Annotated in this window: 51 protein-coding genes and 1 pseudogene (1 of these 52 running past the window's edge); 31 read left to right on the top strand and 21 right to left on the bottom strand. The window is 38.6% G+C overall.

What is annotated here, in order from left to right; all coding sequences use genetic code 11:
• The 3 genes from ACT53H_RS04550 to ACT53H_RS04540 form a co-directional block, all read left to right on the top strand.
• Nucleotides 1-803: the 3' portion of an MFS transporter gene (locus tag ACT53H_RS04550; RefSeq protein ID WP_476008712.1), read on the top strand. The gene continues 544 nt to the left of window position 1, outside the view; only the last 803 of its 1,347 coding nucleotides appear in the window; its start codon lies beyond the left edge, outside the window; its stop codon occupies nucleotides 801-803.
• Nucleotides 804-834: 31 nt separating this feature from the next.
• On the top strand, nucleotides 835-2,115 hold the full coding sequence (locus ACT53H_RS04545) for an OprD family outer membrane porin (protein ID WP_476008711.1): 1,281 nt from the start codon (nucleotides 835-837) through the stop codon (nucleotides 2,113-2,115).
• 252 nt (nucleotides 2,116-2,367) lie between these two features.
• Nucleotides 2,368-4,566, top strand: coding sequence for an OsmC domain/YcaO domain-containing protein (locus ACT53H_RS04540; protein WP_476008710.1), 2,199 nt, complete (start codon nucleotides 2,368-2,370; stop codon nucleotides 4,564-4,566).
• 65 nt (nucleotides 4,567-4,631) lie between these two features.
• Here ACT53H_RS04540 and ACT53H_RS04535 read toward each other — a convergent pair whose 3' ends face one another.
• From ACT53H_RS04535 to ACT53H_RS04520, 4 genes are all read right to left on the bottom strand, one after another.
• A complete protein-coding gene (locus tag ACT53H_RS04535) occupies nucleotides 4,632-6,302 on the bottom strand; it encodes a GMC oxidoreductase (RefSeq protein ID WP_476008709.1) in 1,671 nt (556 codons plus the stop codon).
• 27 nt (nucleotides 6,303-6,329) lie between these two features.
• Complete coding sequence (locus ACT53H_RS04530) at nucleotides 6,330-7,223, bottom strand: alpha/beta hydrolase (RefSeq protein ID WP_476008708.1); 894 nt, start codon at nucleotides 7,221-7,223, stop codon at nucleotides 6,330-6,332.
• 70 nt (nucleotides 7,224-7,293) lie between these two features.
• Nucleotides 7,294-8,148 (bottom strand): SDR family NAD(P)-dependent oxidoreductase, encoded by an 855-nt coding sequence (locus ACT53H_RS04525; protein WP_476008707.1) that lies wholly within the window; start codon nucleotides 8,146-8,148, stop codon nucleotides 7,294-7,296.
• 44 nt (nucleotides 8,149-8,192) lie between these two features.
• Complete coding sequence (locus ACT53H_RS04520; protein ID WP_476008706.1) at nucleotides 8,193-9,680, bottom strand: flavin-containing monooxygenase; 1,488 nt, start codon at nucleotides 9,678-9,680, stop codon at nucleotides 8,193-8,195.
• A 136-nt stretch (nucleotides 9,681-9,816) separates the two neighbouring features.
• Between ACT53H_RS04520 and ACT53H_RS04515 the strand changes: the two genes are divergently transcribed.
• Nucleotides 9,817-10,830, top strand: coding sequence for an AraC family transcriptional regulator (locus ACT53H_RS04515; RefSeq protein ID WP_476008705.1), 1,014 nt, complete (start codon nucleotides 9,817-9,819; stop codon nucleotides 10,828-10,830).
• Between the two features lie 10 nt (nucleotides 10,831-10,840).
• Here the strand turns inward: ACT53H_RS04515 and ACT53H_RS04510 are convergent, their stop codons facing one another.
• The 4 genes from ACT53H_RS04510 to ACT53H_RS04495 form a co-directional block, all read right to left on the bottom strand.
• Nucleotides 10,841-11,716: a class I SAM-dependent methyltransferase gene (locus tag ACT53H_RS04510; RefSeq protein WP_443271793.1), complete on the bottom strand. Its 876-nt coding sequence runs from the start codon at nucleotides 11,714-11,716 to the stop codon at nucleotides 10,841-10,843.
• A 113-nt stretch (nucleotides 11,717-11,829) separates the two neighbouring features.
• Nucleotides 11,830-13,353 (bottom strand): flavin-containing monooxygenase, encoded by a 1,524-nt coding sequence (locus ACT53H_RS04505; protein ID WP_476008704.1) that lies wholly within the window; start codon nucleotides 13,351-13,353, stop codon nucleotides 11,830-11,832.
• Between the two features lie 22 nt (nucleotides 13,354-13,375).
• Nucleotides 13,376-14,209 carry an SDR family NAD(P)-dependent oxidoreductase gene (locus tag ACT53H_RS04500; RefSeq protein WP_151963551.1) on the bottom strand — a complete coding sequence of 278 codons (834 nt, stop codon included), beginning with the start codon at nucleotides 14,207-14,209 and terminating at the stop codon, nucleotides 13,376-13,378.
• A 65-nt stretch (nucleotides 14,210-14,274) separates the two neighbouring features.
• Entirely contained in the window at nucleotides 14,275-15,234 is a 960-nt protein-coding gene (locus ACT53H_RS04495) for a metal-dependent hydrolase (RefSeq protein WP_238612477.1), read from the bottom strand.
• A 521-nt stretch (nucleotides 15,235-15,755) separates the two neighbouring features.
• Between ACT53H_RS04495 and ACT53H_RS04490 the strand changes: the two genes are divergently transcribed.
• The gene (locus ACT53H_RS04490; protein WP_002163161.1) at nucleotides 15,756-16,376 is read left to right on the top strand and encodes a TetR/AcrR family transcriptional regulator; all 621 of its coding nucleotides are present in this window, start codon (nucleotides 15,756-15,758) and stop codon (nucleotides 16,374-16,376) included.
• A gap of 77 nt (nucleotides 16,377-16,453) precedes the next feature.
• On the opposite strand, the gene ACT53H_RS04485 is transcribed toward ACT53H_RS04490, so the two are convergent.
• Entirely contained in the window at nucleotides 16,454-17,176 is a 723-nt protein-coding gene (locus ACT53H_RS04485) for a pirin family protein (RefSeq protein ID WP_476008703.1), read from the bottom strand.
• A 571-nt stretch (nucleotides 17,177-17,747) separates the two neighbouring features.
• On the opposite strand from ACT53H_RS04485, the gene ACT53H_RS04480 reads away from it, so the two are divergent.
• The 3 genes from ACT53H_RS04480 (at nucleotide 17,748) to ACT53H_RS04470 (ending at nucleotide 20,730) form a co-directional block, all read left to right on the top strand.
• Nucleotides 17,748-17,990, top strand: a complete 243-nt coding sequence (locus tag ACT53H_RS04480) for a hypothetical protein (protein WP_004793783.1) — start codon at nucleotides 17,748-17,750, stop codon at nucleotides 17,988-17,990.
• A gap of 305 nt (nucleotides 17,991-18,295) precedes the next feature.
• Entirely contained in the window at nucleotides 18,296-19,615 is a 1,320-nt protein-coding gene (locus ACT53H_RS04475) for an NCS2 family permease (protein WP_004793782.1), read from the top strand.
• A 116-nt stretch (nucleotides 19,616-19,731) separates the two neighbouring features.
• Nucleotides 19,732-20,730: an adenosine deaminase gene (locus ACT53H_RS04470; protein WP_476008702.1), complete on the top strand. Its 999-nt coding sequence runs from the start codon at nucleotides 19,732-19,734 to the stop codon at nucleotides 20,728-20,730.
• A gap of 41 nt (nucleotides 20,731-20,771) precedes the next feature.
• On the opposite strand, the gene ACT53H_RS04465 is transcribed toward ACT53H_RS04470, so the two are convergent.
• Nucleotides 20,772-21,329: a cytochrome b gene (locus ACT53H_RS04465; RefSeq protein ID WP_312824032.1), complete on the bottom strand. Its 558-nt coding sequence runs from the start codon at nucleotides 21,327-21,329 to the stop codon at nucleotides 20,772-20,774.
• Nucleotides 21,330-21,565: 236 nt separating this feature from the next.
• Here ACT53H_RS04465 and ACT53H_RS04460 point away from each other — a divergent pair, with 236 nt between their 5' ends.
• Nucleotides 21,566-21,955, top strand: coding sequence for a hypothetical protein (locus ACT53H_RS04460; protein WP_004793775.1), 390 nt, complete (start codon nucleotides 21,566-21,568; stop codon nucleotides 21,953-21,955).
• 70 nt (nucleotides 21,956-22,025) lie between these two features.
• Complete coding sequence (gene rnhB / locus ACT53H_RS04455) at nucleotides 22,026-22,592, top strand: ribonuclease HII (RefSeq protein WP_004793774.1); 567 nt, start codon at nucleotides 22,026-22,028, stop codon at nucleotides 22,590-22,592.
• Between the two features lie 67 nt (nucleotides 22,593-22,659).
• On the opposite strand, the gene csrA is transcribed toward rnhB, so the two are convergent.
• The 3 genes from csrA to alaS form a co-directional block, all read right to left on the bottom strand.
• Nucleotides 22,660-22,914 carry a carbon storage regulator CsrA gene (gene csrA, locus ACT53H_RS04450; RefSeq protein ID WP_004793773.1) on the bottom strand — a complete coding sequence of 85 codons (255 nt, stop codon included), beginning with the start codon at nucleotides 22,912-22,914 and terminating at the stop codon, nucleotides 22,660-22,662.
• Nucleotides 22,915-23,159: 245 nt separating this feature from the next.
• Entirely contained in the window at nucleotides 23,160-24,440 is a 1,281-nt protein-coding gene (locus ACT53H_RS04445) for an aspartate kinase (protein ID WP_004793772.1), read from the bottom strand.
• 65 nt (nucleotides 24,441-24,505) lie between these two features.
• Complete coding sequence (alaS, locus tag ACT53H_RS04440; RefSeq protein WP_476008900.1) at nucleotides 24,506-27,142, bottom strand: alanine--tRNA ligase; 2,637 nt, start codon at nucleotides 27,140-27,142, stop codon at nucleotides 24,506-24,508.
• Nucleotides 27,143-27,412: 270 nt separating this feature from the next.
• Between alaS and gap the strand changes: the two genes are divergently transcribed.
• From gap to ACT53H_RS04410, 6 genes are all read left to right on the top strand, one after another.
• Nucleotides 27,413-28,432, top strand: a complete 1,020-nt coding sequence (gap, locus tag ACT53H_RS04435) for a type I glyceraldehyde-3-phosphate dehydrogenase (RefSeq protein WP_476008701.1) — start codon at nucleotides 27,413-27,415, stop codon at nucleotides 28,430-28,432.
• Between the two features lie 166 nt (nucleotides 28,433-28,598).
• Entirely contained in the window at nucleotides 28,599-29,696 is a 1,098-nt protein-coding gene (locus ACT53H_RS04430) for a hypothetical protein (protein WP_476008700.1), read from the top strand.
• A 183-nt stretch (nucleotides 29,697-29,879) separates the two neighbouring features.
• Nucleotides 29,880-31,046, top strand: coding sequence for an ATP phosphoribosyltransferase regulatory subunit (locus ACT53H_RS04425; protein ID WP_004793685.1), 1,167 nt, complete (start codon nucleotides 29,880-29,882; stop codon nucleotides 31,044-31,046).
• A gap of 63 nt (nucleotides 31,047-31,109) precedes the next feature.
• Nucleotides 31,110-32,429, top strand: a complete 1,320-nt coding sequence (locus tag ACT53H_RS04420) for an adenylosuccinate synthase (protein WP_004793683.1) — start codon at nucleotides 31,110-31,112, stop codon at nucleotides 32,427-32,429.
• Nucleotides 32,430-32,552: 123 nt separating this feature from the next.
• Nucleotides 32,553-32,870, top strand: coding sequence for a hypothetical protein (locus ACT53H_RS04415; RefSeq protein WP_174741319.1), 318 nt, complete (start codon nucleotides 32,553-32,555; stop codon nucleotides 32,868-32,870).
• A 117-nt stretch (nucleotides 32,871-32,987) separates the two neighbouring features.
• Complete coding sequence (locus ACT53H_RS04410) at nucleotides 32,988-33,770, top strand: M48 family metallopeptidase (protein ID WP_034596647.1); 783 nt, start codon at nucleotides 32,988-32,990, stop codon at nucleotides 33,768-33,770.
• Nucleotides 33,771-33,821: 51 nt separating this feature from the next.
• On the opposite strand, the gene ACT53H_RS04405 is transcribed toward ACT53H_RS04410, so the two are convergent.
• Nucleotides 33,822-34,871 carry an NADP(H)-dependent aldo-keto reductase gene (locus ACT53H_RS04405; protein WP_476008699.1) on the bottom strand — a complete coding sequence of 350 codons (1,050 nt, stop codon included), beginning with the start codon at nucleotides 34,869-34,871 and terminating at the stop codon, nucleotides 33,822-33,824.
• Between the two features lie 159 nt (nucleotides 34,872-35,030).
• Complete coding sequence (gene crp, locus ACT53H_RS04400; protein WP_009388407.1) at nucleotides 35,031-35,738, bottom strand: cAMP-activated global transcriptional regulator CRP; 708 nt, start codon at nucleotides 35,736-35,738, stop codon at nucleotides 35,031-35,033.
• A 241-nt stretch (nucleotides 35,739-35,979) separates the two neighbouring features.
• Here crp and ACT53H_RS04395 point away from each other — a divergent pair.
• The 3 genes and pseudogenes from ACT53H_RS04395 to ACT53H_RS04385 all read left to right on the top strand — a co-directional run.
• Nucleotides 35,980-36,042 (top strand): annotated as a pseudogene (locus tag ACT53H_RS04395) (hypothetical protein); the annotation flags it as partial.
• Nucleotides 36,043-36,177: 135 nt separating this feature from the next.
• Nucleotides 36,178-36,600 carry an OsmC family protein gene (locus tag ACT53H_RS04390; RefSeq protein ID WP_476008698.1) on the top strand — a complete coding sequence of 141 codons (423 nt, stop codon included), beginning with the start codon at nucleotides 36,178-36,180 and terminating at the stop codon, nucleotides 36,598-36,600.
• Nucleotides 36,601-36,694: 94 nt separating this feature from the next.
• Nucleotides 36,695-37,120, top strand: coding sequence for a GNAT family N-acetyltransferase (locus tag ACT53H_RS04385; RefSeq protein WP_004793670.1), 426 nt, complete (start codon nucleotides 36,695-36,697; stop codon nucleotides 37,118-37,120).
• Here the strand turns inward: ACT53H_RS04385 and ACT53H_RS04380 are convergent.
• Nucleotides 37,117-37,926, bottom strand: coding sequence for a M23 family metallopeptidase (locus ACT53H_RS04380; protein WP_151963556.1), 810 nt, complete (start codon nucleotides 37,924-37,926; stop codon nucleotides 37,117-37,119). The genes ACT53H_RS04385 and ACT53H_RS04380 overlap by 4 nt on opposite strands.
• A 300-nt stretch (nucleotides 37,927-38,226) precedes the next feature.
• On the opposite strand from ACT53H_RS04380, the gene clpB reads away from it, so the two are divergent.
• Nucleotides 38,227-40,806 carry an ATP-dependent chaperone ClpB gene (gene clpB / locus ACT53H_RS04375; RefSeq protein ID WP_151963557.1) on the top strand — a complete coding sequence of 860 codons (2,580 nt, stop codon included), beginning with the start codon at nucleotides 38,227-38,229 and terminating at the stop codon, nucleotides 40,804-40,806.
• A 51-nt stretch (nucleotides 40,807-40,857) separates the two neighbouring features.
• On the opposite strand, the gene ACT53H_RS04370 is transcribed toward clpB, so the two are convergent.
• Nucleotides 40,858-41,352, bottom strand: coding sequence for a CinA family protein (locus tag ACT53H_RS04370; RefSeq protein WP_476008697.1), 495 nt, complete (start codon nucleotides 41,350-41,352; stop codon nucleotides 40,858-40,860).
• A 269-nt stretch (nucleotides 41,353-41,621) separates the two neighbouring features.
• Between ACT53H_RS04370 and ACT53H_RS04365 the strand changes: the two genes are divergently transcribed.
• Nucleotides 41,622-42,038, top strand: a complete 417-nt coding sequence (locus tag ACT53H_RS04365; RefSeq protein ID WP_004793664.1) for a hypothetical protein — start codon at nucleotides 41,622-41,624, stop codon at nucleotides 42,036-42,038.
• Between the two features lie 18 nt (nucleotides 42,039-42,056).
• Here the strand turns inward: ACT53H_RS04365 and rlmKL are convergent, their stop codons facing one another.
• The gene (gene rlmKL, locus ACT53H_RS04360; RefSeq protein ID WP_034596304.1) at nucleotides 42,057-44,267 is read right to left on the bottom strand and encodes a bifunctional 23S rRNA (guanine(2069)-N(7))-methyltransferase RlmK/23S rRNA (guanine(2445)-N(2))-methyltransferase RlmL; all 2,211 of its coding nucleotides are present in this window, start codon (nucleotides 44,265-44,267) and stop codon (nucleotides 42,057-42,059) included.
• Nucleotides 44,268-44,506: 239 nt separating this feature from the next.
• Between rlmKL and ACT53H_RS04355 the strand changes: the two genes are divergently transcribed.
• From ACT53H_RS04355 to ACT53H_RS04335, 5 genes are all read left to right on the top strand, one after another.
• Complete coding sequence (locus ACT53H_RS04355; protein WP_004793661.1) at nucleotides 44,507-44,851, top strand: hypothetical protein; 345 nt, start codon at nucleotides 44,507-44,509, stop codon at nucleotides 44,849-44,851.
• 122 nt (nucleotides 44,852-44,973) lie between these two features.
• Nucleotides 44,974-45,990: an aspartate carbamoyltransferase catalytic subunit gene (locus tag ACT53H_RS04350; RefSeq protein WP_003652674.1), complete on the top strand. Its 1,017-nt coding sequence runs from the start codon at nucleotides 44,974-44,976 to the stop codon at nucleotides 45,988-45,990.
• Nucleotides 45,991-46,002: 12 nt separating this feature from the next.
• Nucleotides 46,003-47,238: a dihydroorotase gene (locus ACT53H_RS04345; RefSeq protein ID WP_353158148.1), complete on the top strand. Its 1,236-nt coding sequence runs from the start codon at nucleotides 46,003-46,005 to the stop codon at nucleotides 47,236-47,238.
• A gap of 213 nt (nucleotides 47,239-47,451) precedes the next feature.
• Nucleotides 47,452-48,873: an OmpA family protein gene (locus tag ACT53H_RS04340; RefSeq protein ID WP_476008696.1), complete on the top strand. Its 1,422-nt coding sequence runs from the start codon at nucleotides 47,452-47,454 to the stop codon at nucleotides 48,871-48,873.
• Nucleotides 48,874-48,966: 93 nt separating this feature from the next.
• Nucleotides 48,967-49,746: a Rossmann-like and DUF2520 domain-containing protein gene (locus ACT53H_RS04335; RefSeq protein ID WP_476008695.1), complete on the top strand. Its 780-nt coding sequence runs from the start codon at nucleotides 48,967-48,969 to the stop codon at nucleotides 49,744-49,746.
• Nucleotides 49,747-49,760: 14 nt separating this feature from the next.
• Here the strand turns inward: ACT53H_RS04335 and ACT53H_RS04330 are convergent, their stop codons facing one another.
• Nucleotides 49,761-50,387: a glutathione S-transferase family protein gene (locus ACT53H_RS04330; RefSeq protein ID WP_476008694.1), complete on the bottom strand. Its 627-nt coding sequence runs from the start codon at nucleotides 50,385-50,387 to the stop codon at nucleotides 49,761-49,763.
• Nucleotides 50,388-50,665: 278 nt separating this feature from the next.
• On the opposite strand from ACT53H_RS04330, the gene ACT53H_RS04325 reads away from it, so the two are divergent.
• The 3 genes from ACT53H_RS04325 to ACT53H_RS04315 all read left to right on the top strand — a co-directional run bounded on the left by ACT53H_RS04325 (nucleotide 50,666) and on the right by ACT53H_RS04315 (nucleotide 52,840).
• On the top strand, nucleotides 50,666-51,277 hold the full coding sequence (locus ACT53H_RS04325) for an immunity protein Imm33 domain-containing protein (RefSeq protein WP_476008693.1): 612 nt from the start codon (nucleotides 50,666-50,668) through the stop codon (nucleotides 51,275-51,277).
• Between the two features lie 33 nt (nucleotides 51,278-51,310).
• Nucleotides 51,311-51,736: a hypothetical protein gene (locus tag ACT53H_RS04320; RefSeq protein WP_476008692.1), complete on the top strand. Its 426-nt coding sequence runs from the start codon at nucleotides 51,311-51,313 to the stop codon at nucleotides 51,734-51,736.
• A 258-nt stretch (nucleotides 51,737-51,994) separates the two neighbouring features.
• Nucleotides 51,995-52,840, top strand: coding sequence for an ADP-ribosylglycohydrolase family protein (locus ACT53H_RS04315; protein WP_476008691.1), 846 nt, complete (start codon nucleotides 51,995-51,997; stop codon nucleotides 52,838-52,840).
• A gap of 59 nt (nucleotides 52,841-52,899) precedes the next feature.
• On the opposite strand, the gene trmB is transcribed toward ACT53H_RS04315, so the two are convergent.
• Nucleotides 52,900-53,616 (bottom strand): tRNA (guanosine(46)-N7)-methyltransferase TrmB, encoded by a 717-nt coding sequence (trmB, locus tag ACT53H_RS04310; protein ID WP_107882507.1) that lies wholly within the window; start codon nucleotides 53,614-53,616, stop codon nucleotides 52,900-52,902.
• Between the two features lie 145 nt (nucleotides 53,617-53,761).
• Here trmB and ACT53H_RS04305 point away from each other — a divergent pair, with 145 nt between their 5' ends.
• Both ACT53H_RS04305 and ACT53H_RS04300 read left to right on the top strand, forming a co-directional pair.
• Nucleotides 53,762-56,200 (top strand): ExeM/NucH family extracellular endonuclease, encoded by a 2,439-nt coding sequence (locus ACT53H_RS04305; protein ID WP_476008690.1) that lies wholly within the window; start codon nucleotides 53,762-53,764, stop codon nucleotides 56,198-56,200.
• 207 nt (nucleotides 56,201-56,407) lie between these two features.
• Nucleotides 56,408-57,019: a glutathione binding-like protein gene (locus tag ACT53H_RS04300; RefSeq protein ID WP_133974516.1), complete on the top strand. Its 612-nt coding sequence runs from the start codon at nucleotides 56,408-56,410 to the stop codon at nucleotides 57,017-57,019.
• A 62-nt stretch (nucleotides 57,020-57,081) separates the two neighbouring features.
• Here ACT53H_RS04300 and ACT53H_RS04295 read toward each other — a convergent pair whose 3' ends face one another.
• Nucleotides 57,082-57,426 (bottom strand): hypothetical protein, encoded by a 345-nt coding sequence (locus tag ACT53H_RS04295; protein WP_005041903.1) that lies wholly within the window; start codon nucleotides 57,424-57,426, stop codon nucleotides 57,082-57,084.
• Nucleotides 57,427-57,671: the final 245 nt, after the last annotated feature.

Raw genomic sequence — 57,671 nt, 5'->3', positions numbered from 1 at the left:
TTACTACCATTGCAATGCTACTCATTAGCGCATGGTTATTACCAGAATCTTTAGATTACTTACTCGCGAAACGACCAAAACAGGCACTAGAACGAATTAATACAGCTGTAAATCGTATGGGGCTAAACGAATTACCCGTTATGCCGCATTATGAAAAAATCAGCACGCAAAATGGTAGTGAACTGGGCAAGTTATTTGCTGGACAACTTGGATTTCAAACACTTTGTTTGTGGTTTGCCTTCTTTTTAGTGATGTTTGGCTTTTACTTCGTGATGAGCTGGACACCAAAAATTCTTATTTCAATGGGGATGTCGGCACAACAAGGCGTAAGTACCGGTATTTTAATTAGTATTGGCGGGATTTTCGGGGCAGCCATTATTGGTTTATTGGCATCACGTATGAAAATCTTTTATGCCTTAAGTTTGTTTTTAGGGCTAACCTCGGCATGTGTTTTCCTATTTGTCGCAGTCTCCGCTCAAGTCAGTGTTGCACTCATGGTGGGGTTATTACTTGGCACCCTCATTAATGGCTGTGTAGCAGGTTTATATTCGATTTCTCCAACAATTTATGATGCTGAAATTCGTAGTCGCGGCGTGGGCTATGCAATTGGTTTTGGACGAATTGGGGCAATTTTATCGCCAACGGTCGCAGGCATTTTTCTGGATAAAGGTATAGCACCCGCAACACTGTATGCCTATTACGGTGTGGTCTTTATTTTGGCTATTTTCCTGATTTTAAGTTTAGGTAATGCTTTTTACCGCAGTCAAAAAGAGCAAAACTACTCTCTTAAAACAGCACCTTAATCCATTAAAAATTAAATAGTTGAGATAAAAAATGAAAAAGACACCATTATGGGTGGGGGTATGCTTGTGCCCATTATTTAGTCAAGTTGTGCATGCAGAGTTTATTGAAGACAGTAAAGCTGAGCTGACACTTCGTAATTTTTACTTTGACCGAGACTATAAAAAAGACCCATATCCCTATACAGCAGCCAGAGATTGGGCGCAGGGTCTAATTTTTAAAGGACAGTCTGGTTATACCGAAGGGACAGTTGGGTTCGGTGTCGATGTATTGGCAATGGCAGGTTTTAACCTGATGGGAAGCCGTGCTGATGACTATGCGCGTAGTGGATTATTACCAGTGAATACCGATAACTCGCGTGATGATTATTATGGAAAAATCGGCATTACAGGAAAGGCTAAATTTAGAAAAAATGAGCTTTTTGTGGGGGATTTAGTTCCACAATTACCAACCATATTTTCATCGCCAGCGCGTTTGTTCCCGCAGACTTATCGCGGTATTCGCTTTGTTTCAAATGAAATTCCAAATCTTCAACTTGAAGGCTTTTATGTCGACGAAGTGCGTCAGCGCGATTCAATTCGTTATACCGATGTGGGAACAGACAATATCAACCATCGTTTTGACAAAGCGGCAACTACCGATTCTTTTTATACATTAGGTGGAAGCTATCAGTTAAAGGATTACCGTTTGCGTACTTATCATGCCGAACTCAAAGACATTTATCAGCAACAGTTTTTAGGTTTTAACGGCAAACAACCTTTAAATGATCAGCTTAATTTTTTAAGTGATGTACGTTTTTTTAATAGTGAAGAAACTGGAAGTAAAAAAATAGGAGAGGTCGATAACCGACATATTAGTGGTTTATTTGGTTTGAACTATCAAAATCATACTGTTTCTTTGGGCTACATGCGGTCGTTTGGCTCGACTGGTCTGCCATTTTTGTCGGGAACTGAAAGTCCAGTCGTGCTTGATTTTATGAGTTCGGACTATTCAAATAAAGACGAAAAAGTCTATTCGATTCGTTATGAATATGACTTTAAAAATGCGCGGGTAGGTGATGTTTCATTAAACGGACTGCGCTTTATGACTCGCTATGCAAAAGGTGAAGACATTGATTTATTGCAATATGGCGACCAACGTTTTAAAGAGGAGTCGATGGAATTTGATTTGGGCTATAAAATTCCTGAAGGTAAGTTAAAAGGCTTAGGTATGCGAGCTCGTTTTTCTCACTACCGCAACGATATGCCTACTAATATGACATTCCACTCGGCAAATGAAACGCGTTTGAATGTTGACTATACCTTTAAATTTTAACGTTCAATATTTAACTAAATTCAAGACAAGTTAAAACATTGTGATCAGCAATGTTTTAACTTTAGTTATCAACTGCACAAAATCCCTCTATAATACCGCCAATCTTATTAAAGCCAATTGAGTCTCTCATTAAACACATGGCTTTAATCTCTCATTTTTTTAAGTCAATTTCTTCGCTGTGATTCGGCTTATTTTTCAATATTTAGAATTTTATGTGTCTGTGCTGACACATAAAAATATTTAGGTGCCAGCATGGAAATCAAGGTTAATTATCTCGACAATCTTCGACAGGAAGCTAAGTTCGATGACTTTACGGTAATTGCCGATCAACCAATTCGCTATAAGGGTGACGGTTCGGCACCGGGCCCATTTGACTATTTTTTAGCATCGTCAGCATTGTGTGCAGCGTACTTTGTAAAAGTGTATTGTGCCGCTCGAGATATCCCAACCGATAATATTCGTTTATCGCAAAATAATATTGTTGATCCTGAAAACCGCTACAAACAAACCTTTAAAATTCAAATTGAATTACCAGCCGATATTTCAGAGAAAGATCGCCAAGGGATTTTACGTTCGATTGACCGTTGTACCGTTAAAAAAGTGATTCAAACGGGTCCCGAATTTATTATTGAAGAAGTGGAAAGTATCGATGCAGATGCACAAGCATTGTTATTGCCAAGTCTAACTTCAGAAAGCCATACCTATATTCAAGGTAAAGATCTACCGTTAGAAGAAACCATTGCCAATATGTCTGCCATTTTGGCAAATTTGGGCATGAAGATCGAAATCGCATCTTGGCGTAATATCGTGCCAAATGTATGGTCATTACACATTCGTGATGCACAGTCTCCGATGTGTTTTACCAATGGTAAAGGTGCAACTAAAGAAAGTGCTTTGGCGTCTGCATTAGGCGAGTTTATTGAGCGTTTAAACTGTAACTTCTTCTATAACGACCAGTTCTGGGGTGAAGAAATTGCCAATGCTGAATTTGTGCATTACCCAGATGAAAAATGGTTTAAACCGGGTCCAAATGGTGAATTACCTAAAGAAATCTTAGATGAATACTGTCTTGAGATTTACAACCCAGATGATGAGTTACTTGGCACACATTTATATGACACCAACTCAGGCAACGTAGAGCGTGGCATTTGCTCGCTACCTTTTGTGCGCCAGTCTGACGATGAAGTTGTCTATTTCCCATCAAATTTAATTGAAAACTTGTACTTAAGTAATGGTATGAGTGCGGGCAACACTTTAGAAGAAGCCCAAGTTCAATGCTTGTCAGAAATTTTTGAACGCGCTGTTAAACGTGAAATTTTAGAAGGTGAAATTGCACTTCCAGATGTTCCTGAAGACGTATTAGCAAAATACCCAAGTATTGTTGCTGGTATTAAAGGCTTAGAAGAGCAAGGTTTCCCTGTATTAGTTAAAGATGCATCATTAGGTGGTCAGTTCCCTGTAATGTGTGTGACTTTAATGAACCCACGTACGGGTGGGGTGTTTGCATCTTTCGGTGCGCATCCAAGTTTTGAAGTTGCGTTAGAACGTAGTCTGACTGAATTACTTCAAGGTCGTAGTTTTGAAGGCTTAAATGATTTACCGCAACCGACTTTCCAAAGTAATGCAGTCACTGAACCGAACAACTTTGTTGAGCACTTTATTGACTCAAGCGGTTTGGTATCTTGGCGCTTCTTTAGCTCTAAATCTGACTATGACTTTGTTGAATGGGATTTTTCTGGCGAAGGCGAAGAGTCGAATGCAGAAGAAGCTGCAACATTGTTCGGTATTCTCGAAGAGATGGGCAAAGAAGTATATATGGCAGTATACGAGCACTTAGGTGCGACTGCTTGCCGTATTTTAGTACCAGATTATTCTGAAATTTATCTTGTTGAAGATTTGATTTGGGACAATACCAATAAAGCGCTTTCATTCCGTGAAGATATTCTAAATCTACATCGTTTGGATGATGAACAGCTTGAGGCATTGGTTGAGCGCTTAGAAGAATGTGAGCTAGATGATTACACTGAAATCACCACACTCATTGGTATTGAGTTTGATGACAATACAGTTTGGGGACAGCTCACTATTTTAGAATTGAAACTGTTGATTTATGTTGCTTTACAACAGTTTGAAGAAGCAAAAGAGCTTGTGGAAACTTATTTGCAATATAACACCAACACTGTTGAGCGTGGCTTGTTCTATCAGTGCATGAACGTGGTGCTTGAAGTGATGTTAGATGAAGAACTCGAGCTTGAAGACTATCTGACTAACTTCCGCCGTATGTTTGGTGATACACGAATGGATGCAGTATTAGGTTCTGTCGATGGTAGCGTTCGTTTCTATGGTTTAACACCAACAAGCATGAAACTAGAAGGACTTGATCGTCATTTACGTTTGATCGAGAGCTATAAAAAATTGCATGCAGCTCGTGCTAAAGCCGTAGCGATGTAATTTAAAAAGCGAAATAAAAAAAGCCTATTTTTAAATAGGCTTTTTTTATAAAACAACTTGCTAGTTTAAGCAGAAGCTTTGGTGATCTCTATGGTTTCTGCATCTGCTCTATAATCTTGTTGCTCATCCAAAGTATGTTTAGCCGGAATATAAGACATTGCGCGTTCTGCAAGAGCTGTAATGGTAAGGCTTGGATTAACGCCCAAATTTGCACCTAACATTGAACCATCCACAACGTATAAGTTTTTATAGTTAAAGACACGGTTTTGTCCATTCACTACGCCGCGTTCTGGACTTGAAGCAATTGCGCAACCACCCATACAGTGAGCTGTAAAAGGCACGTTAAACAAAATTTCGGTAATGGTTGTCATTGGGTGACCATTAAACATTTTGGCAACTTTTTCGGTAAAAGCATTGGCCTGCGGAATATACACAGGTAGCTTTTTACCTTCGCTCGATAACACCTTACCAAAAGGCCAGAACCAATTACGTTTCAAGCGCATGTTAATTGAGGCATCAGCTGTTTGCATCACCAAGAAAATTAAAGTTTGGCGTGCAAAACTGACAGGGTTACTCATGCGAAGGAAAATAAATGGATGACAGATTAAGGCCCATAACCAAAAGAAAATACGTGTCCAACCCGGTTTGCCTTTAGCCATGTAAGTACACATGAGGCCCATAGCATCTGAGCCAGTTTGGTAACGAGTCGCTTCAATGTGAGTGTCATGGTCAATGTAAATACTTGAACCAATGGCAACACCTTTACTCATGTCGACATCTTTACCAAAAAAACGAACACCTAAAATCGACTCGGCATTAGTACGAACCCGATTGCCCAAATCATCAGAGATATTTGGCAGTGAACCAGACTGTTTTAAACGGAACAACATCTCTTGCGTACCCAAAGAAGATGCCGAGAAAATCACATTACGAACTCGCCAAGTACGGCGTTGTTTGTTAAACCATGAGCTTGAACATTCAGTTGTAACTTCATAGCCATCGCTGCCATCGGCTTTACCATTGAGTGGTTTAACATCAACCACTTTGGTTTCTTCGTAAACCTTGGCACCATTTTTTTCGGCAAAGTACAAATAGTTTTTATCTAAGGTATTTTTGGCATTGTGTTTACAACCCGTCATACAGCCGCCACATGCGGTACAGGTTCCGCGGTCTGGACCTTCGCCGTTAAAATACGGGTCTGGGTAGGTCTTGCCACCTTGTTCACCTTCGGGTGGAAAAAAGGTTGCAACACGAGTCGGTTTAAACGTATGCCCAACACCAACTGCATCGCCCATTTTTTTTAGCATGTGGTCGGCAGGACCGAAAATTTTATTATCCGTTACCCCAAGCATACGTTCTGCTTCAGCATAGTGCTGTGGCATTTCATTTTTCCAGTCCGCCGCATCTGCCCACGTGCCTTCATCCCAAATATGTTCAGGTGGAACAAGTAGGGTATTGGCATAGGTGATTGAGCCACCGCCTACAGCATTACCGCAAATAATGGTGACATGGCGAAAAAAACGCATGTTGAAATAACCGAAAAGTTTCATGCCCGGGCGCCAAATCCAGCGGCGGGTATTCCAGTTATTTTTAGCAAAATCTTTAGCTTCCCAGCGTCGCCCCATTTCCATTACAGCAACAGAGTAGCCCTTTTCGGTTAGACGGCAGGCAGAAACACTACCACCAAAGCCTGAACCAATAATGAGGTAATCATAGTCATAATTGTTTGTTGTCATGCCGAGGACTCCTCTCTGGCGATATTTTTATATTGACTGTGTATGTTTATCAATGAATTGCCCAATGCGCTCAATCGAGTCATTAGATTCATTTAGTATACCCGCGTGGAACTGAAAAACATGTCCGACTCGGTCATAAACCTTCAAGTTCGTCGGAATACCGTATTTTTCAGTTTGTTCAGCAAGGCGTTTTGCATCGTCTAATAAGACTTCTTCGGTACCGACATGAATTAAAACAGGTGGTAATCCAGTTAAGTCGGCATAGAGTGGGGAACAGATTGGATCGGTTACCAATTTTTGTCCGCAATAGTTTTTTGCACACCACGCTAACCAGTCTTCGGAGAGCATCGCATCTTGAGCAGCATGAGTTTTCATCGTGCTTCCAGAGAGGCTTAAGTCAACCCAAGGTGAAAGTAAAACTAATGCCGCTGGTAACGGTAACCCTGCATTTCGTATCGCAATTGCAGCACTTAAACTCAGGCCACCGCCAGCAGAGTCGCCAGCGATCACGAGTTTCGTCGGGTCTTGTCCTTGAGCAAGTAAAGCTTTATAGACTGTAATTACATCTTCAATAGCAGCAGGGTTTGTGTGCTCTGGGGCTAGGCGATATTCAGGTAACCAGACTTGTGCTTGAGTTGCATGTCCGATTTGAGCAGCAAGCTTAGTGTGACTTTTTGAGCTACCCACCACATAGCCTCCGCCATGTAAATATAAAATACTGAGTCCTGATTGAGTCGTTTTGGGCTGAATATGAACTGTCGGTACTTGAGCAATTGTTTGCTTTTTTGTTTTATAGCCACGTGGCCCAAGCACAATTGCACTGGCTGCGTCGCTACAAAAACGTTGTAGCTTTAGTGGTGTTTTAGGGGATAAAGCTGGACGTAGCGTGGTACGAATAGTCCATGCAAGAAGCTGCTTCATAATAAGGACTCATACTAAGCCTAATGACAGTCAGCATCTCTTAAAATGAAGAGCATGCTGACCACTGTTTTTATTTTGCTGATTTGTTGAGTAGGCGAGTTTGCAAGGCAGTCGCAGTTGCAAAAATCTTTTGATAACCCTGTGGAAGAATACGTTGAATCACATCAACGGCTTTCGCATCGGCTCCGATTAATAAACGGCGACGGTCCTTACGGACAGCTTCTAAAATTTGATTAGCGGCCTCATCAGCAGGGGTGCGAAGTAATTTATCGAAAGCATCCTGACTTTTTACAGGGTCCATTCCTAAAGACTGGACGCTATTATTCATACGCGCAGCTTTGGCAATATTGGTACGAATACCACCCGGATGCACACAGGTCGCACTCACTCCAGCATTTTGCATATCGAGTTCTTGGCGTAGAGACTCGGTAAAACCACGAACAGCAAATTTACTGGCATTATAAGCACTTTGGGTCGGTTGAGCTGTTAAGCCAAACATACTAGAAATATTAATAATATGCCCATCACCACTTTGCTTTAAGTAAGGTAAAAATTCTTTGGTGCCATAAACCACGCCCCAAAAATTAATACCAATGAGCCATTCAAGATCTTCATAGCTCACACCTTCAGCTGTGCTACCTATTGCGACCCCAGCATTATTAAAAATCAGGTTAACTTGGCCATGTTCATCGACAACTGCCTTTGCCCAAGTTGCAACTTCATCACGTTTAGCCACATCGACTTTTTGTGTAGTTACTTTGACTGAATAAGGCGTTAACAGCTCGACTGTTTTAGCTAATCCAGCTTCACTGATATCAGAAAGTGCTAGATGGCAGCCTTGTTTTGCGAGTGCAATGGCAATTGCTTGTCCAATACCAGAGCCAGCACCTGTCACAGCTGCGACTTTATTTTTAAAATACTTCATAAAATTCTCCGTTTATTTTTCTCATTTCCTATGGTGAAGCTTGTTTAAGAAATAGCCGAAACCTGACTGTAGTTTTCAATATCGAAGCGACGAGTACGTTGACGATATTCAAGGGTAAAACCCGGCCAGTTATTGGTATTTTTGCCATCAGCAGTTTGATACCAACTGGTACAACCTTGTGCCCAGACAGTTTTTTTCATTTTTTCTTGAATACTTTGATTAAACTCATGTTGAACTTCTGCACGAACATTGGTGAACAGAAGTTTGTTTTGTAGGGTTGTTTGAATGGCATCTAAAATATAATTCACTTGGCTTTCAATCATATAGACAATTGAGTTGTGCCCAAGATTGGTGTTTGGACCATAAAGCATAAAGAAGTTTGGAAAGCCGCTCACAGTTAAGCCGAGATAAGCTTCTGCACCATCTTTCCATGTGTCTTTTAAGGTACGACCATCAAGACCTGTAATCTGCATTGGCGCCATAAATTCCGTTGCGGCAAAGCCTGTACCATAAATAATGGTATCGACTTCACGTAGATTTCCTTTCGCATCTAAAATACCGTTTTCGGTAATTTCCTGCATGCCCGTATTAATCACATCGACATGAGGTTGAGTCAGTGTTGCATACCACTGGTTAGAGATTAAAATACGTTTACAACCAATTGGATAGTCAGGCATTAAACGGTGGCGTAACTTCCCATCTTTAACGACTTTACGGATGTGACGTTGGAATAAATATTCCACCAAAGGCATTTCATTGAGTGAAGTTGTAAAAGCAAGTAGGCGAATTTCATGATGACCATATTGCAAAGCACGGTCCAGACTTTGCAAAATCGGCAGTTTACGGAAAGCTTTTTTCTCTAAAGGTTGGTAAACCCGATCTGGTTTAGGAATCACGTAGGGTGCAGAGCGTTGGTAAACATCGAGATGGGCAACCTGTTTTGCAATTTCAGGTACGAACTGAATTGCGCTTGCGCCTGTACCGATTACCGCAACACGTTTGCCAGTTAAGTCATAGTCATGATCCCAACGCGCTGAGTGAAATGCTTTACCTTTAAAGTTTTCAATGCTTTTAAGTTTTGGATAGGCAGGGCGGTTGAGTTGGCCTACAGCGCCCACTAAGAATTCAGCTTCGAACTGTTCACCAGAAGTACTTTGAATGTGCCATACACCTTGCAGAGCATCAAATTCTGCACTGGCTATTTCAGTGTTAAATTGAACATGTGGACGAATATCATATTTATCCGCACAGTGGCGTAAGTATTGATAAATCTCTTGAGAGGTTCCGTAGCGATTTTTCCAGCCCAGTTCTTGCTCAAAAGAAAAAGAATAAAGATGAGAAGGCACATCACATGCAGCACCTGGATAGGTATTGTCACGCCAGACACCGCCGACATCGGCAGCTTTTTCAAATAGGGTAAATTGTTCAAAACCTGCTTGTTTGAGACGAATGGCAAGTCCTAGACCACCAAAGCCAGTACCAATAATGGCGATGCGTACATTTTTATTTGAATTAGTCGACGAATTAAACATAGGCTGCTCTAAATCCTTAAAAACAGTGGGCGAAAGAATCGCAATTTCCTGTATGCAGCATAATCGTTTATTAACTTGATTTAGAGGATGGATGAGGACAAAATATTGTGATTCGAGGACATTTTTGGATGGTACAGTGACGTACGCATGGGCATTTGAACGCAGTGTACATAGTGTTCGGTTAATGGCTGATTTTGCAGTGGAATCAGGCATTTCTTATCAAACCATTTTAAAAGGAACTGGAATTAGCCAGCAGCAGTTGCTTGATCCCAATATGGTAGTTTCGGGACATCAAGAATTACAGCTCATCCATAATTTAGTCGAACTCTTTGAAGATCGGCCAACTTTAGGTTTAGAAGTAGGTACACGTTATCATTTCACCACATTTGGACCTTTAGGTATGGCGCTTATAAGTAGTGCTAGTATCCGCGAAGCGCTTGATTTTGCACTGACTTATTTTTCATTAACGTTTGCATTTACCCGTTTTATTGTTTTAGACACTAAAGACGGTCCCCTTATTGAACTCACAGATGAAGATATACCATCTTCGGTTAGACAATTTATTATTCAACGTGATGCCGCTGCACTTATTACAGTGCAACGCGACCTTGTACAAGATAATTTTTGCCAATATTTGGCTTTTTCTTTTCAACCTAAAGGTGATGTACAACCTTATATAGATTTATTTGGTATCTTGCCAGAGTTTGGCGCAGGTCGGAATTTTGTTCTACTCGATGCGCACAAAGTTGACCAGAAGTTGCAGATGGCCAATGATCTGGTTTTAAATACAGCTGAAGAGCAATGTCGGCAAATTCTCGATAAACGTCAGTCACAAAAGAAGTTCACGGCATTGGTACAAAGACAATTGATGAATATTCGAGGTGAAATGCCATCCATGGAAGTGGTTGCCAATCGGCTACATTTAAATGCTCGCACTTTACGTCGCCATTTAGCGCAAGAAGAGATGACGTTTATCCAGATTCGGGAAGAAGTTAGGCAAGTTTTAGCAGAGCAATATTTGGCATTACCAAAAGCTTCGGTTGAGCAGATTGCAGAGTGGTTAGGCTATGCAGAAACAGCCAGTTTTATTCATGCTTATAAAAGATGGCATGGCAAAACACCTCATGCCATGCGCTTAAACAATCAATAATTAACATATTTTATTTCGCTAACCGCAAATGTAATAAACGCGTTGCTGAGGTGTGACGAATCTCATCTATTCGTGCATTAAAATAACGTTCAGTAATTGCTTCGCCTGAAAGATCTTCGACTACTTCAAATCCCATTTGCTCCACGGCCTGATGTAAATCTATTGGTTTAAATTGTCCCAATAAAGGCTCTTTCAGCAAGTGGGTAAACTGTGCAACGCCCATACTTCCAAGTCGCTCGATACCATTCAATTCTTGGAAATCAGTTGAATAGTCGAGTACAACTTCACTACCGTTTGCAGCAAATTCAGCAATACTTTTTAAAGTTTGCAAAGTGGTTTGAGGGTTTAAATAGTGTGTTGTGCCTAACCACGAAAAAAAAGCAGGAGCGGTTGGCTCATAGAGACTTCTAATCAAAGCTTCCGAAATAGACTCTTTTTCAAAGTTAATCGCGACAAAATCAACGGTAGCAGGAATATTTCCTAGTTTTTTTAGCTTGGCCTGTTTGGCAGCTTGAGTATCAGGATGGTCTACTTCAAAGATTTTCAAAGCAGGGTAATGATGAGACTCGCGTAGGGCAAAAGAGTCTAGGCCAGCACCCACCAATACATATTGTTGAGTGTTCTGTTGAACTGCCTGATCAAGTAAATCTTCGGCATAACGCGAGCGCCCGACCACTTGCCCAGTAAGTAGACCTAAAGTACGGTTTAAAACCGCAGAATTCATGACCTTAACAATCAGTGAATTAGAGAGAAGTTTTTTCCAGCCTTTACTGGTTAGCTCAAAAGCATAAGGGTCTGAAAATATGGGGTTCTTTGTGTTCTGAAAATGATTGGCCCGTAATGCAGCAGCAGCTTCAGCGGTACGACTTGATTGACCTTCTTTCATCTTTATCCTGTTTTTTTATTTCTTGAAGATATTCAACGAAGAAGGCAGTGTATTTCATGAAAACCTAAAATACACTGCCTATTTCTTACAACTGATTTGATTGAAATTACAAATTAGTGAGTTTTTGTGGTTTGATACGTCACTTCATAATCTTTCAAATCTACTTTTTTCAAACGTTGTTTCAGCTTTTTCAATGACCAAGGCCATGCAGCAAAGTTACGTCCGTTGGCATCAAGGTAGTAACTCTTACAGCCGCCGCTATTAAATACAGTCGTTTTTAGGTGTTTTTGCACTAAATCGTTATGCTTTTTAATCACATCAGATTTAACATTTATCTTGCTAATTCCTTTGTTTTTAATTTTCAATAAGCCATCTACGATATAGTCGAGCTGTGCTTCTGCCAAACCAATGAAAGAGTCATAGACCAGTACGTTAGGCCCTAAAACTAAAAATGCATTTGGTACATTTTCAATGTTGGTCCCCAAGTAAGCTTCTGGTGAGCTATCTTTCCATATATCTTGTAAACATTGACCTTTTTCATTATGGACACGTTTACCAATTGGCGGGTGAGATACTTCAAAGCCTGTACCCCAAATAATCACATCAACTTCGTGGCGTTCACCATTGGCAGCAACCACCGTATTGCCTTCAACTTTCACTAAACCATGAGGGATTAGGGTGGTGTTTGGTGCTTGTAGCGCTGGATAATAATTGTTAGCGAATAAAATACGTTTACAACCAATATCAAAGTTTGGCGTTACGTTTTTACGTAGCACAGGATCATTAATCTGTAATTTAAGTAATTGCTTACCCAATACATTTATTGGTTTTAATGCAAGTGGATTACGTAAACCAAAGTTAATTGCATTCAGCGTTAACGCTACACTTTTACGCCAGCTCGCCTGAATAGACGGATATTTAGCAATCACTGATTTACTAAATTCGCCCAAGTCTGTATCTGGTTTTGGTAGTACCCAAGGTGCTGTACGTTGGAATACAAACAGCTCTTTCGCTTTTGGTTGAATTTGTGGCACAAATTGAATGGCAGATGCGCCAGTACCAATCACGGCAATGCGTTTACCTGTCAAATCATAATCATGGTTCCATTTAGCAGAATGGAACATCTCGCCTTTAAATGTTTCTAAGCCTTCAAGACGTGGAATTTGAGCTTCGGTAATTGGACCTGTGGCAAAAATAACGGTTTTAGATAAATATTGACCAGTACTGGTATCAAGTACCCACACATGACGTGAGTCATCCCACGCTGCGTTGAGCAGTTCGCTATTAAACTCAATTTTAGAGGTAACATTAAACTCGTTACTCACATCTTCCAGATAGCTTAAGATTTCTGGTTGGCGCGCAAATAAATGGCTCCATTTTGCACTTGGTGCAAATGAGTAGGAATAAAGAGCAGAAGGTACATCGCAACCACAACCTGGATAGGTGTTTTCACGCCATGTTCCACCCACGCGGCCAGCTTTTTCAATAATCTTATAATTGGTATAACCAACTTGATCTAGGCGAATGGCAGCGGCAATACCTGAAATGCCAGCACCCACAATAAAAGTATCGAAAATATGGTTTGGTGATTTGACAGCTTTTTTTGCTGAAGCATTTGTTTTCATTTGAGCAGTCATATGTGTACTACCTATAAATTTCTTATTTAAATAATTTGTACGATGTGCCAAGGAACTTGTTATACAAGCTTGGAGATGCACGTTTCATGAGCCAGAATAACTTTGCATCAATTTGAGGAATGGTATACAACTCATCCTGATCAAGGCGATTAAGCGTTAATCTTGCAACATCGTCACTTGTGGTGAAGGCATAGTTCATCAGCGCATGGTCTGCTAGTTTTGAATAGCGTCCGGGAATTCGGCCATTTTTAATGATATTGGTTGGAACCAGCGTCGGGCAGAGTACATTCACTTTAATATTAAACTTATGCAGTTCAGCTGAGAGCGTTTCTGAAAGCGCGCGTACACCCGCTTTAGTCACGTTATAAGCGGTCATTTCTGGTGCAGCAGTGTAAGATGCAGCAGAGGCCACATTAATAATCGCGCCGTAACCTAGCTTTTTAAACTTTGGAACAAAGGCATGGCAACCGTGAATAACACCCCAAAGGTTAATATTCATAACCCAATTCCAGTCTTCTAGGCTTAGCTCATCAAACTTACCACCCAAACCGACACCGGCATTATTAATGACAAGAGTCACAGGATGCCCAAGTAAGATTTCAGCAGTTTCAGCTAGATGATTAACCTGTTCTGCATTACCCACATCACAACGCATAGCAAAAGCTTTGGCGCCTTCTTGTTCAAGAAGTTTTACTGTTTCTTCAGCAGCTTCGAGATTAATATCTGCACACACTACGCTGCCACCACGTTTCGCAAGTTCCATTGCAAAACTTCGACCAATCCCACTGCCTGCACCCGTTACTACGGCATAAGCTTTTTGGCTTGGTTTAACTTTCTTTTTGCCAAATAAAATCATGATTCATCCATAAATAGCTTGAAGAGATACCAGCTATCTGTTCGATAGCTGGAAATGCAGGACGATTAAGACATGCGTACTGGTGGGGTAAATTCTTTAACAAAATAAGGAGCAATTGCACCGCCTTCGGTCAGCAATTTCTTTTTGTAATACTCAAGATACTCAGTTGTATCATGATCATTTGGATGAAAGTTTGGACGTAAGTAGTCAAGAATTTGACCAATCGTACTACCGAATACTCCATCTTTTGGACCAAAGATTAAGCCTACACCGCGACGAGCATCTTTCCAGAATTTTAAAGTCAGCATCTCTTGCGGCTTTCTTAATACAGGCACAAATAATGTAGTCGCAGGAATTAAACCTAAAATGGTAATGAGAGCTAGAATGAACCCAGAAGCTCGTAATGGATAGCTACCATTTAAGAGTTGATAAACATCATAGGCAATGTCTTTATGTTCAGATTCTTCAAGCATGTGCCACATCCACAATGCACGGCTTTTCTCATCATTTGAGTAGTAGAAATTCTTTTCATGCTTCATCATGTATTCAGCAAGTACCGCAGTAAAATGCTCAATACCCGCCATCATTGACAATTTTAGTGGTTGTGGAAATTTCAAAAATACATATTTAAAGAAGTTCGAACCAAGAAAACGATATAGCGCAACAGGATATTCAGCATCTTGAAGAGCATCGTTATATTCATTGTGCAATTTTGAGTGAATTGCTTCTTGGCCAATCAGCGAAGTAACTCGCTGTTTCAATATAGGATCTTTGATAAATTCACGGTGATGACGAGCGGTTTCAATTACCAGATCCTCACCATAGGTTAAAAACACCGAAAGTGTGGCAAAAAATAAAGTAGCAAATTGGTTGTCCATATAGAATCTGACATCAATTTCCTTACCATCAAAACCAATATTTAAGTGACGAATTGGAATAGAACTTTTGCTAGCAAAATCGGGTACTTCAATTTCACGCTGAAATTTAAGTTTGTTGAATGATTTTTTAACTGCGGTCGAGATCATGGCGACACCCTGAGGCAAAGTAGTGGTGCATTTTGATGAAAATCGATAAACTCAATGATCAACAAAGCACTATAAAATTCCATTTTCAAAAACAGATGATTTTCTGCATTGACTACGGTGTTGTTGCTCCGTTATTTGTTTGATTATTTGGCTGAATAACGGAAGAAGAGCCGATGTAGACAAGAGCTACTTAATGACTCTTCTTTAATTTTTTCATATTAATCTGACATTATGTTCGGATTCAATTCGGGTAAATTTTTAAATATATAAAAGTATTTTGTAGACATTTTTTGCAGTAAAATTTTTAATTGATTTGATTTTATATATTTGAAAAATAATAAATTAATTTATATTTAAGCTAATAAAATAGCCACTTGAAACACATATTCACTCATGGCTCTGGGAATGTTTTTCTAAATTTTTTTCGCTAAGTTTGACAACTATTCGGATTTTTTTTTTATTTCTACCCAGTCGAATTACATGCTAATCTGACTTTATGTTCGGATTATTGATTAGATCGTATGACTACGCGTAAACCTCGTCAAACTCGAGCCAAAGTCACTGTCGACACGATTATTGAAGCAGGTTTTATTGCAGTGGCACTTCATGGACCAAGTGGTACTACAACACGTCATATTGCAGAAATTGCAGGCGTGAGTGTCGGGTCTTTATACGAATATTTTAAAAATAAAGAAGAAATTTATGATGCGATGAATCATTTTTTTGTTCGGGAAATTCTGGACATGATTACAGAGCTTACGCCGACGATTTTACAGCTGGAATTAGAGCCTGTTATCGAAATGATTTTTTATACTTTTAGTGATTTATTAAAGAAAAATAATGACCGTTACTTAACCGTTTTACGTTATGCAGGAGAATTGCAGTACGATAAATACATTCCCAAAATTGAACAGGCCTTAATGGAAGTCATCATGAAATATATGATGCACAATCCTAAATATCTAAAAATCAATAATTTGCCTGTAATTACCTACATTTGTATCAATAGTGGAATTTTTAATGTCGCGCGGCATCTTATTTTGCCAAACCCTTATATTAGTTTTGATGAAATGGTGCAGGGGCTAACCACGATGATTATGAGCTATATCAATACAGAGATGGCACGTTCAGAAGAACATTGAGCTGAGTTAGAATTTTTATAAGTCCGATCAACAATAAACAAGCCCCCACATAAATTTTATGCGAGGGCTTAGTTGCATTATGGCATGGTTGGAACTTCTTCAGGACGCATATCGAAAATCAAAATTTCGGCGTTATCACCATTGGTAAACGATAAACTTCCGCCTTCACGAATACGTGCAGCATCGCCAGTGTTAAATGTTTTACCATTTACATCAACACGACCTTTGGCAACGTGTAGATAAACATATCGACCCTCAGGAATCACAAATTCAGCAGTTTCTTCACCATCAAAAAGACCTGAGTAAATATTAATGTCTTGTTTGATCGATAAAGTTTTCTCGCCACCTTTCGGTGAGATGATCAAATGCAATTTACCGCGTTTGTCTGCTTCATCAATATGAACTTGTTGATAGCCCGGATCTGTATTCACTTCATTTGGAACAACCCAAATTTGCAAGAAATGAACGCCTTCTTGAGCTGAATGGTTAAATTCACTATGAGCAACACCACGACCCGCACTCATGAGCTGAATGTCACCTGGCACAATCACAGAGCCTGTACCCATTGAGTCTTTATGCTCTAATGCACCTTCAAGTACATACGAAATAATTTCCATATTGCGGTGAGGGTGAGTACCAAAGCCTTTAGATGGAGCAACGTTATCATCGTTAATTACAAGTAGATCAGAAAAACCAACTTGTTTAGGATCCCAATAGTTAGCAAATGAAAAGCTATGTTTTGTTTGTAACCAACCATGATGTGCTGCACCACGCTCGTGAGATAAACGCATATCAAACATGATGTATTCTCCTGATTTAATTTTCTATCTGAGCGTAGTTTATCGTAGCGTTTATTGTAATAAAGCACTGAAAATGGAAAGCTTGGTACGATTTTTAGAACGATTAAATGAAAATTATTTGTTGACTAAGAAAAAAAGCTATTTTGGTTAAAATTGAAATTTACCTTTAAAGCTAAAGATGAAATTTGAGAAATAGTAAGATCACCAAACACTTTTAAATAAAACAATTGAAAGAAAAATGAATCTTTTTAGCCTATTTAATCGGTAAAAAATTTAGAGATATTTCATGCTATATACACATTAGTCTACAATGTGTATTTAAAGGAGCTTAATAATAAAAATGAATAAAAAGCTAATATTAAAAATAACTAAACCTAAACTGTTTTGAAATAAAGTTACTTTTCAATGGAAATGTTTTGTATTTATTGCTTATTTAAATGATGGATTTAAAATCACCTTTCTTTTCAATAATTTGAGTGAGAGTGCGTTATTGTAAATAAATGTGAAAATATTCACAAAGCTATAATTTTTTGTTAAGATCGTTAACATTAAAAACATAGAGATAATAATAATGATCAATAAAGTATTAATAGTGTTGTGTGTGAGTATTGTCTTTGTATTAGGGTATTGGGCCTATTTAGATAGTCAAAATAAAAGACATCAAGAGCTCATGCGGATCATACAAGAAGCTGAAAGAAACCTACAAAGTATCGAACGTAATCCAAATCATGCTCATCACAGCAATTTAGCTTCTTATAATATGCAAGAATATATTGGCGAAAAAAAATTATTTTCTAGCAGCATTGAGCTATAAACTTCTAAATTTTACAGTGTCATTGGTCATATCTTTTCATAAATTTTGATCATGTTTCTGTTGAATCTGTTAAACTTATTGAACGTATAGTAAAAAAGCTGCATAGGGGTTATGCAGCTTTTTTGTGTTTCAAGAGGGGCTGTGGCTATTTCCTATGTATGAAAATAGACATCAAATGAGTGGCATATTTGTTGCTTCATAAGTTTGAGATTCTTGTTTATAGGGCTGAACAGAAAAACAATATTGTTCAGCGACCTACATAGACGTAAATATTCCACAGTTCAGATTTTGCATAGAGGCTACTTATGGCAGCGCCCAATTCTTCGGCAGGCTGGTTAGAGCGTTTATTTAAGTTAAGCGACAATAAAACCACTTTCCGAACTGAAGTTCTTGCTGGTGTAACTACATTCCTAACGATGTGTTACATCATTATTGTCAATCCACTCATTTTATCTGAAACCGGCATGGATCATGGTGCCGTATTCGTTGCGACCTGTTTGGCAGCAGCAATCGGATGTTTAGTAATGGGGATCATTGCAAATTATCCAATCGCACTGGCCCCTGGTATGGGTTTAAACGCTTACTTTACCTACTCGGTTTGTATGGGGATGGGCGTGCCATGGCAAACAGCTTTAGCGGCTGTTTTTGTTTCAGGCCTTGTTTTTCTTGCAATTAGCTTCTTTAAAATTCGTGAAGCGATTGTCAATGCGATTCCGATGTCGCTTAAATTTGCAATCGGTGGGGGTATTGGTTTATTCCTAGCACTGATTGCACTAAAAAATGCTGGAATCATTGTTGATAACCAAGCGACATTAGTCGGTTTGGGTGATATCAAACAGCCTACAGTATTATTAGCGCTATTCGGATTTTTAATGATTGTAGTTTTGCATCAGTTGAAGATTCGCGGTGCAATCATTATTAGTATTTTAGTCGTTACAGGTATTGCTACTGCTTTAGGTCTAAACGAATTTAAAGGTGTAGTGGGCCAAATCCCTTCAATTGCACCAACATTTATGCAAATGGACTTTAAAGGTCTATTTACAGCAAGTATGGTCGGAGTCATCTTTGTATTCTTTATTGTCGATTTGTTTGATAGTACAGGTACTTTGGTTGGTGTTTCACACCGTGCGGGTCTTTTACAAGACGGTAAATTACCTCGTTTGAAGAAAGCATTATTTGCAGACTCTACTGCAATTGTTGCTGGTGCTGCATTAGGTACATCTTCAACTACACCATATATTGAGTCAGCTTCAGGTGTAGCAGCGGGTGGACGTACTGGTTTAACGGCTGTTGTGGTTGCAGTTTTATTTATCTGTTGTTTATTTTTAGCACCTCTTGCTCAATCGGTACCGGGTTTTGCAACGGCGCCAGCTTTATTGTTCATTGGTGTGTTGATGATTCAAGGTATCACTCATATCGATTGGGATGATATTACTGAAGCTGTTCCAGCCTTTTTAACTATTGTATTTATGCCATTTACCTATTCAATTGCTGATGGTATTGCAATGGGCTTTATTAGCTATGCATTAGTTAAATTATTCACGGGTAAGGCAAAAACTGTACCGTACATGGTATGGATTATTGCTGCGCTTTGGGTATTTAAATTTATCGCGTTTGGCGGTTAATATGATTTTTTATAATTTTCTTCTTGAGCTATCTTAGACATAGTTTTTAATAAGAAGAAAATTATAAAAGGGTGTGATTTTGACCACACCCTTTTTTCTTTAGATGTGGAGTTAATATGAATCAAGTCGAGCTGATTCGCGCCTTACCAAAAGCCGAATTGCATGTACATATTGAAGGGACTTTTGAACCTGAATTAATGTTTGCAATTGCCCAGCGCAATCAGATTCAGATTCCTTACAAATCTGTTGAAGAAGTAAAGCAAGCTTATAACTTTCATAATCTTCAATCATTTTTAGATATTTACTATGCTGGTGCAAATGTTCTTGTACATGAACAAGACTTTTATGATTTAGCATGGGCCTATTTTGAGAAATGTGCCGAAGATCATGTCGTTCATACAGAAATGTTCTTTGACCCCCAAACCCACACTGACCGTGGTGTTGCGTTCTCAACAGTGATTAGCGGTTTAAAGCGTGCTTGCGCAGATGCTAAAGCTAAGTTTGGTATCAGCTCTCAACTGATTATGTGTTTCTTACGTCATTTAAGTGAAGACGCTGCATTTGAAACACTTGAACAGGCTTTGCCATTTAAACAAGACATTATTGCTGTAGGCCTCGATTCAAGCGAAGTAGGGCATCCGCCAGCTAAATTTGAACGTGTTTTTGCTAAGGCGCGTGAAGAAGGTTTCTTAATCGTTGCTCACGCTGGCGAAGAAGGCCCACCTGAATATGTATGGGAAGCTTTAGATCTACTCAAAGTGAATCGTATTGATCATGGTGTACGTTCTGAAGAAGACGAACAATTAATGGCGCGTTTAATTAACGAAAAAATGCCTTTAACTGTTTGCCCTTTAAGTAACTTAAAGCTATGTGTTGTTAAGGATATGAAAGATCATAATATCCGTCGTCTATTGCAAAAAGGCGTACACGTGACGGTTAACTCAGACGATCCTTCATATTTCGGTGGATATATGAATGATAATTTCTTTGCCATCCAACAAGCTTTAGACTTAAACAATGATGAGTTGAAGCAACTCGCAATTAACTCTTTTGAAGCCTCTTTCATTTCAGATGAAGAAAAACAAAAGTGGATTGCAGAAATCCAAAAAATCTAAATAAAAAACCGCCTATCTCAGGCGGTTTTTTTACATACGTTTTATTTAGGTTGTTTGGTCATACTATTTAAAATATTGTCTTTATCAACAAAGTGATGTTTTAAAGCAGCTAGTACATGCCCAACAATCAGCAAGCCTGCAAACCAAGAAATATAAATATGTAAAGGTTTAACGATAGCTAAAAGCTCTGGGTTATCTTGTACTAAACGCGGAATTTCAAATAAATATAAAACAGGGGCAGGGTGACCAGCGCTCCAGCTAAATAAACAACCAGTGACAGGTAAAGCCACCAAAATCACATAAAGCAATAGATGACCAACATGTGCCAAAGTTTTCATCATTGGAGACATGGTGTCAGGTAGTTTTGGAGCTGGATGTGTATAGCGCCATAAAATCCGGATAATCACCAAAAAGATAATGGTGGTCGCAATATTTTTGTGCAGCGTAATGACATCGCCTTTAAAGGGACCATCAACATCATAACTTAAAAAATTTCCACTATAGAAACCAATAGCCCATGCTGCGATGAAAATGATTGCCATCACCCAATGCAGGATTTGTGCGGTACGGGTGTAATACTGAGATGAAACAGCAGGCATAAAAAACCTATTTTTTTGTCGTTTTGATTTTCAATTTTATGAGAAAGCACTGATTTTGAGAAATGTTTTAAATGTAACAGAGCGTGCTAAAAACAGAACGTTTAAGGAAAAATGCATTTGATGAGCTGAGTTATGATGGGGAAAAAGATTGCATAAATGCATCAAATTATTTGTTTCTTCTAAAGTCGAGTTTAGGCACAATACGCGCTGCCAACGTTCAATCAAAGGAAAAAATGATGAAAAAATTGATGCTCGCTCTAGCGCCAGTTGTTTTAGCTTTAACAGCATGTGCAACGACTACAGGTACGGGTACAGGCGCTACTTCTGCACAAACAACAACTCAGCAGTTGGGTGTTGCTGCATTAAAAGTTGCTGTAAATGCGAAATGTATTACAGAGATTAATAATGTTGCAGCTTGGAAAACAGCAACAAAGCTTATGACTGCTGAGCAACGTGATAGCATTCAAACGAATGTTTGTGGTTGTGTGAGCGAAAAGGCACCAAATAGCGTAACGGCAGTAGAATTAGCAGCAGCTGCATTTGATGTAAATGCACGTGCTACAATTGTAAACCAAGTGGTTTCAAAAACTGTAAATGAGTGTGTGGCAGAAGCTTTACAAAAGTAATTAATGATTTTTGTATTAAAGAAGGCTGATTACTATTGATCAGCCTCTTTTGTTTAAAGGTGAAGAGTAAATGTTTATTGCTGGTGTAGATGAGGCGGGACGTGGTCCATTAGTAGGTTCCGTTGTGGCAGCGGCTGTTATTTTAGATCCGAATAATCCAATTGAGGGATTAAATGATTCTAAAAAATTAACTGAAAAGAAACGTGAAAAGTTGTTTATTGAAATACAAGAAAAAGCTTTAGCTTGGTCAATTGCAGAAGCAACGCACGCTGAAATTGATGAATTAAATATTTTACAAGCGACTTTTTTGGCCATGCAACGTGCAGTTGATGGTTTAAAAGCTCAACCACAAAAAGTGATTGTAGATGGGAATCAAATTCCAAAAGGAATCATTATTCCTTGTGAAGCTATTGTTGGGGGAGATGCGAGTCATCCTGAGATCAGTGCTGCGAGTATTTTGGCAAAGGTTACACGTGACCGACAAATGGCAGAATTAGATCAGCAATATCCATTATTTGGTTTTGCCAAACATAAAGGATACCCAACTAAAGCGCATTTTGAAGCGATTGCAGCGCATGGGGTAATTGATCAGCACCGCCGCAGCTATGCTCCTGTTAAACGTGCTCTAGGCCTATAAATACTAAGTCCTAAAAAATTTAAAGCGACTAGAAAGTCGCTTTAATTAGGGAGAGAATAACTTCATATTAACGATTGAAGTTTTTCTGTGCATAATTATCATCTTCAAAAGAAACTTGATAATCTTGATCAAGATGTTGAAGGTGTTCATGCATTGCACGTTCATGTTGAATACGTTGATAAATTTCTTCGCGATGAACAGAAACCTCTTTTGGTGCATTCACACCAATACGAACCTGGTTTCCTTTGACGCCAAGCACAGTAACACTGACTTGATCCCCAATCATTAATGTTTCCCCGACACGGCGGGTCAGAATCAGCATGTTTATCTCCTTGCTAAACGCTTAAAACTGCAATATTGGTACCCAAATAAAAGCTCAACCTCAGTTTTCAGTCAGATTCTAACAGAAATATGAGAACAAAGTCATATTTTGATAATCACTGCCAAAAAACTTTCCGTTTAATATAACAGAGCCGCTATAAAAAAAACTATAGCGGCTCTGTGTTTTCTTTGATTATTGTCGGACAAGTAAACATTTTTTAATGAATTATTGACCGTTTGGTAAAATTAAGCGCGGGCGCTGCTTTCACCATGTTCACGATCTAAACCAAAAGCGGTATGTAGACAACGAACAGCAAGTTCAAGATATTTCTCATCAATAATGACAGAAACTTTAATTTCAGAAGTTGAAATCATAAGAATGTTGATACCTTCGTCAGCTAGGGCAGTGAACATCTTGCTCGCTACACCTGCATGTGAACGCATACCTACACCTACGATAGACACTTTAACGATGTCATCACGTGTTGAAACTTCACGTGCACCAATATTTTTGGCAGTTTCGTTTAAGATTTTTTCAGCTTTCGCTAAATCAACACGGTTTACAGTGAAAGTGAAATCTGTTGTACCATCTTCTTCAACATTTTGCACTATCATGTCGACTTCAATATTGGCATCACTTACTGGTGATAAAATTTTAGAAGCAATACCCGGTTCATCAGGTACACCTAAAATCGTTAATTTTGCTTCGTCACGGTTAAAAGCAATACCTGCAATAATTGGCTGTTCCATAGTATCTTCCGCCTCAGTCGTAATGAGTGTACCTACATTTTCTTTAAATTCTTCGTCAAATGCGCCGTCGTTATCATTATCAAAACTTGATAATACACGTAAAGGAACTTGATATTTTCCGGCAAATTCTACTGAGCGAATTTGTAAAACTTTTGAACCTAATGAAGCCATTTCTAGCATTTCTTCAAAAGAAATACGGTCAATTTTTTTGGCTTTAGGAGCAACACGCGGGTCAGTGGTGTAAACGCCATCTACGTCAGTGTAAATTTGGCATTCATCTGCTTTTAGGGCAGCAGCAAGAGCAACACCAGAAGTATCTGAACCACCGCGGCCTAGCGTTGTGATATTTCCATTAGCGTCAAAGCCTTGGAAACCTGCAACAACAATAACACGGCCTGCATCTAGGTCATTGGTCATGACATCTGTATCAATAGACTCAATACGCGCTTTGGTAAATGCACTGTCAGTTTTAATACCGACTTGACGTCCGGTATAGGATTTAGCTTCCACACCAATCGAATTAAGTGCCATAGCTAACATGGAAATCGTCACCTGTTCACCGGTTGAAACCATTTGGTCTAACTCGCGTGGGTCAGGTGTTTCGGTAATGGCTTTAGCGAGAGCAAGTAAGCGGTTTGTTTCACCACTCATTGCAGATACAACCACAACAACCTTGTGACCGTGATCATGCCAACGCTTAACACGACGAGCAACATTTAAAATGCGCTCGGGGGTACCCATAGAAGTACCGCCATATTTTTGAACGATTAATGCCATAGTTTTTCCATATAAGCCATGACCCTGAGAGGCTTTTCAGGGTCAGTTACACAAAAAGTGAAGTCTTATTTTTGTTCAAGCCATGCAGGTAATGCAGCAATAACTTGTCCAAACTTCTCGTTAAGTGGCGCGCCACCTTGTGCTAAGTCAGGTTTACCACCACCTTTACCACCTAACTCGGTTGCTAGATGCTTGATGATGTCACCTGCTTTTAGATTTGCAGTGTATTGTGATGCAACTGAAGCAAGTAGGCTAACTTTGTCACCCTCTACACCAGCTAACACAATAACCGCGTTCTCTAATTTTGATTTAACACTGTCGTGTAAGTTGCGAAGTGATTTCGCGTCTACACCTTGAACAGTGGTAATAAGCGTTTGACGACCAGAAATCGTTTGTACCTGATCAATCAATTCTGACGCTTGGAAGTTTGCCAATTTCTGATTGAGCTGTTCAATCTGCTTTTGTAATGCAGAAACAAGTTCTACGTTAGCCTGTACACGCTCAACAGTTTGGTCTTTCTGTGCTTTTAATAAGCCATTAATGTGCTGGATATCAGCATCAGTTTTTTGTACTACATCTAAAGCTTTAGTACCTGTAACCGCTTCAATACGACGTACCCCAGCAGCTACGCCGCCTTCAGAAGTGATTTTAAATAAACCAATATCACCTGTACGCTTAACGTGAATACCACCACAAAGTTCAATTGAGAAGTTTTTCTCATCAATCACTGAACCCATAGCGAGAACACGAACTTCGTTACCGTATTTTTCACCGAACAACATCATGGCACCTTTAGCTTTTGCCGCTTCGATGTCAAGGAGTTCAGTAGTTACAGCTGTATTTGCAATAATTTCTGCATTTACCAAACGCTCAACCTGTTGTAACTGTTCAAAAGTTACGGGTTGGTCGTTAGCAAAGTCAAAACGTAAGATATCACTTGCAACTAAAGAACCTTTTTGTTGTACGTGTGAACCTAAGATTTGACGTAGAGCAGCATGTAATAAGTGAGTTGCCGAGTGGTTGCGCGCAGTAGCTTCACGAATATCTGCTTTAACAATCGCTTCAACGTTTTGATCAGCTTTAAGGTTACCAACGGTCACAATACCTTGATGAACAAAGGCACCGCCTGACTTTTTGGTATCTTGAACTTCAAAAATACCAGTTTCGTTTTTGAAGATACCTGTGTCACCAATCTGACCACCACTTTCTGCATAGAAAGGAGTCTGGTTTAAAACGATAAGTGCTTCGTCGCCTTCAGAAACTTCATCAACTTGTACGCCATCTTTGTAGATCGCTACAATTTGGCCTTGACCAGTGGTGTTGATGTAACCGTCAAACTGAGTTTCGCCTTCAACTTGTACAATGCTGTTATAGTCAATAGCGAATTTACCAGCATCACGAGCACGTTGACGCTGAGCAGCCATTTCTACTTCAAAACCAGCTTCGTCAATAATAAAGTCACGTTCACGTGCAATATCAGCAGTTAAGTCTGTTGGGAAGCCGTAAGTGTCGTAAAGTTTGAAGACTGTTGCACCAGGAATAGTCTTGTCTTTTAACTGAGCAAGTTCACCTTCAAGTAGTTTTAAACCTTGCTCAAGTGTTTTTGCAAACTGTTCTTCTTCACGAACTAAAGTTGCTTCAATCACATCTTTACGAGCTGCGAGTTCAGGATAAGCCTCACCCATAACTTCGATTAAAGGTTGCAACATTTTGTAGAAGAACGTACCAGTTGCACCAAGCTTATTACCGTGACGCACAGCGCGGCGGATAATACGGCGTAGTACATAACCGCGACCTTCATTGCTTGGGTTTACACCATCAGCAATTAAGAAACAGCATGAACGCGCATGGTCTGCAACTACACGTAAAGAAGGCTGACCTTCGTCTTCAATATCAATAATGTTTGCAGCAGCTTTTAATAAGTGTTGGAACAGGTCAATGTCGTAGTTTGAATTAACATGTTGCAATACAGCAGAGATACGTTCTAAGCCCATACCTGTATCAACAGATGGAGCAGGGAGAGGGTGAAGCACGCCGTCAGCAGTACGATTGAACTGCATGAAAACGTTGTTCCAGATTTCAATGAAACGGTCGCCATCTTCTTCAGGTGTACCTGGTAAACCACCCCAAATGTGATCACCATGGTCAAAGAAAATTTCAGAACATGGACCACATGGACCTGTATCGCCCATTGCCCAGAAGTTATCAGATGCGTATTTTTCGCCTTTATTATCACCAATACGGATAATACGTTCAGGCGCTAAACCAATTTCTTTGTTCCAGATGTCGTAAGCTTCATCATCGGTGTGATAAACGGTCGCATATAAACGGTCTTTAGGAAGAGCTAACCATTCATCGCTAGTCAGAAATTCCCAAGCGAATTTAAGTGCATCACGTTTGAAATAATCACCAAATGAGAAATTACCTAACATTTCAAAGAATGTATGGTGACGAGCAGTGTAACCAACGTTGTCTAAGTCATTGTGTTTACCGCCAGCACGTACACATTTTTGTGATGTAGTTGCACGTACATAGTCACGTTTTTCAAGACCTAAGAAGCAGTCTTTAAACTGGTTCATCCCAGCATTTGTAAATAATAAAGTTGGGTCGTTGGCAGGAACAAGAGAACTCGACGCGACACGTGTATGCCCTTGCGTCTCAAAGTAGCGCAAAAATGCTTCACGAATTTCAGCAGATGTCATTAAACGAGTACTCACAACCAAGTCACTCCATATTTTCGAATTTGGCTAAATGTATCAATGCCTGTTTGTTTTATGCCAAACCTTAGCATGTGATACGGGGCTTATTTTTTAAAAACGCTAAATTGTAGCGGAAAAACCCCACCGAACCAACGATTTTAAAAGGAATATCTTACAAAACTGTGATTTGGCTAAAAATCTATATTCAATTGGGCGTGACGTGCTTTACTATATGCCTTCTTTAGCCTGTAGTTTTGTAGATAAGGATAGGTCATGCAACGTATCGCCATTAATGGGTTTGGCCGAATTGGACGTAATGTTTTACGTGCCTGGTTTGAGAGCTCAAAACAATTTCAATTTGAAATCGTGGCGATTAACGACATAGCTGATGTGCAAACATTAGTGCATTTATTTAAATATGACTCAACACATGGTCGCTTCAATGGAAATGTGGAAATATTCATTGAAAATGAAAAAGTTTTTTTGAATATTCAGTCAAATCAACGAACGCTAAAAGTTGAGGTTTTAAACCAAAAACAACCCGAACTTTTACCATGGTCTAGTTTAGATATTGATGTGGTACTTGAGTGTACAGGACTGTTCCGTTCTCACGCTGATGCAACGCGTCATCTACAAGCAGGGGCGAAGCGTGTCATTATTGGGGCAGCACCTTTTGATCATGTCGATGCAGCCATTGTTTATGGTGTGAACCATCATGAAGTGAAAGTGACTGATCAGATCATATCAAGCGTTTCATGTACTACGCAGGCTTTAGTTCCATTGGTGAAAATCATTGATGATGCTTTTGGTATTGAAACAGCGCTTATGACCGAAATTCATGCAGTAACGGCAGACCAATCTGTACTCGATCACGCACATCGTGATTTGCGCCGCGCTAGAGCTTCAGGACAAAATATTATTCCGACCACATCTAGTGCACTCGGTGCATTAAAACGTGTTATGCCTAAAATGGAAGAACGCATAGACGGTTATTCAATTCGGGTACCTACTATTAATGTGGCTGCAATTGACTTAACTTTTATCGCGCAATCTCCAATTACTGTGCATCATATTAATGAATTGCTAATTAAAGCGTCTCAAACAGACTATGCGGAAATTATGGCAGTGACTGATGAGCCGTTAGTTTCAAGCGATTTTAACCATTCTCCTTATTCACTCATTGTTGATTTAACTCAAACTATGGTTGTGGGGCATCAAGCTAAAGTATTTGCTTGGTACGATAATGAATGGGGTTATGCAAATCGATTATTAGATTTGTGCGATTCTTTCTGAAAAGTGAATTAAAGTAAAAAAGGATGTTGAATAAACATCCTTTTTATAATTATTAATTTGAAGTATAAAAAGTTAAAAATAATGAAAATTATAAATATTAGTGTTGTGTAAAATTATATCTATTTGTATGATTCGAAAACATTAAAATTTTAATTATAGAGTTCATATGAAATTTAATTTAAAAAGAATAAGTGTTTTTTTAATTTTTACATCTACTATTATTTTAACTGCTTGTGGTGGTGAAAGCTCAGATCAAAATACCAATGGTCAGGCTGAAAATAATTTAGAAAAAGAAGACAAAATTTACCAAGTTTATTATCAGCCTACGAATTTTTCTTCAGAGGTCTATAGTGATTCTTTTGAAATTAGTCAATATTCAATTAACAATAATGAAATATTTTTTTCCAACTCACATAACCAACCTTTAGAAAAAGAAATTTTTACCGAAGAAAAGATTCTAAATAGAGGTACACTCCAAACAAATATTGTAAAAAGGTTAACTCCTAGTAGTTGGAGTTATGAGCTAACCCCTGATTTGAAACAAAATTTAAATTTTGAAATTGTGAAGTTGGATGGTGAAAAGATCTTTGATCGTGTATTACCAGGTTTTAGAGAGAATATAAATTTTAATGTCGATCAGAATGGTTACCCTAATCAAAATTTAATTAAATTCTATCAAAATTATAATACTGCGACATTTCCTAAAAATAGTTATTGTTATCGTTTAAAAGAGACTCAATGGAACCAGCCATATATTAATTACATCTCTACTTTTACTAACCGTAGTTTTATCCAAGAACGCGAAAAAATAATTAAAGACTATGAGGGCGTAAATTTCTTTGATAATAAAGCTGATTATCACTTAGAAAGTGGCAAATGGCATGGGTTTGACTGGATATTCTTGCTAAGTAATAAAAATATTATTAATACTTTTGGCTTAGTCGGAAATAGCCAGAATCAGACAGCTAATGCTGTGTTAGTGCAATCTGCATTATGGAATGTAGATCAAAGCTTAGAGTATGAACGTAACTGGCTGAAAAAGTTTGAAGAAAGCTCTTCAGATAATCCTATCAAAGAAAAGTTAATTTTTAATCAGAAACTAGATATTGCAAATCTTGAAAAAGGTTGCTTTGCTTTTAATACTCAAGCAGTTCAAGCTATTCAAAAGCTCAATTTGGTTAACTGGAAACAAGGTGATAGTTCAGATATTGGCCCTTTCTTTGGTCGAAGAACTTTTGTCTATGATATAAATGAAGCAAAGTAAGATATTGAATATTATTATTAATTGTTTAAATCTTCTTTTTGACTTTAGAGTTTATTAAGAAAGATTTATGCAAATTGTCAGGTGCATGGCAGAAACTATCATGCTACACTAAGAGAAATCGGGTGTGTTCCCGATTTTTTTATGTGGGGTCGTTCCACGTTGATCAGATTTTAGGCTTGAAATATGACCATTTCAGAGACATGGTTGCTACCTGACGGGGTAGCAGATGTATTGCCGGAACAGGCACAAGTCATTGAAAAACTTCGCCGTGAAGCTTTAGATTTCCTTGCGGTGCGAGGTTATCAATTGGTATATACACCATTTATCGAATACATCGAATCGTTGTCTTCATTATCAGAATCAAATCAAGACTTGGATTTAGTAACTTTTAAGGTTATTGATCAGCTCTCAGGCCGTTTACTCGGTGTTCGTGCTGATATGACGCCACAAGTTGCACGTATTGATGCACATGTAAGACCAGTTGAAGGTGTTGCTCGTTACTGTTATTCAGGGACTGTATTACATACTAAACCACAAAACTTCAATGCCACACGTGCACCTTTGCAATTAGGTGCAGAGTTATATGGCCATGACAGCATCGAAGCTGATGTCGAAATGGTCGATGTTATGCTGGGATTGATTGAGAACATCTATACCTTACAAGGCGCGCATTTAGATTTGGGCCATGTAGGGTTGTTCCGTAGTCTAGTAAAGTATGCTGGCCTGTCAAAAAATGAAGAACATGAACTGTCTGATCTTTATCAAAGAAAAGCATTGCCAGAGTTAGCAGAGTTTACTCAAAGCCTTAACATGGGTTCTGATTTCTATGCGCTTGGTCGTTATTCTAGTGATCTAGAAGCATTACAGACGAATTTAAGTGCCAATATTTTGCAAGATGCTGAATTTAAGTCAGCATTAGATGCTCTGAAGACGACGCTTGAGCAAATTAAAGGGCGTTGGCCAAATCTCAATATCGGTATTGATGTTGTAGAGCTACGTAGTTATCACTATCACACGGGCTTAATGTATGCAGTATATGCGCCGAACCGTGCTGCGCCGTTAGCGCAGGGTGGTCGTTACGATGGTATTGGTGAGCACTTTGGTCGTGCACGTCCTGCTACTGGCTTCAGTTGCGATTTATATGCTTTAGGTGCAAATCAGTTCGCCGAAATAGAAACTGTTGTTGCTCCAAAAGGCTCAGAACAAGATTTACTCTCAGCAATTTCGAATGCACGTGCTCAAGGTTTACGTGTCGTTCAATTGTTAGGTAATGATGATTTAACTTCTATTCCTTATGCAACACATCAACTGGTGTCGCAAAATGGTCAATGGAATATTGAAAAGATTTAAACGCCAACGGTAAATTTTTACTGATGGTTTCCAATTTTAACAGCATGATGTAATGAGGCTATTATGGGCAAGAATGTTGTGGTACTTGGTACCCAATGGGGCGACGAAGGTAAAGGTAAAATCGTCGACCTGCTCACAGATCAGGCGGCTGCGGTAGTACGTTATCAAGGCGGACATAACGCAGGTCATACTCTTGTCGTAGGTGGTAAAAAGACTGTATTGCACCTCATTCCATCAGGTATTTTACGTGAAAACGTATTGTGCTTAATTGGTAATGGCGTGGTGCTTTCACCAGCAGCATTAATTGAAGAAATGGGAATTTTGGAAGCTGAAGGTGTTCCTGTTAAAGAACGCCTACGTATTTCTCCAAACTGTCCACTTATTTTGCCTAACCACATTGCACTTGATCAGGCACGTGAAAAGAAACGTGGTAATGCTAAAATCGGTACTACAGGTCGTGGTATTGGTCCTGCTTACGAAGATAAAGTAGCTCGCCGTGCAGTGCGAGTTGCTGACCTTGTTCGTGGTGGCGCGGCATTAGAAGAAAAACTCCAAGAAATGCTTGAGTTACATAACTTCCAATTAACTCAGTTCTACGGTGTAGAAGCTGTTAAATTTGAAGATGTATTGGCTCTTTGCAACCAATGGCGTGAAGTTCTTGCTCCATTAGTAGTTGATGTTACTAAAGTGTTGCATGACTATCGCAAAGAAGGTAAGGCTGTAATGTTTGAAGGAGCTCAAGGCTCACTTCTAGATATTGACCACGGTACTTATCCATACGTTACAAGTTCAAATACAACTGCTGGTGGCGTAAGCTCTGGTTCAGGTATGGGACCTTTACATCTTGATTATGTATTAGGTATTACTAAAGCTTATACAACACGTGTAGGTGCTGGCCCATTCCCAACTGAATTGGTTTACGATGCAGCAGCTGATGCTGGTGACCCAGTGGGTAAACACCTTGGTACAGTGGGTCATGAATTTGGTGCTTCTACTGGTCGTCAACGTCGCTGTGGTTGGTTTGATGCTGAAATCCTTCGCCGTTCTGTAGATGTAAACTCACTTTCTGGTATTTGCTTAACTAAACTAGACGTTCTAGATGGTTTAGAAGAAGTAAAAATCTGTGTGGGCTATGAAAATACAGATTCAGGCTGTGTAGGTTCTTCTGATGCGGTTTCTTTTGAATGCTTGAAACCAATTTATGAAACTATGCCAGGTTGGAGCGAATCGACTGTTGGTTTAACCAGTATTGATCAATTACCAGCAAATGCTTTAGCTTATGTGAAGCGTATTGAACAATTAATCGAATGTCCGATTGATATCGTTTCAACTGGTCCAGACCGTGCAGAAACAATTGTTTTACGTCATCCATTCTCTGCTTAATTAGCAAAGATTAAAAAGGCCTCCTAAAAGGGGGCTTTTTTATACCCGACTAAAGTGCAGTTTTCGTTTTGCTTAATTCAGATTAAAACTTTATGTACATAGATGAGGGATGAGGGGCTCAGGATGAAGCTACAACCGACTATTTCAAAAACAATTTTCTATTCGTTTTTATTTGCTATTGGTGGATCTCCAACGCTGGCTATGCTGGTCATTTATGGACAAACATATCATGAAGATTTCTTTATAACTGCTTTTATGAGCTTGTCAGTTTTGTTCGCATGTGTGTTAATTCCTGTGGTACTCATACAAAATAGCTATTTACTCTGGAAAAGGGAAAGTCCTAATCTTGAAGAGAAAGTTAAAACCTTAAGTCATGTTTATCTTGGCTTAAATGTAATATGTTTGATTTTTTGGATTTATTTGATGACTTTATCGACTTGATCGTTACATAAATACTATGATCATGAAGGAATGAGACATTCAAAGCATAAGCGGGATTTCTTATAATAAGTACAAAAGAATAAACAGCTTTTTTAACGAATTAGGTGATCCATGTTGATGAATAAAAAACTCTTTTTAAGCTTGTGTGCAGCAAGTGTGATGACCATTTCTGGCTGTGCAACAGTAGCGGACATGGCAGGCGCAGATACAGCAACCTTAAATGCTCAATCTGCTCAAGGTTTTAATAAGATGGTGCAGGAAGCACGTGGTAAGGGTGCTCTCGATACAAGTTCTAGTACATATAACCGTATTAATGCTGTATTTAACCGTTTAAAACCATATGCGAACCAGATGAATCAGACTGGTCAGCCATTTAGCTGGCAGTTAGCGGTGTTGAAATCAGATACAATTAATGCTTATGTTGCACCTGGTGGTAAAGTGGTGTTCTATACAGGTATTGTGAATAAATTGAACCTGACAGATGCTGAAATTGCAGCTGTTATGGGGCATGAAATGACTCACGCCTTAGAAGAGCATGCGAAAAGTAAAATTGGTGCTCAAGCTTTAACTGATTTAGCATTAAATATTGGCTTAAGTCAGATTAATGGTGGTAATGTGGGGCAACTAGGGTCGGCTGCGGCTCAGTTAGGTTCACAAGTGGGTGTAGGCTTGCCATATTCTCGTAGCTTGGAAAGTCGTGCTGATCAAGGCGGCTTAATGCTAATGGCACGTGCAGGTTATAATCCAAATGCAGCGATTACACTTTGGGAAAAAATGAATAAACTTGAAGGTGGCGGTGGTTCATCATTCTTGTCCACTCACCCATCTAACTCTCAACGTATTGGCGATATGCGTAAAAACTTGCCTGCGGCAATGGCAGTTTATAATAGCCGTAAATAAGATATAAATTTTTTATAAAAGAAAACGGATGCTTAAGCATCCGTTTTTTGTTTATGGGGTAGGGTTGGGTTGTTGGGTATGAATAGCTTCAATACCTTGTAAAACTTCACTAGATAATTCAATTTCAAATGCCTGAATATTTTCTTTAAGTTGATCTAGGTTAGTTGCTCCAATAATGGTACTCGTCACAAAGAATTGTTGTTTGATAAATGCTAATGCCATTTGAGTTAAGCTTAGTCCATGTTTCTCTGCTAGCTGTGCATATTGCTCAGTTGCCCATTCGCTTTGAGGGTTGCTGTAGCGGCTAAAACGAGGAAATAATGTGACACGAGCATTAGCAGGACGAGCACCATTTCTAAACTTGCCAGAGAGATAGCCAAAAGCAAGAGGAGAGTAGGCAAGTAAGCCAACATCTTCATATTTCGCAATTTCAGACATACCTATTTCATAGGTGCGGTTGAGTAGACTATATGGATTTTGAACACTTACAAATTTACTTACACCCAGCTTTTCAGCCAAATGTAAAAATTTCATCGTGCCCCACGGCGTTTCATTCGATAAACCAATATAGCGAATGCGCCCTCGGTTAATCTCTTCTTGTAGAGCAAGTAATGTTTCTTCTAGAGGTGTTGTGTCGTAATCATTTTGTGCTTGTTGGTTGCCATAAGCGAGCGTACCAAAAAAGTTGGTATGACGTTCAGGCCAATGCAGTTGATAAAGGTCAATATAGTCGGTTTGGAGACGTTTCAAGGAGCCATCTAGGGCTTTAGCAATATGATCGCTGTGGAAGCGCGTATGGCCTTCTCTGATGTGTGTTCCTCCAAAGCCTGGCCCTGCAATTTTAGAGGCAAGAAAGACTTTGTCACGTTGACCATTTTGGGCAAACCAATTGCCAATAATTGTTTCAGTTGCACCATAGGTTTCAGGTTTTGGCGGAACTGAATACATCTCTGCCGTATCCCAAAAATATAAACCGTGTGCCAAAGCATAATTGAGTTGTTCAAATGCTTCTTGCTGAGAGTTTTGCTCACCAAATGTCATGGTGCCTAAACAAATTTCTGGAAGCTTGAGGCCTGTGCGACTAAGTGGGTTAAATTGCATACAGCGGAATCCTTGGAAATTTTGAGTTAGCCTAACGGAGAATATGTATTCAACTTAAATCATAAAATTAGAATAGTTTGTAAGTTTTGTGTATTAACTCATTGTTGCATATAAAAAAAGCAAACCGAAGTTTGCTTTTTATTAAAAATTTAATAAATATTATTCATCATCATCATAGTCTTCATCAGAAACAGGTGCTTCTTCTAATGAAACATCAAAAATAAGAATAGCTTTACCGTCTGTCTGGATCATGCCTTGATCTTCTAAGGTTTTGAGTACACGGCCAACCATCTCACGTGAACATCCCACAATACGGCCAATTTCTTGACGAGTAATACGAATTTGACGACCGTTTGGCAAAATCATTGCTTCTGGTTGTGAAGATAGGTCGATTAGACAACGTGCAATACGCCCAGACACATCAATAAATGCAAGATCTGTCATTTTACGAGTCGTATTTTTTAGACGGCGAACAAGTTGTGCAAAAACAGCATAACTTAAGTCCGGATATTGTTTGCTAAGTTCGTGGAAGTTGTCATAAGAAATTTCTGCAATTTCACAGACATCACGCGTACGAACTTCAGCTGTACGTTGCGGGTTCGGTTCGAAAAGCCCCATTTCCCCAAAGAAGTCGCCCGGATTCAAATATGCAACAACAATTTCACGTTCGTCATCTTCACGTAAAATAATTGAAACTGAGCCTTTTAAAATTAAATATAAAGATTTCGACTCTGTTCCGGCATCAACAATTGTGGTTCGTTTTGGATATCTGTTGATGTGAGCACGTTTTAACAATGCTTTAACGGATTCAGGTAGTTGCCCCGGAGATAAAGCATCTGTGCTGAGTTGTGAAAAATTTGAAGTCATGCTTAATATGTTCCGAATAGGGTAAACAATTCACACAAGCCCGAGATGAGCTATTACACAGAAGAGATGAAATTCCTTATCAACTCATTTTATGTTAGTGTACAAAACAAGGGTCTGTTGACATTTCACAGATGGTTGCGACATAAGACAATTCTTTTAGACGTTACCAAGCAAGAGCTATGAAATTTAGCCATTCTAAATAAATAGATCTTAACAACGGAACGTACAAAATAACATGGTCTTGCGCTGTGCCTGCGCTGCTTAAATGGCAACTCAGATTATGGCTGAAATTTCACAAACTATATAACAAAACTGGACAAAGGATTGCCATTGTCTGGGTTTTGCGTCTTATTTGGATTAATTTTTAGCTCTAACGCAATCCATAGATGAAATGTCAACAGACCCTGCTTAAATTTATAATTTTTTTTAGGTAGTTGCAATGCAAACAAGTGTACATTGGCTAGAGAATGTTGCTTTTGAAGCGAAATCGGATAGTGGGCATAGTGTCATTATGGATGGCTCACCTGAGTATGGTGGTGAAAACCGTGGTCCACGTCCTATGGAATTGCTATTAATGGGACTTGGTGGGTGTGCTTCGTTTGATATTGTGACCATTTTAAAGAAATCTCGCCAAGATGTGATGAATGTTGTATGTAATTTAAAAGCTGAGCGCGCTGACACAATTCCAGCTGTTTTTACTAAAATCCACTTACACTTTGTGGTAACAGGTAAAGCTGTTAAAGAAAAACAGGTTGCAAAAGCGGTTGAATTGTCTGCCGAAAAATATTGTTCAGCGAGTAAAATGCTTTCCGATGGTGGTGTAGAAATCACCCATGACTTTGAAATTATTGAAGCGGAATAAGACAGTTTTTTGATAGCTAAAAATTAAAAGAAGCTGACATTAGAGTTGGCTTTTTTATTGTCAAAAATAATTAAAAAATAAGATGAGGGATGAAATGAATATTCGTACTGCTAAATGGAACGATACTCAAGCAATATGCGATTTACTTAAACAGATGGGCTACCCACAGCCACTCACGCTTATCCAAGAAAAATTTGAAATATTAAATAACGACTCTAACTCACAAATTTTGGTTGCTGAAGAAAATGGCAAGATTTGGGGTTTTTTATCTCTTTATTTTATTCCGCAAATTGCCTTAGAGGGTGACTTTGCCAAAATATGTTATCTATGCGTTGATGAGAATATACGTAGTAAAGGTGTAGGGCATTTACTCATACAAGAAGCTGAGCAACAAGCCAAGCACCGTGGTTGTGATCGAATGGAACTTCATTCTGGAGTACAAAGACCTTTGGCACATCAATTTTACCTAAGAGAAGGCTATATCGAAGCACCAAAGTATTTTCGTAAAGCCTTAAATTAACGAGCTGTATTTAGAAAAAGCTGCGGATCTACCCGAGCATTATTAAGGCTCATGCCCCAATGCAGATGAGGACCTGTCACGCGTCCAGTTTTGCCCACTAAACCTAGTGTTTCTCCTTGGCGAATATGTTGACCTTTTTCTACTTTAATTGCGCTTAAATGGCAGAACATGCTGACTAGGCCTTGGCCATGATCAATCAACACAGTTTGACCATTAAAAAAATAAGATCCGGTTTGGATAACGACACCATCTGCTGGTGCAACAACTTTTTGTCCTACTGGTGCAGGGATATCTAACCCTGAGTGAGGAGCGCGCTCTTCACCATTAAAAAAGCGTTTTCTTCCAAAAGAATTGGAAAACTTCCCTGAAGTTGGGCGTATAAATGCTGGTAAGGTTTGCCATGAACTCTTTGTAAATGAGCTATAAACATCATTTTGTTCTTTAGCTTCTTGAGCATAGCGGTCTAACTGGCTTTGGTTCGGGTTCACATAATCTTGGTTAGTGACTTTAATCCGTTGCTCCGCATAAGGATAAGACTTAATTTCTATTTGAATAGGGGTTTTATTCGTATCGAGTTGTACACTACCAAGTGGGGTAGATAACGGAATACCCACAACAGCATAACGTTGCTGACCTTCCTGGCTAATTAAAACTGGCTTTTGTTGAAAGGTAACCTGAGTAATATCGCTAGTTAGGGGAATAATTGCAATCCCACCGGGTCTTCTTGAGTCTTGTGGAAGCTCGGCGATTGCCAGTGCCGAAGTAAAAAGACAAGTTGTTGTTAATAGAATGTGTTTAAAGTGCATTTTTCATTTCAAAACGAGTAGTAAACTAGCAAGATAAACTAAAGCTTAATCATTAAATTCTCAATGAAGAGTTTGTGAAAAGCGTAGTATGAATAAGCATGAAGCTAAATATTCAAGTATTTTAATAAAATGTAGCTGAACTGTACTTGAAATATATACAAAACAATCCCATATTATAATGGAGTTTTACTCGTTGTTATTTTAATAACATTATGAAAAATATATATAAATTTATTTGAAATCCGAAAAAGTGTTCCCATCTATTAGACAAGTACAAATTTGTTGTGAGGAATAACAAGAATGCGTTTTGAAAAATTTACAAACCGCTTGCAGCAAGCCCTTTCAGATGCTCAATCTTTAGCGATGGGTAAAGACCACACCGCGATCGCAGGTATTCATATTTTGAGTACCCTCTTAGAAGAGCCATCAAATATTAGTTTGTTGCAACAAGCAGGTGCACGGTTACCTGAACTTAAACAAAAGCTTGAGCAAGCTATAAAAGATGCTCCGACCATTGCGAATCCGACTGGGGATGTCAATTTAAACCCTGAAGCTGTTAAGGCGCTTAATCTGGCAGATAGATATGCGCAAAAGGCGGGTGATGAATTTTTGTCAACTGATTGGGTGCTATTAGGCTTAGCAGAGACAGGCGAAACTAAAAATATTTTAAGTGCCGTAGGTGTAACTCCCGACAGTCTACGTAAAGTAATTGAACATATTCGAGGTAGTGACAAAGTCATGAGTAATAATCACGAAGATCAACGTGACTCACTTAATAAATATACGATTGATTTAACTGAGCGTGCTTTATCTGGAAAACTTGATCCGGTGATTGGGCGTGATGACGAAATCCGCCGTACCATTCAAGTTTTATCACGTCGTACAAAAAACAACCCTGTTCTTATTGGTGAACCGGGTGTAGGTAAAACAGCTATTGTTGAAGGTTTGGCTCAGCGTATTGTCAATGGTGAAGTGCCAGAAGGCTTAAAAAGCAAACGTGTTTTATCTTTAGATTTAGGTTCATTACTTGCTGGTGCTAAATATCGTGGTGAGTTTGAAGAACGTTTAAAAGCTGTTTTAAAAGATTTGGCAAAACACGAAGGCGAAATCATCCTGTTTATTGACGAGCTGCATACGCTTGTAGGCGCAGGTAAAGGTGATGGCGCTATGGATGCAGGTAATATGTTAAAACCTGCATTAGCTCGTGGTGAATTACGCTGTGTGGGTGCAACAACTTTAGATGAATATCGCCAATATATTGAAAAAGATGCTGCATTAGAGCGTCGTTTCCAAAAAGTGTTGGTTGATGAACCAAGTGTTGAAGATACCATTGCGATTTTACGTGGTCTAAAAGAGAAATATGCCACTCACCATGGTGTGCAAATTTTAGACTCAGCGATTATTGCCGCGGCAAAAATGTCTCATCGCTATATTACTGATCGTCAATTACCAGACAAAGCAATTGACTTGATTGATGAAGCGGCTTCTCGTATTAAGATGGAAATTGACTCTAAACCTGAAGCACTTGATAAACTTGATCGCCGTTTAATCCAGTTGAAAATGCAATTGGAAGCTGTGAAAAAAGATGAAGATGTCGGCAGTAAAGCTGAAGTTAATCATCTTGAAAAACAGATTGCTGAAGTCGAGAAAGAATACAACGATCTTGAAGAAATCTGGAAATCTGAGAAGACTCTTGTCGAGGGTACTAAACAGGCTCAGGTTGAACTTGATAAAGCGCGTATTGCTTTTGAGAAAGCTCAGCGTGAAGGTGATTTGGCTGAAGCAGCACGTTTACAGTATGGCGTAATTCCAGAGTTGCAAAAACAACTGGAGCAAGACGAAGTTGCTGAAGAAAACGAAGAGCCAAAACTCATTCGTACTAAAGTGACTGAAAATGAAATTGCCGAAGTTGTGAGTGCCGCAACAGGAATTCCGGTTGCTAAAATGATGCAAGGCGAGCGTGAAAAACTCCTTAATATGGAAGAGTTTTTACATGACCGAGTTGTAGGGCAAGATGAAGCTGTCGTTGCTGTGTCTAACGCAGTTCGTCGTTCACGTGCAGGCTTGTCTGATCCGAATCGCCCAAGTGGTTCATTCTTGTTCTTAGGTCCAACAGGTGTTGGTAAAACTGAGTTGACCAAAGCTCTGGCGAACTTCTTGTTTGACAGTGATGATGCCATGATTCGTATCGACATGAGTGAATTCATGGAGAAACATTCGGTTAGTCGTTTAGTGGGTGCACCTCCAGGATATGTGGGTTATGAAGAAGGCGGTGTTTTAACTGAAGCTGTTCGCCGTAAGCCATATAGTGTGGTGTTGTTTGATGAGGTTGAAAAAGCGCATCCAGATGTATTCAATATCTTGCTACAAGTGTTGGATGACGGTCGCTTAACAGACTCACAAGGCCGAGTAGTGGACTTTAAAAACACTGTGATTGTGATGACTTCGAACTTAGGTTCACAAGATGTACGTGAGCTAGGTGAGGGTGCAACAGACGATGAAGTGCGTACTATTGTAATGAATGCGGTAACTCAGCATTTCCGTCCGGAATTTATTAACCGGATTGATGAATTGGTGATTTTCCATTCACTCAAAAAAGCACAAATTCGAGGCATTGCCGATATTCAGTTGGATCGATTACGTTCACGTCTGGTTGATCGTGATATGAGTTTAACTGTAGATGACACTGCTTTTGATTTATTGATTGATGCTGGTTTCGATCCTGTTTATGGCGCGCGTCCATTAAAACGTGCGATTCAACAACAGATTGAAAATACATTGGCTCAAAAAATCTTGTCGGGTGATTTTGTCGCAGGTGATACCATTTTAGTAAAAGGTGAAAATGGTCATTTAGTCTTCGATAAAATGAAACTCAGCTAATCTTGTTCTGCTAAAACCGAAAAGAGAATATGGAAACATATTCTCTTTTTTTTATGGCGAAGCTATTTGGGTTTTTGATGTGAGTAAAGCAATGAGGGTGTCTGAAACTTTCTGAGTTAATGTCTTTAATTTTTGTTCGGGATGGCCAGATAAAAAATAATGGTAATGATAAATACATTCTTGATAAGAAATGCAGATAAAAAAGGTACCTACGGGTTTTTCTGAGGTTTCACTTCCTCCAGATTTTAATAGCCCAGTACAACTTACAATAATATCGGCTTTTGGAAATAACGTTTGTCCCCGCTTGCACATTTCCTCTGTAACTTGTGGTGACTCTGCTGTGTAAATCTCTATTAACTTTGGATTAACTTTTAAGATACTAATTTTAATGCTGGGGTCATAACTTATTAAACCACCCAGTAAAATGTCTGCTCCACTATTTTTATGAATAGAAAATTGACTGGTTAAATAACCAGAACTGGCACTTTCAATAAAGGCAATTTTGAGTTGACGATTTTCTAATAGTTGGCAGCAGTGCTGAAGCATTATTTCACCTCGAATGGTGTTTATTTATAAATAAAATCAATTTACAGATAAATTATAAAATTACAGTAAGTGATTTAAGGGTGTCATTCAAGTCTGGGATAAAAATCTATAAAACTGCTTGAATATTCACAAAATGCCTGTGAAAAAAATTAGGTTTTAAAATGATCAATGTTAATGGTCGGGAAGTTTATTTATAACATTGCGACATGCTTAAAAAATTGTTAATTTTGTTTGATATAACAAACAATAACAATTTTAGGATGAATGAAATGAACAATAAACAAGGATATATGCTGGGAATTTTGAGCGGTGTATCTGTATTATTATCAACTACATGGGCAGCACAACCAATGTCGGAAAGTGCGCTTGCAACTCAAACAGGGGCGATAACTGCATCTTTACCCGTGATTATTGCCAAAGCTCAGGACGATGCCAAAAAGCCTGCGAGAGAACAACAACAAGTACAGCAGGCGTTAGGAGATAACTATTTACAGCAAGTTCGATGGAATGCGCTTAGAACCAGCGTACTTTCTCCGTATCAAGAACAAAAACAGAATCATGTTGTTGATAGTAAAGAAAAGAAGAAGTTAGAAATGATTGCGTTACCGGAAAGAGCAGATCGTTTTACTAAATATGATTTTGAGTCAAAAAATGTTCATGGTGAGGTTATTATTACCGTGAAGTAATAATAACCTCTAGTCTCATTAATACTGATCTAGACCAGGGTGCTGAATTTTCCATGCACGGTGGATTTTTTGATTACGTTTAAAATCAAGGCCGATGGTTTCAGAAGTAATTTCTTCAACCTGAAAAATAGCTTCGATCTCTTCGTCCATTTCAAAACCGCGATAGTTATTCGAGAAGTAGAGCGTACCTTCACTGTGTAAACGGTTCATTGCGCGTTTAATAAGCGAGATGTGGTCACGTTGTACATCGAATGTACCATAGAATTTTTTCGAGTTTGAGAATGTCGGCGGGTCAATAAAAATAAGATCGTATTGTTCATGACCTTCTTTTAACCACTCAAAACAGTCGCTGGCAAAGAACATGTGTTGTTCATCTGCATGATCTACAGTTAAGCCATTTAAAACAAAGTTTTCTTTTGACCAGTTTAGGTAAGTGTTAGATAAATCCACACTTGTTGTACTAGCAGCACCGCCAAGCGCAGCATGTAAGCTTGCAGTAGACGTATAGCTATATAAGTTCAAGAAGTGTTTACCACGTGCTTCTTGAGCAATACGTAAACGCATTTGACGATGGTCAAGGAATAAACCCGTGTCTAGGTAATCAGTCAGGTTAACTAAAATTTTAGCTTTACCTTCTTGAACGATAAAACGTTTTGAAGCTGTACTTTGCTTCGTATATTGAGTTGTACCCGTTTGGCGTGCACGTGTCTTAATAAAGATGGCATCACGGTTTAAACCAGTAACAGCGCGAATTGCAGCAAGCGCTAAATTAAAACGTTTTTTAGCTTTTTCTGGATCGATTGTTTTTGGTGGTGCGTATTCCTGAACGTGTAAACGGTCACCATATAAGTCAACAGCGACATTAAAGTCAGGTAAGTCTGCATCATACAAACGTAAACAATAAACATTTTCTTTCGTTGCCCATTTTTTCAAGGCAGTCATATTTTTTTGCAAACGGTTAGCGAAGTCTTGAGCTTCTTCCATTTCAATAGGTTGAGCTTGCCAAGTTGCTAAAAATGGTTGAGTTACTTTTTCAGGTTTGATTACACCGAAACGAATATAAATTGGCAACTTACCATTCATTAAGCGTAAGGTTTCAGGCGCTTCAAATGCCAAAACATCAGATTGTTCAATTTGAGCTGCAATAACCGCTGCATATTGATTTGGGAAATGTTTTTGTAAAAGCGCTGATAAACCTAAGTATAGAGAACGGTTTGAAGCTTTTTCACCTAAACGTTCACCATAAGGCGGGTTAGTGACAATAAATGCAGTTTTGCCTTCAGCAGCAAAATCTGGCCAGTCAGCTAAAGTACGCTCTTCGATTTGAATCTGACCTAATAAATTTTCAAAGCCTGCTGCAATAATATTTTCACGGGTTGCTTTAATCGCTTCCCAGTCTGCATCGTAGGCATAAAATTTAGGTAAAGGTAATTGAAGTGCTTTTTCGTGACGTTCTGCTGCTTCTGCTTTAAGTGAAAGCCAAAGTTCACGGTCATGACCATGCCAGCCATTAAATCCAAAACGGCGAACAAGTCCCGGTGCACGGTCAGTTAAAATCATTAATGCTTCAATGATGAATGTGCCCGAACCACACATTGGGTCAAGCACGATCTCTGGATTACGCTGTTTGAGCTGAGCTTTTTGTAAAATTGCCGCAGCAAGGTTTTCTTTAATTGGTGCATCTGTCATGTAACGGCGGTAACCACGCTTATGGAGTGAATCACCTGATAAATCTAGACAGTAAGTATGTTCAGTTTTACCTGCCAAAGCATAGATCGTAATTTCTGGTTGTTTGGTATCAATGCTAGGACGGCGACCTACAGCTTCCATAAAGGAATCAACAACACCATCTTTTACACGCAGTGTAGCAAATTGCGAATTGACCATGATTTCACGTTCTGCATGCAAGCGAATTGCAAAGGTACTTTGTGGTGCAAAAACAAGTGACCAGTCAAAGCTCATTGCACCTTCGTAGAGTTCTTCTGCGACATCACGTGCATCATGCGTAAAATCAAGTTCATAAGTATGAATAGGAAGTAAAACACGAGACGCGAGACGCGACCACATACAGATGCGGTAAGCTTGTTCAAGCGTTCCTTCAATGATTAAACGTCCTGCTTTACGTTCTGTCACTTTGGTGCCAAGTTGTTCTATTTCTTCTTGTAAGAGGGGTTCTAAACCATCAGCACAAGTAATCCAATAGTGGTTTAAACGTAAAGAGGTATTCATAAACTCGATTGACCAAAACATATAAATATTAACGATGCAAAGTTTAACTTATTTTGATGTCTAAAGGTTTTTAAATTATTGCAACCTATCATTTAGCAACCAATAAACTGATTTTTAAAGAGTAATACCTTGTAATTGGTATGTATTTTGCTAGACCAAGATAATTGATGGTTATTTATTTAACAGACAAAGTCGATTTTTAACCATTTTTATAATTTTAATGGATGGGGACGTTATAAATGAAAGACATGATGGGGAATGGTTTTATTGCTAATGCAGATGCTTTCTCAGTGGCCACACAAATATATGTACGTATGCGTCGGGTAACGGGGCGGGTAATAGATGCAATGTATGTGATTCAAAATAAAGATTATGCAAAATATGTAATTACGGTGGCGTTAGAAACAGAGGATGATGAATTAAAACGATGTGTTGAGCGATTAAGATCATTAGTTGAAACACTGCCAGAATCTTCTCAAAAAGAAACGCCCGCTGTTACTAAGGCGGATGAAGAGCCAGAAATAACAGCCGAAGACATTTATCGGGCACAAGTTCCACACCATTACATTGGTGCCTTAAGGTAATCTCGAATAAGACCTTAAATTTTGGTCAATTTAGGGTCTTATTCTGTAAAGTTCTTCTGCGAAAAGAGCGGAATTCAGCTACACTATGCACGTTTTCGCGATTCGACCCATAGGAATCCATTATGCATATTGCAGCGTTGCATCAGCCGAGCCAGGTTCAGCTCAATCAGGACGGAAATTTAAAACATTTTTTAACAATTGAGGGACTTTCAAAAGAAAACCTCACGAAGATTTTAGATACCGCACAAAGCTTTTTAGATGATAATAATAATTTAATTAATCGTCCGCTCTTAGAAGGGTTGACGGTGATGAATCTTTTCTTTGAAAACTCCACCCGTACCCGTACTACTTTTGAAGCAGCAGCAAAACGCTTGTCTGCCAATGTATTGAATATTGATATTGCACGTTCAAGTACATCAAAAGGTGAAACGCTACGAGATACGCTTTGGAACCTTGAAGCAATGGCTGCCGATATTTTTGTTGTACGCCATTCATCTTCGGGCGCTGCACATTTCATTGCTAAAGATGTATGTCCAAAGGTCGCGATTATTAATGCTGGAGATGGACGTCATGCTCATCCAACGCAAGCGATGCTTGATATGCTTACGATTCGCCGTGAAACAAAGAAACCTTTTGAAGAGTTGAGTGTTGCTATTATTGGAGACATCAAACACTCTCGCGTAGCACGCTCGGATGTGGCTGCTCTGCAAACATTGGGCTGTAAAGATATTCGTGTGATTGCACCGAATACATTATTGCCAGTGGGCTTTTCAGAATATGGTGAACACGTTCGTTTATTCAACAATATGGATGCAGGGATCGCAGATTGTGATGTGATTATTGCCCTACGTATTCAAAATGAGCGTATTGATTCTCCAGCATTATCTTCACAGTCTGAATTTTACAGAATGTATGGATTAAACAAAGAGCGTCTAGGTCTAGCTAAACCGGACTGTATCGTGATGCATCCGGGACCAATGAATCGTGGTGTAGAAATTGACTCAAGTGTTGCAGATGGAGACCAGTCGGTTATTTTGAAACAAGTAACCAATGGTATTGCTGTTCGTATGGCCGTATTGGCGTTATCAATGCAAGGCCAACTCCAAGAGCAAGGTTTAATTGAAGCGATTACGTTGTAAGGAATGGATCACATGAGTATTGTAAAAATTGAAAATGTACGTGTGTTAGACCCAGTCCAAAAAACAGACAGCGTACAAACTGTATATCTTGAAAATGGCAAGTTGGTTGCTCCAGTAGAGCAAGTTGAACAATCCATTGATGGACAAGGTAAATGGTTAATGCCAACCATGGTTGATTTGTGCGCGCGTTTGCGTGAACCGGGTCAACAGCAACACGGTACACTTAAATCTGAAGGTAAGGCAGCTCGTGCTAATGGTATTTTGCATGTGATTACTCCCCCAGACTCAAAACCGATTGTACAAGACAACGGTGCGCTTATTCATGGCTTGATTGAAAAGGCATGGCTTGATGGCGGCATTCATATGCATATTATCGGTGCTCAAACCCAAGGTCTAAATGGTAAACAACCAGCAAATATGGCGGGCCTAAAAAAGGGTGGTTGTACTGCTGTTTCAAATGCTAACGCTGCTTTTGAAAATGATGATGTGGTTATTCGTACTTTGGAATATGCAGCGGGTCTTGGCTTAACGGTTGTGTTCTATGCCGAAGAATCACAAATTGCTAAAGATGGATGTACACACGAAGGCTTTGTTGCTTCTCGCCAAGGTCTGCCAATGATTCCGGCGCTTGCTGAAACTGTAGCGATTGCAAAATATTTGCTTATGATTGAAGCAACTGGCGTAAAAGCTCACTTTGGTTTGTTGTCTTGTGGTGCATCGGTTGAATTAATTCGTGCAGCAAAAGCAAAAGGTTTGCCTGTAACTGCTGATGTTGCCATGCACCAGTTACATTTAACCGAACACTTAATCGACGGTTTCAATTCACTTGCACACGTTCGCCCACCATTGCGTTCTGAGCAAGATAAAGAACTTTTACGTCAAGGATTAAAAGAAGGCGTAATTGATGCAATTTGTACGCACCATGAACCTTTAAGCAGTTCGGCAAAAATGGCGCCATTTGCTGAAACTCAGCCGGGTATTACTGCTTTTGATACTTATGTATCTTTAGGTGTCCAACTCATTAATGAAGGTTTATTTGAACCTCTTGAATGGGTTGCTAAAGTTACGAGTGTTCCAGCACAGGTTGCGAATATGACCTCGCGTTGGGAAGATGAAGCTGGATGGGTGTTGGTAGATCCTGAATTAAGCTGGACAGTAAGTAAAGACACTATTTTATCTCAAGGAAAAAATACCCCATTATTGGGTCAAACCTTGACGGGTAAAGTACTTCAAACTTTTGCTAACTGATAAAGTGCTTAGTTAAAGTAAATTTAAAATATAAACAGGTAGATCAATATGATCTACCTGTTTTGTAAATACTAGATGGAAAATTGTATATAAATTATATAAAAAACAACAAAAGATTGAAGGAAGATTAGAATAAAAAACTATCAGCAAAGAGAAGTATTTGAATAATCAAAAATTGCTGGTTACGACGTATAAGATTCGGGAGAATAACCAATGTCGATAAACCCTATAGAATTGCTTAAAGAAAAAGTATCTTCAATATTATTAAATGAACAGGATGGATACCTAGGCGAAAAATCGAATGCTTTATCTAAGTTTTATCCAATTTTACTTTCATTATTAGCTGCTAAACCTGATCTTATCGGACAATTGAAAAATAGTTTGGCTCCTTCCTTATCAGACCTTTTTTCTCATAATGACCAAATCAAAAATACTGTACTTACCCATTTAAGTGGTACAGCACCAAATAATGAAATTGAAAGCACGCTCAACAGTGCAATTAAACCCAGCCTTAATGCAATTTCAGATGTTGCAGGAAATGACCAGCAAAGTATTGTGAATTACTTGCGCCAGCATGCAGATACTATTCGTTCATATTTACCAGCATGGGCAGTGGGTCTATTAGCTCCGCTAGGACTTGGTGCAGGTTTATCTTCAGTTCCACATGCAACTTCAGCAGCCCCGCCATTAGCTGCAGCAACTGAAAATACAGGTAAGTCTCGTGGATTCTTACCGATTATTGCCCTCATTATTCTGGGTCTTATTATTGCTTGGTTATGGCGTTCTTGTCAGCACAAAGAAGCTGTACCAGCCCCAGAACCGACGGCTGCCAGCGGTGTTGAAGCTGCTGCCGCACCCGCTAGCTTAACTTTAAGTACCGATGATAAAGGCGCAGTGAGTGAGTGTCAGGCTGGAATTGGCGATCAAGGCTTCTTGGCTACTTTACAAACTCAAGTGAAACAAGTGCTTTCAGCAACTAAAGACTGTGATGTTGATACAAGCCAGACCCATGCAGCTTCATTTACAGATAAAGATGCACTTGCTGGTGTGTTAGGTGCATTAAAAGGTGTACCAAATGCATCTTTAGAATGGGTGGGTGACAAAATTACTTTGAAAGCAGGTGATGCAGCAGCATTAGCAGCATTAACTGCAAAAGTAAAAGCATTGGTGCCACATACTGAGGTTGTAGGCGAAGCACCAGCAACAGCTGAGCAATCTGTGAGTAATAGCTTAACTGCTTCGCAAACTGCTCTAGGATCAATTGACCCGAACAATGTCGATGTAAATGCTTTAGTGAAAGCACTTAACTTGCAAATTATTAATTTTGCGAGTGGTTCAAGTGAAATCCCTGCCGATAACAAAGCCATTCTTGATCAAGCTGCAACGCTTTTAAATAAAGTGACTAGCGTCAAATTAAATGTGGGTGGTCATACAGACTCGACTGGTAACGCTGCTGCCAATAAAGCACTTTCTCAACGCCGTGCTCAAGCAGTTGTAGATTATTTAAAATCTAAAGGTGTAGATGCTTCTAAATTAGTTGCTCAAGGTCATGGTTCCGACCAACCAATGGCTGAAAATACAACTGACGAAGGTCGCTTTAAAAACCGTCGTATCGAGTTTTCAGTAGCCCAATAATCGACTGATTTATGAAAAATTAGTTATTTTAATTTGAAAAAAGCTTCTCATTTTGAGAAGCTTTTTTGTTGAGACAAATAATATTGGATTGGTATGAAAATCAGTTTGGTGGGAAGTGGGAGAGTTGCCTTTCATTTGGCAAAGGCTTTATTGGGCCAAGGTCATAATATCGTACAAGTCTATGCGCGTGATTTTGATAAAACCCAAAAATTTGCAGAGAAAATTCAAGCAAAAGCATGCCAATCTCTTCAACAATTCCAATCAACCGATCTTATCATTCTAGCGATTTCAGATAGTGCAATTGCAGAGCTTGTAAAACAAGTTCATGAATTCTTTCCTGACACACTTATTGTTCATACCTCGGGCAGTACTGATATTGAAGTCATCAGTCATGTACATGAAAAAGCAGGGGTGTTTTATCCATTACAAACATTTAGCTTAGAAAGAGATGTTGTTTGGTCTGCAACGCCGTTATTTGTTGAAGCAATAAGAGATGTCGATCAGGAGCTACTTTCAGATTTAGCAAATAGCCTAAGTAGTCGAGTATATCAATACACCTCAAAACAACGTTTAACTTTACACTTAGCGGCTGTATTCGCTTGTAACTTTAGTAATTATTGTTTTGATATGGCAAAGCAAATTGTAGATGAAGAGCAGGTCGACTTTAGTTTACTTTATCCTTTAATTATAGAAACAGCAAAAAAAGCCACTGAAAATGATCCAAAGCAAATGCAAACTGGGCCTGCAATGCGTGGCGATCAAAATATCTTGACCATGCATCAAGACTTATTGGCTCAAGCAAATCGAGATGATTTAAAGCAGGTGTATCAACTTTTAAGTGATGGCATCCTAAAACGCCATCACTCGGCTTAAAGCTTATTTAAAAGTTAAGGTTCGCCGTTATTGCCCCATTTTAAGAAGCCAGCACGCTGATTTAACAGTTCAAAATATTGGTCGACATGCTTAAGCGTTGGATGGTCAAAAGGTGTTGCCTTCCAGCGCTGTACAGACAGACCAATTGGAATATCGGCTAAGCTAAATTGTGAGCCTGCAACATAAGCCTGAGTTTTTGCGAGTTGTTGATCAAGAATCTGCATATGATGATTCCAGTCATCAATACCTTGCTCTAACAACTTTGGATCTTGATGATCTGGAGAATGTCTAAGCAGGGACATAATCGTATAAGTCCAGCTGTTATTCAGCTCGATCGCTTGCCAATCAATCCACTGGTCAACAAAGAATCTTTCTTTTGCTTGAGTAGGATAAAACTGATGCTCTTTATCGTAAGCATTTGCCAGATAACGGATAATACTGTTGGACTGCCAAAGGACTAAATCACCATCTAAAACGACAGGAATTTGGCCATTTGGGTTTAATTGTAAATATTCAGGTGATTGAGCAGAGCGAAAGCCTCGTCCCCAGTCTTCTCTCTCATATTTAATATCTAGTTCTTCACACAACCATAAGACTTTGCGAACATTAATGGAGTTATCGCGCCCTAAAATTTTTAACATGTGTTGTCCTTAGCAATTTTTAGTATGGCAAGTACCAGTTTCTATAAATAGCTAGATTTGGCTCGATTGGCAATCAATAGTTAAAAAATATATCTATTAGGACATATATCCTAAATAAAAATCTAAAAATTTGATTAATAAGAATATATTTGAATTTTTAAGGAGAGTTGTTTGATAATATAGGAGTAATACTTTTAACCAGAATTGAAAAGATAAACTATTCAAAATAAGTGTGGAAATGAGTTGGTCTATATAATTTAATTAATAAAAGGTTATTAATGGAAGAGAAAGTTATTGAATTAAATGAGAAGAATATCCTAATGAGATATTCCTCTCGATTAAGTGAGCAAGCAAAATGGTTGGCAGAACTGATTGTAGATATGAGTCGGAAGGGTGTATCTATTGAAGATGGTGTAAAAATACAGTTTGGTTGGTCTTTTTTGATATTTCGAAATTTTGATGATAATCAGTTAATATTGTGTGAACCAGATTTTTCACGTAATCCATTTAGTGAAGAAAAAAATAGTATTGATTTTACACTTGAAGTTCAGGCACTACAAAATAGTTTTGCAAAGCGTTGCGGGGTAGATCCTATAGCTACGTTATTTCAGGATAAAATTATTTTAGTAAAAGGATGTTTGGATAAAGAAAAACTATTTATGGAGCGTATAGAACCAGATTTAGAGAAAGGTGATTCTGGATGGTTCATTAATACACTTGAAGATGATAGCGAAGACATTGAATATGAAGCAATATATGCTTTTCAACTACTTTACTTAAGACCTGAAATCATGTCTGTACTGATATTACCACCAGAATTTATAGTTCTAGTAGATAAGAATACTATTGAAAAAGTAATAAATGAAAAAAATGAAGTTGTTTGGAGCTAATAAACTTTTTGATAAAACAATGGAATATTTAGTATGTTATTGAAATATCCAGATAGTACTGTTGATTTTTCAGCAAGTCCAGCACATGCTTTGACCACTTTTCAGGTATATGATCGGGATGAATGGGAAGAGTATTTATCTCACTATGATCCAAATGATTTTACTCAAATGAAACCCTTATTTAATGAATATTTTTTTAAAGTAAAAAATAAAAAGTATAATATTCATCATAAAGCAGTAGTTATGCTCTCATTAGAGCAAGCTTTGCTGACTGAGAATTATAATTTCTCTGAATTATTAGAGTCTGATGATGAAACATGCTTTTATTTTCCTTGTAATTGGAAAATTGAAAAACCAAGATCTTTTTTTAAAGATATTTATTACTTAATGTTTACAAATTGGGGGGAGGAGGTAATCAATGCTGGTTATAAAATTTTACTTCCCAATGAAATTTTATAATAAAATAAGGATTGTATAATTTAGTAAATACTTTTTAAATTTTAAAAATATTTCTAAGCAATTTTAGGTTTAAAATATAAGAAAGCTTCTTATTAAGAAGATTATCCTATCTCAAGAATTATTTAGTCATGAGAGTGAGTTCAGAAAAGAACTTGTGGAAGTTTTAATGCTTGAAGAAAGCGCAACACATGAGCCAGCTTACGTGGTTTTTGACAATTGAATAAAATACTATGTTTATTGTAAAGAGGCTTAATTCTGATGTTGACTGAAATTGCTATTGCAGATGCTTATGGTGCAGGTTTTGAATTTTGTAGCGAAGATAAGATTATTTCACAAAACAATTTAGATTCATACAGCAAGCATGAGTTATACGATATTTTCGGCAAGTATACAGATGATACACAGATGTCGATTGCGCTAGTGGAGTTTATATTGTCAGATCAAGAATGGACTAAAGAAAATATAGCTTCAAAATTTATAGAATGCTTTAAAAGAGATGTGAGATTAGGGTATTCAGAAGGTTTCTTCAATTTATTAAGTAAAGTGGAGTCTAGCAAAGAGTTACTTGAATTAATAATACCAACAAGTGAAAGAAATGGGGCTGCGATGCGTTCAGTTCCTATGGGCTTTCTAAAAAATAAAGAAGATGTAATTGCTTTAGCAAAGTTACAAGCACAAGTTACGCATGATTCACCTATAGGAATTCAATCAAGTTGTGCTGTCGCGTTAGCTGCCCATTTTGGAACTCACCAAAAAGGTTCTATTAGCGATTTAGAGAGTTTTCTAGAGTCAGAGCAATATGGAAATTGGGATTATAATTGGAAAGATAGAGTATCTTTAAATGCATATGATACGGTCAGTGCTGCATTAACATGTTTATTGAAACATAGTTCTTTAAGTGAGCTCCTAAAGTCATGTATTAATTTAGGTGGAGATACTGATAGCGTTGCGGCAATAGCTGTTGGTTTGGCTACATGTTTTAGAGAATACAAAAAAGATTTACCTATTCAACTTTATAATAATTTAAATGAAGATAAATATGGAATATCTTTTTTATTAGATTTAGAGAGTAAGTTCCTGAAAAAATGCAATTTAGATAATTAATTATGGCACTAAGTCATTAAAACTTAATGCCATAATTTTAAGTAAAAATAATATGCTCTTTACTTAATCTTTTTAAAGATAAAGTCATTAATCTTATGACCTGACTCAATACCACGGCGTTCGAACTTAGTGATTGGGCGCCAGTCTGGACGAGGGTAGCTGTTGCCTTTACCTGCCAAGTTTTCAAGGTCTGGACGGTTGTCTAATACATCTAGCATCCACTCAGCATAAGGTTCCCAATCTGTTGCAGCATGGAATGTACCGCCAAGCTCAAGCTTTTGTTCAACCAATGGCATACGCTCATGAGCAACAAAACGACGTTTAAAATGACGTTTCTTTTGCCAAGGGTCTGGGAAGTAAAGTTGAACGCAGTTAATGCTGTTGTCTGGCATTTCACGTAAAACCTGAATTGCATCTGCATCAAGTACACGTAAGTTTTTAACTTCTGCTATACCTGCTTCATATAGGCATTGAGCAATACCAGGTACATGGACTTCAATACCCACATAGTTGCGTTCAGGGTTTGCTTTTGCCATAAGTACTAGCGAACGACCCATACCAAAACCGATTTCAACAGTTAATGGACGCTCTGGGTGTTCGAAGTGTTGACGTAGGTCGCCAACAGGATATTCCAAAATTAAATCGCGATGTTGTTCTAATGCCGTGCGTTGAGACGTATTAAGTGGTGCTGAACGACGCATAAACGTCACAATTTCACGGTGTTCAGGCAAATTGTCTAAGTCTGCAATTTGCGTTTCTAACTGATCGATCGACATAACCTTGGCAATATTGAAATTCAAATGCGGTATTTTAAGTCTTCATGGGATCAAGTCAAATGTTTCGGTGTTTTTCTTCATGTAGATGTCATGATCAATATTTACTCTAAGAGACTAATTAAAACTCATATGAACACTTTTACTCATGAAAACTTTTCAATTAAGAACACTTTCGGTCTTTCTAAGTGCATTAGGTGCATTTTCATATAGCTCAGTTGCTCAAGCGCAGCTCATGTTTAGCCAATATGTTGACGGCAGCAGCAATAAAAAAGGCTTGGAAATTTATAATCCAGATGGCGCTACGGTTAATTTAGCCGATTATGAGATTCAACAATTTAATAATGGTGGTACAGCAAAGACTGTGGTTTTTCGTTTACAAGGCACGCTCGCGAGTAAGCAGAAGTTTTTAGTGGGCCGCTCAGAGTTGCAAACTGAGCTGGGAAGTAAAGTAAATCAGGTCGCTGCTTTATCTTTTAATGGAGATGATGCGGTTGTACTCGTTTATAAAGGAACGCCCGTAGACCGTTTTGGCCGTATTGGTAAACGCCCAGCAGCGGGATGGGGGACAGCAGTTTCAAGCTTGGGAAATAGTTTTAAGCGTATTGAAACTGAGAACCCAGCTTTAAGTGTTGATGCAACCGCAGTATTTGATTTGGACCATTCATGGTCGGCTTGGACAAACCGAAATGACTTTTCAAATTTATCGGGTTCTACAACTCAGCCTCCTGTTGAAACAGTAAGTTGTTCAAGTTCAGATACAGCTATTGCTGACTTGGCTGCAGCAACTCAAGACCAGACTTATACTGTGCGTGGTGTGATTACAGCTGACTATCGTTATGCCAATGGTTTCTCTGGTTTTTATGTTCAGACGCCAGATACAAAAGCACGTGCAAATGTCAGTAATGCTATTTTTGTTTATATTCCTAATAGCAGTGCGGTAAAAGGTGGACAAGTTGGTGATGAAGTTATTTTACGTGGTCGTTTAACGTCTTATCAAAATCAGCTACAGATAGATCAATTACAACAAGATATTCAAACCTGTAATAGCAATATGGCAAATCAGGTTCAGCCGATTAGCCTTGAACTTCCGTTTGCTAGTTTAACGGGTGGTTCAACCAATTCTCCGCAGCGTTATCAAGGTATGTTGGTCAAACTACCTCAGACTTTAACGGTGAGTGAGAACTACAATTATGGTCGTTATGGTGAGTTATCGCTGAGTTTAGGCCGTTTATATATTCCAACCAATTTATATCCAGCGTTATCTTCTGAAGCCAAAGCTCTAGCTCAGAAAAATTTATTATCGAAAATTATTTTTGATGATGGCTATAACAATCAAAACCGTACACCTTGGTTACCAAGCAATTTTAGCGCTGCCAATACGCTACGTTCGGGTTATCAACTTAAAAATGCTGAAGGTATTTTAGAATATCGTTTTAATGGTTGGCGTGTACAACCTGTGCTTGGACGTAATCAGCCTGAAGTTATTACTCAAACAAATCCGCGTCAAAGCGTCCTTACTAAAAATGCTAATCACATTCGTGTAGCTTCATTTAACGTCTTGAACTATGACAATGGTGCAACGGGTTTTCCAACAGAGCGTGGTGCGACAACACAAGCTGAGTTTGATAAACAGCATCGTAAAATTGTGAGTGCGCTCAAAGCAATTGATGCCGATGTTTACGGTTTAATGGAAATTGCGAACAATGGTTATGGGCCTAACAGTGCAATCGCCAATTTGACCAAAGCTTTAGGTAGCGATTGGAAATATGTGGTTCCTGAAAATCTAGACCGTTTAGGTGGTGATGCAATCGCAGTTGCTATTATCTATAACAGCAAACGTGTTAAGCCTTTAAATAAACCTGTTGTGCTTGATTTAGGCGACAAGAACCGAACAACTTTGGCGCAAAGTTTCCAAGCAGTTCGTGGTAATAAAACGTTTACTGTTATTCCAAACCACTTGAAATCGAAAAGCTGTAGTGGGGTCGATGCTAGCTCTACTGACGCAGACCAAAAAGATGGTCAAGGCTGCTGGAACCCAACTCGTTTGAAAGCCGTTGATCAAATTGTGCAATGGCTCGCGAAAAATCCAACTCAAGTGCAAAACCAAAATGCTTTACTTGTAGGGGATATGAATAGTTACGCAAAAGAAGAGCCTATTTTGTCATTTGAAAAAGCGAACTATAAAGTTTTACTTAATGACACTAAGGTCGGTCAGGGTACTCAGGCGTATAGCTATGTGTATGGTGTTGCGAGTGATGCCAACGGCAATGGTGGAGCAGGTAACTTAGACCATGCAATTGCTGATGCAGCTTTATATCCAAAAGTGGTTAGAACTTTTGCATGGCATATCAATGCAGATGAGCCAACGGTTCTAGATTACAACGAAGAATATAAAACGGATGAGCAAAAGGCATTGTTTTATGGTGAAGATGCTTATCGTTCTTCGGATCATGACCCTGTAATTGTCGATCTGGGTTTAAATGGAAAAGACTCAACTCATCATGACGATGATAAGAAAAATGGGATTTTTGATTTCTTAACTGAATTAGTGAATTGGCTTAGCCAGCTTTTTAAGCGTAATTAACGGAAAAATTGCGTGACGCAAATGTGTTTTATCATATTTTAAACAATCGTCACGCAAGACAACTTGCAAGGAATGACTTTTTGAAGAATATTAGATGGTGTAAGTATTTTATAAGTTTACGCTTTTTTACAATTAAAGAATTGTGCAAACCTTGCAGGTTTTCTAGAAGCAATTTAAAACGTTAATATGAGATAACAAGGATCAGATATGAAATTATATTATTCGCCAGGCGCATGTTCTTTAGCTGCACATATTATTTTAAATGAAATTAATGTTGATTTTGACTTAGAACGGGTAAATTTAAAAACTCATAAAACAGAAAAAGGTGCAGATTATTACGAGATTAATCCAAAAGGATATGTACCAGCTTTAGAAATTAACCCAGGTTTAATGTTAACTGAAAATGTGGCGATTTTACCGTTCCTTGCTCAGCATGACCCTAAACAAGATTTGATTCCTCCATCAGGGATGGGCCGTGCGAAAGTATTGGAATGGTTGGGATATTTGAACTCTGAATTACATGATGCTTATGCTGTATTCTTCGGGGCACCGTTAACAACTGATGAAAAAACCAAAGCTTATGCAGAAATTGATCGTCTTTTAAAATATATCGATAACTATTTGTCTGAATCTGATTATGATTATCTCGTAAATGATAATTTTGGCCCAGCAGATGCTTATCTATTTGTTTTAACGAATTGGTCAAACTCAATTGAACATGACTTAACACCATATAAACATATTATTGCTCTACGTAATAAGGTAGCAGAACGTCAATCTGTACAAATTGCGATGCGTGATGAAGGTCTAATTTCTTAATCAGTTTTTTAGACTTTAATAAAAAGCCCCTGTATGAACAGGGGCTTTTTTATTTTTAGAGATTAGTGTTGAGCATCTTTTTTCACTTCAGCAGCGGTATTTTCAACAGCTTGAGCTGTATCAGCAGTTGCCTTACGGGCAGTTGCTTCAGTTTTTGCAGCAGCTTCAGCGGTTGCATCAGCAGCATGGTCAGTTGCAGCATCGATTTTTGCAGTAGCATTATCAGTTGCAGTAGCAATATCGCTTGCAGCTTTGTCACCAGCAGATTTGATATCTGCAGTTGCTTGTTGAGCAGCATTTTCTAAGTGTTCACCCGTTGTCGCACCTGTTTCTGGAGCTTTATCTTTATTACATCCAACAAGGGCAACGGTCGCAGCAAGACCTAAAGCAACAAGTAATTTATTCATTGTGTTTTTCCTTCTAATTCATGGCATCCAAATATGGATGTCTAAAATATAAACATAAACTAACTGATTAATAAAGATCGAAAATTGTTAAAGAGTTGTAACTCCAATATTAAAAAAGCCTAGCATTTTGTAATGCTAGGCTTGAACTAAACAATAATAATTTGACTGATTTTATTGCCCAGAACGGATGATGTAATCAAACGCAGAGAGTGATGCTTTAGCACCTTCACCTGTAGCAATAATGA

The organism is Acinetobacter sp. DMC2 (assembly GCF_056314305.1).
This window is presented reverse-complemented; position numbering and strand designations above follow the sequence as displayed.

Coding starts and splice junctions, on each gene's coding strand:
- ACT53H_RS04545 (WP_476008711.1), top strand. CDS start 835: ATGAAAAAGACACCATTATGGGTGGGGGTATGCTTGTGCCCATTATTT.
- ACT53H_RS04540 (WP_476008710.1), top strand. CDS start 2,368: ATGGAAATCAAGGTTAATTATCTCGACAATCTTCGACAGGAAGCTAAG.
- ACT53H_RS04535 (WP_476008709.1), bottom strand. CDS start 6,302: ATGACAACAAACAATTATGACTATGATTACCTCATTATTGGTTCAGGC.
- ACT53H_RS04530 (WP_476008708.1), bottom strand. CDS start 7,223: ATGAAGCAGCTTCTTGCATGGACTATTCGTACCACGCTACGTCCAGCT.
- ACT53H_RS04525 (WP_476008707.1), bottom strand. CDS start 8,148: ATGAAGTATTTTAAAAATAAAGTCGCAGCTGTGACAGGTGCTGGCTCT.
- ACT53H_RS04520 (WP_476008706.1), bottom strand. CDS start 9,680: ATGTTTAATTCGTCGACTAATTCAAATAAAAATGTACGCATCGCCATT.
- ACT53H_RS04510 (WP_443271793.1), bottom strand. CDS start 11,716: ATGAAAGAAGGTCAATCAAGTCGTACCGCTGAAGCTGCTGCTGCATTA.
- ACT53H_RS04505 (WP_476008704.1), bottom strand. CDS start 13,353: ATGACTGCTCAAATGAAAACAAATGCTTCAGCAAAAAAAGCTGTCAAA.
- ACT53H_RS04500 (WP_151963551.1), bottom strand. CDS start 14,209: ATGATTTTATTTGGCAAAAAGAAAGTTAAACCAAGCCAAAAAGCTTAT.
- ACT53H_RS04495 (WP_238612477.1), bottom strand. CDS start 15,234: ATGATCTCGACCGCAGTTAAAAAATCATTCAACAAACTTAAATTTCAG.
- ACT53H_RS04490 (WP_002163161.1), top strand. CDS start 15,756: ATGACTACGCGTAAACCTCGTCAAACTCGAGCCAAAGTCACTGTCGAC.
- ACT53H_RS04485 (WP_476008703.1), bottom strand. CDS start 17,176: ATGTTTGATATGCGTTTATCTCACGAGCGTGGTGCAGCACATCATGGT.
- ACT53H_RS04480 (WP_004793783.1), top strand. CDS start 17,748: ATGATCAATAAAGTATTAATAGTGTTGTGTGTGAGTATTGTCTTTGTA.
- ACT53H_RS04475 (WP_004793782.1), top strand. CDS start 18,296: ATGGCAGCGCCCAATTCTTCGGCAGGCTGGTTAGAGCGTTTATTTAAG.
- ACT53H_RS04470 (WP_476008702.1), top strand. CDS start 19,732: ATGAATCAAGTCGAGCTGATTCGCGCCTTACCAAAAGCCGAATTGCAT.
- ACT53H_RS04465 (WP_312824032.1), bottom strand. CDS start 21,329: ATGCCTGCTGTTTCATCTCAGTATTACACCCGTACCGCACAAATCCTG.
- ACT53H_RS04460 (WP_004793775.1), top strand. CDS start 21,566: ATGAAAAAATTGATGCTCGCTCTAGCGCCAGTTGTTTTAGCTTTAACA.
- rnhB (WP_004793774.1), top strand. CDS start 22,026: ATGTTTATTGCTGGTGTAGATGAGGCGGGACGTGGTCCATTAGTAGGT.
- csrA (WP_004793773.1), bottom strand. CDS start 22,914: ATGCTGATTCTGACCCGCCGTGTCGGGGAAACATTAATGATTGGGGAT.
- ACT53H_RS04445 (WP_004793772.1), bottom strand. CDS start 24,440: ATGGCATTAATCGTTCAAAAATATGGCGGTACTTCTATGGGTACCCCC.
- alaS (WP_476008900.1), bottom strand. CDS start 27,142: ATGACATCTGCTGAAATTCGTGAAGCATTTTTGCGCTACTTTGAGACG.
- gap (WP_476008701.1), top strand. CDS start 27,413: ATGCAACGTATCGCCATTAATGGGTTTGGCCGAATTGGACGTAATGTT.
- ACT53H_RS04430 (WP_476008700.1), top strand. CDS start 28,599: ATGAAATTTAATTTAAAAAGAATAAGTGTTTTTTTAATTTTTACATCT.
- ACT53H_RS04425 (WP_004793685.1), top strand. CDS start 29,880: ATGACCATTTCAGAGACATGGTTGCTACCTGACGGGGTAGCAGATGTA.
- ACT53H_RS04420 (WP_004793683.1), top strand. CDS start 31,110: ATGGGCAAGAATGTTGTGGTACTTGGTACCCAATGGGGCGACGAAGGT.
- ACT53H_RS04415 (WP_174741319.1), top strand. CDS start 32,553: ATGAAGCTACAACCGACTATTTCAAAAACAATTTTCTATTCGTTTTTA.
- ACT53H_RS04410 (WP_034596647.1), top strand. CDS start 32,988: ATGAATAAAAAACTCTTTTTAAGCTTGTGTGCAGCAAGTGTGATGACC.
- ACT53H_RS04405 (WP_476008699.1), bottom strand. CDS start 34,871: ATGCAATTTAACCCACTTAGTCGCACAGGCCTCAAGCTTCCAGAAATT.
- crp (WP_009388407.1), bottom strand. CDS start 35,738: ATGACTTCAAATTTTTCACAACTCAGCACAGATGCTTTATCTCCGGGG.
- ACT53H_RS04390 (WP_476008698.1), top strand. CDS start 36,178: ATGCAAACAAGTGTACATTGGCTAGAGAATGTTGCTTTTGAAGCGAAA.
- ACT53H_RS04385 (WP_004793670.1), top strand. CDS start 36,695: ATGAATATTCGTACTGCTAAATGGAACGATACTCAAGCAATATGCGAT.
- ACT53H_RS04380 (WP_151963556.1), bottom strand. CDS start 37,926: ATGCACTTTAAACACATTCTATTAACAACAACTTGTCTTTTTACTTCG.
- clpB (WP_151963557.1), top strand. CDS start 38,227: ATGCGTTTTGAAAAATTTACAAACCGCTTGCAGCAAGCCCTTTCAGAT.
- ACT53H_RS04370 (WP_476008697.1), bottom strand. CDS start 41,352: ATGCTTCAGCACTGCTGCCAACTATTAGAAAATCGTCAACTCAAAATT.
- ACT53H_RS04365 (WP_004793664.1), top strand. CDS start 41,622: ATGAACAATAAACAAGGATATATGCTGGGAATTTTGAGCGGTGTATCT.
- rlmKL (WP_034596304.1), bottom strand. CDS start 44,267: ATGAATACCTCTTTACGTTTAAACCACTATTGGATTACTTGTGCTGAT.
- ACT53H_RS04355 (WP_004793661.1), top strand. CDS start 44,507: ATGAAAGACATGATGGGGAATGGTTTTATTGCTAATGCAGATGCTTTC.
- ACT53H_RS04350 (WP_003652674.1), top strand. CDS start 44,974: ATGCATATTGCAGCGTTGCATCAGCCGAGCCAGGTTCAGCTCAATCAG.
- ACT53H_RS04345 (WP_353158148.1), top strand. CDS start 46,003: ATGAGTATTGTAAAAATTGAAAATGTACGTGTGTTAGACCCAGTCCAA.
- ACT53H_RS04340 (WP_476008696.1), top strand. CDS start 47,452: ATGTCGATAAACCCTATAGAATTGCTTAAAGAAAAAGTATCTTCAATA.
- ACT53H_RS04335 (WP_476008695.1), top strand. CDS start 48,967: ATGAAAATCAGTTTGGTGGGAAGTGGGAGAGTTGCCTTTCATTTGGCA.
- ACT53H_RS04330 (WP_476008694.1), bottom strand. CDS start 50,387: ATGTTAAAAATTTTAGGGCGCGATAACTCCATTAATGTTCGCAAAGTC.
- ACT53H_RS04325 (WP_476008693.1), top strand. CDS start 50,666: ATGGAAGAGAAAGTTATTGAATTAAATGAGAAGAATATCCTAATGAGA.
- ACT53H_RS04320 (WP_476008692.1), top strand. CDS start 51,311: ATGTTATTGAAATATCCAGATAGTACTGTTGATTTTTCAGCAAGTCCA.
- ACT53H_RS04315 (WP_476008691.1), top strand. CDS start 51,995: ATGTTGACTGAAATTGCTATTGCAGATGCTTATGGTGCAGGTTTTGAA.
- trmB (WP_107882507.1), bottom strand. CDS start 53,616: ATGTCGATCGATCAGTTAGAAACGCAAATTGCAGACTTAGACAATTTG.
- ACT53H_RS04305 (WP_476008690.1), top strand. CDS start 53,762: ATGAAAACTTTTCAATTAAGAACACTTTCGGTCTTTCTAAGTGCATTA.
- ACT53H_RS04300 (WP_133974516.1), top strand. CDS start 56,408: ATGAAATTATATTATTCGCCAGGCGCATGTTCTTTAGCTGCACATATT.
- ACT53H_RS04295 (WP_005041903.1), bottom strand. CDS start 57,426: ATGAATAAATTACTTGTTGCTTTAGGTCTTGCTGCGACCGTTGCCCTT.